The following is a 51,948-nucleotide window of genomic DNA, read 5'->3' on the forward strand; positions in this document are numbered from 1 at the left end:
AACGAACAGGGCGGGCCTCAATAAAAGTGTTATGGGAAGGATGGTTCAAATTACAAACCATCCTTGAGGGCTACGAGTTAGCAATGTCTCTTGATTAGCAAAACTTGTGATCAAGAGACAGGCACTTGCCTTCCCTTTGTTTTGTTCCGCTTACTGGATTAAATAACGGGTGATGGCTTTTTCGATCCCGTTGGCATCTAAACCCAGCTCTTCATGCAATTCTTGCTGGGTTCCCTGATGGATAAAGTGATCCGGTAAGCCGAGGTTAAGCACCGGTTTCAGGATCTTCTCTTTCATCAAAAATTCCAGTACGCCCGCGCCGGCACCACCGGCAATCGCATTTTCTTCCAGTGTAACCAGTACGTCATGTTCTTCGGCCAACTGGCGGATCAGCGCTTCATCCAGAGGTTTGACAAAGCGCATATCTGCGACGGTCGCATCCAGATGCTCAGCGGCGGTGAGTGCATTGGCAAGGAAGGTACCAAAACTCAGAATGGCGACTTTTTCACCTTTGCGTACCACACGCCCTTTACCGATTTCCAGCGCGGTAAAGTTTGTGTCGATTTCGGTACCCATACCGTTACCGCGCGGGTAACGTACCGCACTCGGCCCCTGGTGCTGGTGCCCGGTATAGAGCATCTGGCGGCATTCGTTTTCATCGCTCGGCGCCATGATTACCATGTTGGGAATGCAACGCATAAAGCTTAAGTCAAACGCACCCTGGTGGGTCTGGCCGTCGGCCCCGACCAGTCCGGCACGGTCGATGGCAAACATGACCGGTAAGTTCATGATGGCAATGTCATGGATCAGCTGATCGTAACCGCGTTGTAAAAAGGTCGAGTAAATCGCCACGATAGGGTGGTTGCCAGCAATCGCCATGCCGGTAGCCAGGGTGACGGCATGCTGTTCGGCTATTGCCACATCAAAGTACTGGTCCGGATACTCTTTAGAAAAGCGCACCATCCCGGAGCCTTCACGCATTGCCGGGGTGATCGCCATCAGTTTCGGATCCTGGGCGGCCATATCACACAAGAAGTCGCCGAAAATCTTGGAAAAGCTTGGTGTGCCGCCACTGCTTTTCGGCAGACTGGAGTGGTTTGGATCAAATTTCGGTACCCCATGGTAGCTGATAGGATCTTTTTCCGCCGGCTCATAACCTTTGCCTTTTTTGGTCATGATGTGCAGGAATTGTGGTCCTTTCAGCTCGCGCATGTTTTTCAGGGTTTTGACCAGTTCATTGACGTCGTGGCCATCGACCGGGCCGATATAGTTAAAGCCCAGCTCCTCAAACAGTGTGCCGGGAACCACCATACCTTTGAGATGCTCCTCTGTACGACGCACCAGCTCCTTGATTGGTGGTACGCCAGACAGCACGCGTTTCCCCCCTTCGCGGATCGAAGTGTACAGACTGCCGGACAGCAGGTTGGCCAGATGGTTGTTTAGTGCCCCGACGTTTTCAGAGATCGACATTTCGTTGTCATTGAGGATCACTAACATATCGGAGTGGACGTCACCGGCATGGTTCATTGCTTCAAACGCCATACCGGCGGTGATTGCACCATCACCGATCACGCTGACGACTTTACGCCCTTTGCCCTCTTTTTGTGCACTGATGGCCATGCCGAGAGCGGCACTGATTGAGGTTGAGGAGTGACCGACTGACAAGGTGTCGTACTCGCTCTCTTCACGCCATGGGAAAGGGTGTAAGCCGCCTTTCTGGCGGATGGTCGGCATTTTATCGCGACGACCGGTTAAAATCTTATGCGGGTAAGCCTGGTGGCCAACATCCCAGATAAGTTGGTCGAACGGGGTGTTGTAAATGTAATGGAGAGCAACTGTAAGCTCTACCGTGCCTAGACCTGACGCCAGATGTCCACTGGACTGGCTCACTGAATTTAGCAGATACGTGCGTAGTTCATCACACAGAGTCGGTAATGTTTCTTTCGGAAGAAGACGCAGCTCTTCCGGTGTATTTGCTAACGCCAGTGTAGGGTATTTTGAAATATCAAGAGTCATATAATTGCGCGCTTATAGTGTTAGTTCTTGCGCTCGATGACATATCGGGCGAACTCTTCGAGTAACTGAGTATTGTATGGGATTGCGTCCAATGCTTGAAGTGCTTCCTGTAACAGAGTGTGAGCTTTATCCATAGCACCTTGCAATCCCAGTAATGATGGATAAGTGCTTTTGTTTAATTCTTGGTCAGAACCTTGTGGCTTACCCAAAGTTTCGGTGTCACTGATGATGTCTAAAATGTCGTCCTGGACCTGAAATGCCAGTCCTACCGCTTGGGCATAACGCTCAAGTTGTGGCAGCACCTGCAGTCCTTTGTCACCGGCAGCCAGCGCACCAAGTTTTACCGCACAGTTGATTAACGCGCCGGTTTTGTTGCGATGGATGGCTTCCAGTTCAGTGAGCGAGACCTGGCGGTTTTCAGCGCCTAAATCCAGTGCCTGGCCAATACACATCCCGCTGGCACCGGAAGCCTGTGCCAGAGTTTGTACCATACTGATACGTTGGCGCTCGGCATTCGGGTTGAGCGGGCCTTCAGCCAGAATGCTGAAGGCCAGAGTCTGGAGTGAATCGCCGGTCAGAATCGCAGTGGCTTCATCGAACTTTATGTGACAGGTAGGCTGGCCGCGGCGTAGTTCGTCATCATCCATCGCAGGCAGATCATCGTGGATCAGTGAGTAGGCGTGAATGCATTCGATGGCCGAAGCGGGCGTGTCGAGATCTTCTGGCAGGCAACCGAGCATTTGGCCGGTGATGTACACCAAAAAAGGACGCACCCGTTTGCCGCCAAGCAAAAGGCCGTATTTCATCGCTTGGATCAGAGGCTGCTCTTGATGGGGGAGCTGCTCTAACCAGTGATTCAACTGTTGGTTGTTTCTTTGTTGATAAGACGTCAGTGTCGCTTGCATCACATCGCTCACTACGGTTGGTTATTCTGACTCGGGGGTGAAGTCACTTAATGGGGCTTGGTCGTCTTCGCTCAGAAGAATACTGATACGTTGTTCTGCGTCATTCAGTTTGGTTTGACCGGCGCGTGCCAGGGCAATGCCTCGCTCAAATTTACGCAGTGCGTCATCAAGAGCAAGATCGCCACTTTCTAGCTGATCAACCAGATTGTCGAGCTCTTCAATGGTTGCTTCGAAAGTCATGTTTTCCGGTTTCTTGACCGCCATTTTTTATCTGCCTTTATCCAGCTAAAAGAGAATGCACGCAAGTTACCTTAGCCTAGTAACTTGGTCAAATTTAACCGTATATAATTGTCACACTTTTGGCGATATACCCGGCGGGGACGTGGGTGACCCGGAGTGAATACGGGAGTATTTATGATCTTTTTGTGATGTATTAGCCAAGAAATGTCTAAAAGATCTGTTCTAGTTGTCGATACAAGTAATAATTCGCCTCTCTAGGCAATATTTGAATACAGTGTGAGGAGTGCTTTGTGGATTTAGCAACCCTGTTAGGTTTGATCGGCGGCTTTGCGTTCGTGATCATGGCCATGGTGCTGGGTGGCAGCATCGGGATGTTCATTGATGTTACGTCGATCCTAATTGTCGTTGGTGGTTCGATGTTCGTCGTTTTGATGAAGTTCACTTTGGGGCAATTTTTTGGGGCGACTAAAATTGCAGGCAAGGCATTCATGTTCAAAACTGACGAGCCTGAAGATCTGATCGCAAAAATTGTCGAAATGGCGGATGCAGCACGTAAAGGTGGATTTCTGGCTTTGGAAGAGATGGAAATCAGCAACAGTTTTATGCAAAAAGGCATCGACCTGTTGGTGGATGGCCATGATGCCGACGTAGTAAGGGCCGCGCTGCAAAAAGACATTGCCCTGACCGATGAGCGCCACACACAGGGAACCGGCGTATTTCGTGCGTTTGGCGACGTTGCGCCTGCGATGGGAATGATTGGTACCCTGGTTGGTTTGGTGGCGATGCTCTCCAACATGGATGACCCAAAGTCCATCGGTCCGGCGATGGCGGTGGCACTTTTGACCACTCTGTACGGGGCGGTGTTGTCCAATATGCTGTTCTTCCCGATTGCAGACAAGTTATCGCTGCGCCGCGATCAGGAAACGCTTAACCGCCGCCTGATCATGGACGGGGTGCTGGCGATTCAGGATGGCCAGAATCCACGCGTGATCGACAGCTATCTGAAGAACTATCTCAACGAGGGTAAACGCGTCCTCGATGTGGATGAGTAAGCCGGGAGCTGGCGATGGAAGATGATAATAAATGTGACTGTCCGCCACCTGGCCTTCCGCTATGGATGGGGACATTTGCTGACCTGATGTCACTGTTGATGTGTTTTTTCGTTCTGCTGTTGTCGTTCTCTGAAATGGACGTACTGAAATTCAGACAGATAGCCGGGTCGATGAAATTTGCCTTTGGTGTGCAGAACCAACTGGAAGTGAAAGACATCCCCAAAGGGACCAGTATTATCGCCCAGGAGTTCAGTCCGGGACGCCCCGAACCGACTCCGATTGACGTGATCATGCAGCAAACCATGGACATTACTCAGCAGACGTTGGAGTTCCATGAAGGTGAGTCTGACCGTGCCGGGGGGACGAAACGCGATCAGGGTAAGTTGACCGGCGGTCAGTCGCCGGAAACCTCGACCCAGCACAATCAGTCGGCGCAGACCGATATGCAGCAACAGCAGTCGGAAGCAACGTCACAAGAGATGGATACTTTAATGGAAAGTATCAAGAAAGCGCTGGAGCGGGAGATCGAGCAGGGCGCGATCGAAGTGGAAAACCTCGGCCAGCAGATCGTGATCCGCATGCGAGAGAAAGGTGCCTTTCCTGAGGGATCGGCGTTTTTGCAACCCAAGTTCCGGCCATTAGTGCGGCAGATTGCTGAACTGGTCAAGGATGTACCCGGGATCGTACGTATTTCCGGCCACACGGATAATCAGCGCCTGGACTCCGAGCTGTACCGCTCAAACTGGGATCTCTCATCACAGCGTGCGGTCTCGGTGGCGCAAGAGATGGAGAAAGTTCGAGGCTTTTCTCACCAGCGTTTGCAGGTACGTGGCATGGCGGATACCCAACCGTTGGTGGACAACGATACCGATCACAACCGGGCGCTAAACCGGCGGGTGGAAATCAGCATCATGCAGGGCGAACCACTCTACAGTGATGAAGTCCCGGTTATCCAATAACAATAAAAAAAGCGAGCGACTGGCTCGCTTTTTTTGTCTTTCCAACTCGCTTGGGTGTATAATCTTGCGCCTTTAATGTGTGCTCATCGTGAATGAACCTGGACTGTCATACGATTTGGTTCGTATCAGTAGTACTTGCTGGGAGAATTCATGTGAGTGACTCAGTGTTGATTGCGAAACTAACCTGCGAATTAGACTATGAAATTTATTGTTAAGCCCCATCCAGAGATTTTTGTAAAGAGTGAATCGGTACGCAAGCGCTTCACAAAGATTTTAGAGTGTAACATTCGTAACATCATCAAGAGCCGTACGGAATCTGTCGCGGTATTTAACCGTCGTGATCACATTGAAGTGACCTCTGAGAGCAACGAATACTATGCTGAAGTACTGGAAGTTCTGACCCACACCCCGGGTATTCACCATGTACTGGAGGTCAAACAGTCTGAATTTAAGGATTTACACGACATTTACGAGCAGGTCCTGGAACTGAGCCGCCCACTGATTGAGAACAAAACCTTCGTTGTCCGTGCCAAGCGCCGCGGTAAACATGATTTTACCTCTATTGAGCTGGAGCGTTACGTCGGCGGCGGCCTGAACCAGGCGGTTGAGAGTGCCAGTGTTAAGCTGCACAACCCTGACGTGACGGTAAAAGTGGAAGTTGCGGGCGACAAGCTAAACCAGGTGCTGGCACGCCACAAAGGCCTCGGCGGTTTCCCGCTTGGCACCCAGGAAGATGTGCTGAGCCTGATTTCTGGCGGCTTTGACTCGGGCGTGTCCAGTTACCTGCACATCAAACGTGGTTCAAAAGTACACTACTGTTTCTTTAACCTCGGTGGCCCGGCCCACGAAATCGGTGTTAAACAGGTTTCTCATTACCTGTGGAATAAATACGGTTCGTCAGCCAAAGTGCGTTTTATTGCGGTTGACTTTGAGCCGGTAGTCGCGGAAATTCTGGAGAAGATCGATGACGGCCAGATGGGCGTGATCCTCAAGCGCATGTTCATGCGTGCGGCCGGAATGATTGCTGAGAAATTCGGTATCCAGGCGTTGGTGACCGGTGAGGCTCTTGGTCAGGTGTCAAGTCAGACCTTGACTAACCTGCGTCATATTGATGGTGTTACCGAGTCTCTGATCCTGCGCCCGCTGATCAACTGGGATAAAGAAGACATTATTAACCTGGCGCGTGAAATCGGTACTGAGGATTTTGCTAAGACCATGCCAGAGTACTGTGGTGTGATCTCGAAGAAGCCAACGGTAAAAGCGGTTAAAGCCAAACTTGAAGCCGAGGAAGAGAAGTTTGATTTCTCTCTTCTGGAACAAGTGGTGCATGACGCGCGTGTGATGGACATTCGTGACATTGCCAAAGAAACCGAACAGGCGGCGCCAGAAGTTGAGCAGGTTCAAGCGGTAGAAGAGCATGCGATTGTGCTGGATATCCGTAGTCCGGAAGAGGAAGAAGACAGCCCGTTGGAGATTGACGGTGTCGATGTCAAACACCTGCCGTTTTACAAGCTGGGGACTCAGTTTGGTGACTTGGATCAGTCGAAAGAATACTTACTGTACTGTGACCGGGGCGTGATGAGCCGTCTGCAGGCGCTTTACCTGCAAGAGCAAGGGTTCAGTAACGTCAAAGTTTACCGTCCGTAACCCTAGCCGTTACTCATGATACACCAAGCGCAAGCTGAGCCATCAGCTTGCGCTTTTTTATTGCCGTTGGTTCCTGCAGCTTGCTGTGATACCCGTCTACCTAAGTCTTTGTTCATTCTTGTTGGTTAAATCGCTGGTAGATTTGCTAATCAGAATAACCAGTTAACCGAAACCGGCACCTTGTGCTAAGCGATATTTTTGACGCCATTAGCTGAACACCGGCTTATCCAGATGGGTATGAGTCAAGCTGGTGCTTAGTCTGGATTTTGACCTTCATTCACATCTGGCAGATGGAATAATGATATAAAGATGATTAATCCGAATAAGTTTAAAAAAGTGAACTGGCTGCCAAATCTGGCAATGGTATTTGTCAGATAAAAAAACACCGCCTACAAAGGCGGTGTTAAAAATTTGACAGACAGGTCAAAATAAATACAGGAAGTATCTGTTTTATCGCAACGTATTGCTAACAAAACAATATGGTAGAAATCTACCTAACTCGAAATACGAGTTTGCAAACACAACATCGCAACAGCGAAACCAATTGATCCCGAAGAATCAAGCCGTTCTGGTTCGCGTTGCGGAATGAAATATAGAATTTATCTGGCTGTTCGACAATGGACATTTTATAATGTTTCAGATAAAAAAAACTAATCCTAATTGAGGTTCCTATGTCCCGCAGATTGCCTCCGCTGAATTCTTTGCGCGTTTTTGAAGCGGCAGCTCGTCATTTGAGTTTTACCCGTGCCGCAGAAGAATTGTTTGTCACTCAAGCCGCAGTCAGCCACCAGATCAAAGCGCTGGAAGAGTTCCTGTCTTTGAAGTTGTTTCGTCGCCGTAACCGCTCATTGCTGTTAACCGAAGAGGGGCAAAGCTACTTTTTAGACATTAAAGATATCTTTACCTCGATTGCTGAAGCCACCGATAAGGTACTGGAACGTAGTGAAAAAGGCGCGCTGACCATCAGTTTGCCACCCAGCTTTGCGATTCAGTGGCTGGTACCACGTCTGGCGGACTTCAATGCGCAAGAGCCGGATATTGACGTGCGAATTAAAGCCGTGGATATGGATGAAGGTTCGTTGACCGATGATGTGGATGTCGCCATTTATTATGGACGAGGCAATTGGCCGGGTCTACGCGCGGACAAATTGTATCAGGAGTACCTGATCCCACTTTGTTCACCTTCGTTACTTTTAGGTAACAAACCATTAGAATCTCTAAGTGATCTTAAATTGCACACTCTGTTGCATGACACTTCACGCAAAGACTGGAAACTGTTTGCGCGCCAGCATGACATTGAAGGGGTGAATGTTAATCACGGTCCGATCTTCAGTCACTCGACCATGGTACTGCAGGCCGCAGTGCATGGGCAGGGAGTTGCTCTGGGGAACAATGTCCTGGCCAAACCAGAGATGGAAGCCGGGCGTTTGATTGCGCCGTTTGATGAGGTGCTGATCTCAAAGAATGCCTTTTATGTGGTGTGCCATGAGCAGCAGGCGGATATGGGACGTATTGCGACATTCCGCGATTGGATGTTGGCCAAGGCGCGCAAAGAACAAGAGGAAGTGCTGGATGAGCCAATGGATAGTTGAGGGGCCGGAACACGGCCCGTTATTCATTTTCGCCCATGGCGCGGGTGCGGGTATGGACCACAGCTTCATGGCGGCGGTCGCCCGCGGACTGGCTGAGCAGGGAATCCGCGTGGTGCGGTTTAACTTTCCCTATATGATCAAGCGCGCTGAAGATGGCAAGAAGCGCCCGCCCGACCGGGCACCAAAGCTGCTCGATGCATACCGTGAAGTGATTGCTCACTTTGCCCACCAACCGGTAGTGATTGGCGGCAAATCGATGGGGGGGCGTATGGCCAGCCTATTGGCCGGCAATGAGCTGGTGGCGGGCGTTGCTTGCTTAGGCTTCCCATTCCATCCACCGGGTAAACCAGAGAACTTCAAAGGACAACATCTGGCCAGCATTGATAAGCCTACCTTGATCTTACAAGGAGAGCGCGACACATTTGGTAAGCGTGAAGAGTTTGACCAGTTTGTGTTGTCAGATCAGGTTTCAGTGACCTTTTTGCCAGATGGGGATCATAGCTTTAAACCGCGTCAACGTTCAGGTTATACCGAAACGGGCAATATTGCTTTGGCGGTCAATCAGTTAGTGGCATTCATTGGTGAGGTATACGGTGAAAAGTAAGTGGTTACTCGCCTTTAGCGGATTATCCGGTTTAGTCTCCGTTGCTTTGGGGGCTTTTGCCGCGCATGGCTTGCAATCTCGCTTGTCTCCTTATCTGTCGGGAGTGTTTGAGACCGGCGTTTTGTACCAGTTCATCCATACTTTAGCCATTGCATTATGTGCCGCGCTATTGCTGGTCAATCTCGGACAAAAAGTACAAAAGTATTTTTTCATCGCGGCAATTTGCTTTATCATCGGCATCTTTTGTTTTAGCGGCAGTCTTTACGCGCTGGCGCTGACAGGCATTAAGTGGTTCGGTCCAATCACCCCGCTGGGAGGATTGTTCTTTATGATTGGCTGGTGTCTGTTCTTTTTGGCTGCGTTTACTATCAAAGAGGTCTCCAAGTGAAACAACTAATGCTCTATTGCCGCTCCGGCTTTGAGAAAGAGTGTGCTGGTGAAATTCAGGACAAAGCGACACAGCTGGAAGTGTATGGCTTTCCGCGGGTGAAGAAGAACTCAGGTTATGTTGTCTTTGAGTGTTACCAGGATGGAGACGCGGACAAGCTGGCCAAAGGCCTGGATTTTAGCTCTTTGATTTTTGCCCGGCAGATGTTTGCGGTTGCAGCAGAGTTTGAAGCGCTACCGAGTGACGACCGCATCAGCCCGATCCTGGCTGAACTGGCGCAAGTCGAGGGCTTCCCGCGTTGTGGTGATCTGCGTATCGAAACCCCGGATACCAACGAGGCGAAAGAGCTGCTGAAGTTCTGCCGTAAGTTTACCGTGCCGATGCGTCAGGCGCTGCGCGGCAAAGGCCTGATGTGGGATAAAGACAATGCCAAGAAGCCGGTCTTACACATTTGCTTTGTCGCACCGGGCCACTGTTACGTCGGTTACTCATACCCGGGCAATAATTCGCAGTTCTTTATGGGGATTCCTCGCCTGAAGTTCCCGGCGGATGCGCCAAGCCGCTCTACCCTGAAACTGGAAGAGGCTTTCCATGTGTTTATCCCCCGTGATGAGTGGGATGAGCGTCTTGCTCCGGGAATGTGGGGCGTGGATCTGGGGGCGTGTCCGGGCGGCTGGACTTACCAACTGGTCAAGCGTTCTATGTTCGTTCACTGCGTTGATAACGGCATGATGGCAGACAGCCTGATGGAAACCGGCCAGATCAAACACCACATGGTCGATGGCTTTAAGTTTGAGCCAGACCGTAAGAACGTAACCTGGATTGTGTGTGATATGGTTGAGAAGCCAGCTCGCGTTGCGCACCTGATGGGGGAATGGCTCATCAAAGGCTGGGCTAAAGAGGCGCTGTTCAATCTCAAGCTGCCGATGAAGGGCCGTTACGATGAAGTATTGCAGGATATTGAGAACCTGAAGTTGTTCCTGATCGACAACAAAGTCAAGTTCAAGCTGCAAGCCAAGCACCTGTATCATGATCGGGAAGAGATCACGGTGCATATCCAGTGTCTGTCAAACATCTCGCCACATTAATAAAAAAGCTCCTGTCAGGAGCTTTTTTACTATTCCAGCCTTGCCACCCGGCATCATGCCTTCTGATTTGGACCGTTAAAGCGAATATCTTGCAGATTAAAGCCCAGTTCAATATCGCATTTTAATGCGGCAATCCGTTTGCATACCCGTGCGGAATCAATGTGCTCTTCCAGCTTCTTGCGGTATTTGGGAGCCAGCTCTTCACTGGCGTAAGCCGCTTCTATATCGGCAAACTTAGTCAGGATCTCCTTCGCCGCTTTGGGGCCGATACCCGGCACCCCCGGCACCTGACTGGAGCTGATCCCGGTTAATCCCCAGTAATCGGCAAGCTGAGTTGGTTTTACACCAAACTCTTGTTCAATAAAGGGTTCATCCAGCCAGCGGTGCTGAAAGTAATCACGAATTTGCAGGGTAGGCGACAGCAACTGACAGTAGCCTTTATCGGTCGAGACAATGGTGACTTTTTCGCCATGGCTGGCAACTTTGCTGGCCAGGGTTGCGACCAAATCATCTGCCTCATCACCTTCGGAGAGCAGTGAATCGATGCCCAGTTCCCACCAGGCTTGCTGGATGGCATCCAGGCCCTGCATCAGCGGCTCTGGCATCGGCTTACGGTTTTGCTTGTACTCGGGCAAGATTTCTGCACGCCAGCCGCGATCCTGCAGGTGGTGATCAAACACGGCAATGATGTGGGTCGGCTGGGCCTCAGAAAGGATCCGTTGCAGGGTTCTTTGGGTAGTGGAGATGGTTCTTGCTATGTCGCTGGGATCGGGCTGGGCAGAATGCACACGGCGGATCAAGTTAAGGGCATCAATGATAACAAGATGAATAGACATAGTGACTTAGCAACAAAAGGGGCTCAATGGCCCCTAGTGTAACCAATCATGATGTGACTAGCGACTACCATTTGTCAGCAGGTGGGCGATTTGATAGCAGGGCACGTAGTCACTGCCTCCGGGGAGTTTCATCCGCTGCTGCCGGACGAAGTCTAGCAGTAGCCGATCCAGCTTTTTCATCAGTATCGGGTCACCATGAATAGTGAACGGTCCCTGACGCTCGATTTCGCGGATCCCCTCGGCTTTGACGTTGCCTGCCACAATACCGGAGAAGGCCCGGCGCAGGTTCGCCGCCAGTACTTGCGGTGCCTGATTGAGGTTTAAATCCAGGCCGGCCATCGATTCATGGTTGGGCTCGAACGGCAACTGAAATTCAGGTTCGATTTTCAGCGACCAGTTAAAGCTGTAGGCATCGCCTTTGAGTTTGCGGTGCTCGCGCACCTCGAATGTGCCTTGCTTCATTACGCGGGCGACCTGAGCCGGATCATCGATGATGATTTGATAGTGTTTGCGTCCTTCTTCACCTAGCGTGTCACCAATAAAGTCATCAATTGAGCGGAAATAGGCTTCACTCTCTTTGGGGCCGGTCAGGATGATCGGCATCGGGTTGTGCTGGTTATCCGGATGCATCATGATCCCCAGCACATACAGCAGCTCTTCAGCGGTTCCCGGTCCACCGGGGAAGATCACGATGCCGTGTGCCATGCGTAAAAACGCTTCCAGGCGCTTTTCAATGTCTGGCATGATCACCAGTTCGTTAACAATCGGGTTTGGCGGTTCAGCAGCGATAATCGAAGGCTCGGTCAGGCCGAGGTAACGCTGATCGTTGTAACGCTGTTTGGCGTGGCCGATCGCTGCGCCTTTCATTGGCCCTTCCATTGCGCCCGGACCACAGCCAGTACAGATGTTGAGCTCGCGCAACCCCAGTTGGCTGCCGACTTCGCGGGTATACTGGTATTCGGTTGCGTTGATCGAATGGCCGCCCCAGCACACGACCAGGTTCGGGTCGATACCGGGGGTCAACGCGCCGGCATTGCGTAAGATGCCAAACACCAGGTTAGTAATGTGGGTGGCGTTGGTCAGGTTAAGGCGTTGATTGTCTGCCAGATGCATATTGACATAGACGATGTCACGCAGCACAGCAAACAAGTGCTCCTGGATCCCTTTGATGATTTCACCATCGACGAATGCGTGCTCCGGTGGGTTGATCAGTTCCAGTTTGATGCCGCGTTCACGACGCACCACGTTGACATCAAACGACTGGTATTTATCGAGCAACTCCTTTGAGTTGTCGGTATGGCTGCCAGAGTTGAGCACGGCCAGCGTGCAATTGCGATAGAGCTGGTAAAGTTCACTGGATGCGGTTTTTTTCAGGCGCTCAACTTCCAGTTGTGATAGCAGATCCATGCTACCTGCGGGGCTTATATGGGTGATCATAAGGCCTCCTTAATCTTGCAATCGGTGGGAAACGCGCGCTCAACAGGAACTTGATACAGATTGATTATACGGATGAGGCGCTAACAATGTGTTAACACTTTAGCAGATTAAAAGTATAGAAATGTGATAAGTCGTTGATTTTTGACGGATATATGCTCACATTCAACCCTAGTAAGGTTTGTTTGCTGGTTTTTTGTTCGAAAGTGAAAGCTGATCAGCTCCAGCTTTGCTGATTGTTACCACGTTGTTTGGTTTCTTTCAGCATTTTGCCCAGCCGGTCCAGCACATACTCAGGATTATCCGAGTCTTGAAAGCCACAGGAAACCGCAGTCAGGGTGATCATGATGTTTTGTTCGCGGAACTTAAACGGTAGCTGGCTGACATCATGCTGGATGCCTTTCATCAGGTTGAGGGTATATTCTTCGCTTTGCTCGGGGATCAAAATAATAAACTCTTCTCCGCCAAAGCGGGCGACGGTATCCGTATCGGAAATTCGCTTTTTAATCGTCCGGGCGATGATCTTGAGGGCTTTGTCACCCGCCGTATAGCCGTAACTGTCATTGACGGCTTTGAAATTATCCACATCCAACATGATCACACGCAGGTTGTTCTGCGAGCGGATCCAGCGTCGGTATTCGAACTCCAGGCGATCATTAAAGGCCGTGCGGTTGTACACCTTGGTCAGAGGATCCTGCAGCATACGCTGGGCCTGATCTTCCAGGCGACGACGATAATCCTGAGTGGTCTCAAATACGGCTTCCAACTGGTTTTTGGCGTAATTGAGGCGTTCCTGCAGCGCCTGTTCTCGTTCTTCGGCCATTTTTAACCGTTCGGTTAGTGAGGCCATCTGAGCCAGATGGGGGGATATTTCATCTTTCAGACTGACGAGGTCCTGAGCCTGTGCGATGCTTTGCTGGCTCCGGCTCACCAGAGCGCTCAACTCGTTGTTGAGTTCTTCACGATGGGCAAAGTAGTTGTGGTGTTGATCGACGTTCTGCTGGCTTGTCTTTAAGTTGGCGGCCAGTGAGGTATTCAGCTGGGTTAAAAACTGCTCTGAGGTGTGGCGTTCATTTTTGGTCGCTTCCACCACCAGTTTTAGCGTTTGTAACATCAGCTCGAGTAGCGATTCAGAGCTGACACCTAACAGCAGTTTGGCTCGGATATCAAACAGTTGCTCTCCGGATTCGCCCTCAAAATCGAGCTCAGTGATGGTATGCTGTAGCTCGCTTGCCAGACAGTCTAGCTGGGATTTATCTGGGGAGTATTCCAGTTCGGTTAAATTGAGCCTGGAGTTGGTGGTGATGATTTTTACCGCTCGCTCATAGATACTGAGCAGCTTAGTGGCTTGATCAATCTTTTTACCGCTGTGGATTTCAGAGAAACTCATCAGGTTGCGCAGGTCACGCTTAAGCTGGGCCGGTAAGCCAGTGACGCGTTGTAGCGTTTCGCTGCTGTGCTTGAGCTGCTCATCCAGATAGCTGGTTTGTTTATCCATGGTCACTGATTGCTGCCGGAGCATCCTTTCTAATACCGCCAGGCGAGGGATCAGGGCGCAGACATCCTTCTGATGCTCCAGTTCCTGCTGGATCTCGCGCAGGTAGCTGGTCATTTTATCGTCCGAGCCTTGATAGGCAGAAGACAACGATGCCACAACACGTTTGAGAACTTGTTGCTCCCGCTTGAACTTGAGCGAGTTGTCACGATGCATTAGCCTGAGCTGATCAAGTTGGCAACTCAACTGGTGAAGCTGTGACTGAATATCGGTTTCCAAGATTCCCATGTGACGACTGAGGTTAAGTCCATGTACTGCTAACAATTATCAGATAATAACAAAAAACCTTATAACGTGATCAGTCAAGACGCTCAACTGGTCTGTAATTAGCCACTTTTTAATATTTTTTTGATGTCATCCTCATTCTTGTACGATGAGTGGATTTTTATTAAGCCTTGATTGATCGCATGTTTACATGCCGTTCGGATATCTTGGGTGGCAAAACTGGCGGCCGGAGCATTATCAATCGCTTTGAGGAAAATCCAATGACTCTGTTTGTCTTTGAGGCTGACTTCCCGGGCAATATGGGTGGCCAGGAGCAGCAAATCAAGCAACTCTTCATCATTGATTGCGGTATAGGCGCGCGGCAGGAACGGGTAATCGCTGATGCCCATGCGGATAGTGCGGTTGACATGATGCTCGCGGGCGAACTCATCGACCCAGTTTTGAAACTTCTTAAACATCACCTCGGCAGAGGCATTACGGTCGGCGTTAGGTTCGATGTAGAGTAAATTTGCATCAGAGAAGTGATACAAACGGCTCGGTTTTTCGATTTTGGCTGCCAGGAACTCTCCAAAAGCACGTTCCAGTTCCAGTCCGGCTTTATAACCATTCTGGACATACATGCTGCGCAAGAAGGGCAGATCAATCATCACGAAACGTAAACGGTCGTTGAGTGGCTCATGGATTAGCTCGCCCATCTGCCACTGCTCGAAGTTGTCACTCGACTTTTTCAGTGAACGCGAAAGTTTGGCGTTGAGCATCCTTAGATTGCGCAGGCGCGATCGGGAGTGGGTAAACAGGTCATTGCGCAACTTATTAATTTCGACACTCTGACGTTGCATGATGACGCCCCGGCGCATGATAAACAGGAACATGATCAGTGCAGTGATAAACAGTGCGAAGGAAATGTTCTGGAATTTGCGGTGTTCTTGCTCCACCTGCGTGAGCTTTTCAGCCTGTCCGGCATAATGGATGGTTTGTTCGGCAAATTCTTTTTGCTGACGGAACGCATCTTCACTGATCTGGTTTAGTTGCCGCTGTTCAAGCTTGACCAGGTTGGTGTACTTCTTATACGCCTGTAGTGAGTTGCGATACTGGTTGGCTTGCTCATATCCCAACGCCAGCAACCGATAAGACTGCTGTTTGATCTGACTATTGTTGTTAAAGTCTTCCTCACTCAGTTCAAGTGCTTTCTGCGCATTTTTGATTACTTTGTCACCATCACTTTGATGGTAAGCCAGTCCGGCGGTGAGCAATGCCGCCTGCGCTTCAAGGTGGGGTAGCTTAGCGTATTCCAGCAGAGTTAGTGAACGTTCCAGATATTGTTCGGCCAACACATAGTTATACAGTTGCAGGTAAGTGGCGGCTAAACTGAGCCTGATTTTGACGGTGCGCTCAATGTTTTTACTGGTGGTGTTATGATCCAGTACGTTGAAATAGTGCACTAAAGCAAGGTTGTACTTTCCCTGATGAAAATAAATATCGCCCATTTGTTCCAGTACATCGGCCAGGATCGGCGAATTTGGGTAGGCATCGTAAAAGTCGGCGGCCTGAGACAGGTGATCAAGCGCTTTATCCAGCACCCTGCGTTCCCGGAACAGACGGGCCAGGAGACGGTTGACTTTGGCCAGGCGAACGCTGTTGTCGCTTTCAATCGACTGCCAGTAAGCGAATAAGAGTTCCGAAAGGGCGAGATTATACTTCTTATAGGTGAGATAAAACTCACCAACGGCGGTGTGGTAGTCGATTCTAGTGATGTCAGAGCGGTTATTGGTCAGCATCGTCTGGGCTTGACTGTACCAGTTCTGGGCGTCAGTCATGTCGCCGCGATGGGAGGTAAGCAATGCACGTTGCATGATCAGCCGGTAGTGAATGCTGCCGGCTCTTTGCAGTGCTGGCGGGGTTTGCTCCAGTGAAGTCTGGATCGCGTCTAATCCCTGTTCACCGGCTAAGTAGTCGCGGTTGCTCATCCAGAGTAATTGATTCCGCATCAGTTTTACGTCCAGCTCTTGGTACGGCAACTGGTAATCAACGGCCAGCTGTAAGGCTTGATCCAGCTGGGTGACGGCGGCGGCGACGTTACCCAGCGTATACTCCGCCTGGGCAATAATTTTATGCGCTTCGATGCTGCTGGTCGGGGTGCGAACACTGCGGTCGGCCTCTTCACGTGACATTGACGATGGGCTGCCATTTTCTAGTCGTTCGGTCAGTTCTCGTTGAGACAGATAGTTACTGGCGGCCTTTTTGGCGCGAGTAGGCTCTATCTCAGCCAGTTGTTGTGCTTCATTGAGTAATACCGAAGATAAAATGGTCGCGTGCAGCGGCTGGGCCAGGAAAAAACAGCACAGGCCAATGAATGTGCACCAACGCGAACGATCCCAAAGCATTCTTTCGTTCCCTCGAACAGTGTCGTTTAACTACAGGTGATAGTAGCATGCCTAAAAAAGAAAAACGTCCAGTAATCCAATTGATTACTGGACGCCATCGTTAACTTGCCGGCTTTACTGACGGGCCATGCGGTGGTTGTTGGCTGGCTTATCTTGCTCGGTAGAGCGATACGGGTTGATGTCCAGCCCGCCACGGCGAGTATAACGCGCAAATACGGTTAGTTTGCTCGGCTGGCAGTAGGTCATCAAGTCGGTAAAGATGCGTTCAACACACTGTTCGTGAAACTCATTGTGTTCGCGGAACGACACCAGGTAACGCAGCAGTTTTTCCCGGTCGATTTTCGCTCCCTGATAACGGATTTCGACACTGCCCCAATCCGGCTGGTTGGTGATCAGGCAGTTGGATTTCAGTAGATGGCTGTGCAGGACTTCGTCCACCTGTTCGCTACCGGCCGCACCTTCCAGTAAAGAGGCATCAAAATCGTAGCCGGCGATTTCAATATCCTGATCATCAATGCAGTCACCTTGCATGGTGACGATTGGCTGGTTGGTGTAGTGACTGACCGGGTTTACTTCCACGATGACGGGTTCACCTGCACAGGCGGACAGGTCTTGAGTTAATCGTTCAGTGACCTCATCCCAGCTGGCAAAACGGGTTTGGTTGTAGCTGTTGAGGTAAAGCTTGAACGATTTAGATTCAATCAGATTGGCGCTGGTGGCCGGGATATAGACTTCGCCGATCGCGACTTGTGGCAGCCCTTTGCTGTTCAACCAGGAAAGCTCATACAGTGTCCAGATATCGTGACCGACAAACGGCAGCGTCTCGCCCAGGTTAAGGTCATCACGGTTCAGGCTGCGTGGAACCGGTTGCAGCAAGCTGGCGTCGTACTGGTTGGCGTATTCGGTCTTCTTACCCAGCGTTAGCCCGCTCAGCTCTTTGGCATCAGAATATTTGCTCATACTTTCGGATCATTTTCGATTAGAATGAGGTGAATTTTACTCAATCCGCTGCTTAAATGCCATCCGGCAGACAATGAATTAGGAGACCTTCATGACCCAAACTGTGACTCAGGCGCTACAAGATTTCAGCCTGCGCTACCAAAACGCCTGGCAAGAGACGCACCATGAGCTGCCTCGCAGTGCCGAGTTGGCGGATCTGGTCTCTCCTTGTGTGGAGGAAAAGCGTGAAGGTTCGGTATGGTGGAAAGTGTGCCCACGTGAAACCATGGCGGATTTTACTAATGTTGAAAATGCGATTGAGTTAACCCTGCATGATGACATTAAAGCGTTTTATGGCTCGCAGTACAGCGCCGACATGGAGGCTACGTGGCAGGGCAACGGCTTAACCCTGCTGCAGGTCTGGAGCGACGACGACTTTGTCCGCTTGCAGGAAAATATCCTCGGTCACTTGGTGACTCAGCGTCGGCTGAAACTGAAACCTACCGTATTTATTGCCGCCACGGATGCCGAACTGGACGTGATTTCTATCTGTAATCTGACCGGTAACGTGATTTTGGAGCGTCTCGGTACCAGTCAGCGCGATGTGCTGGCAGACAACGTCAGTGAGTTCCTGAACAAACTGGAAGCGGCGGTATAAGCATGTACGTAGTTGAGTTACAGTTTGAGTGTTTTGACAACACTACGGTAAGTGCGGTTGATAAAGCCGTCAATGGCTTGCTGGACGCACTGCGTTACAACGGTCAGGTACTGGGTCGCGAGTTCCCGGTTGTCATGGGTGAGGGCGAGTTTTTCGTCCGTGTTGTTTGCCCTGAGCAGGATAGCCTGCATCCGCGTTACCATTCGGACTTTGTTAAGGTCTGTTTGCAGCGCTTATCCGAGGCGTCATTGCTGGCTCCTAAAGTACGCCTGCTGGGGCGTGACTTAAACTCGGAACAGGCTGCCGAAGACACGCCGCCAAGCTGGCAGGTGCTTTACACCACTTATGTTCATACCTGCTCACCGCTACGCAGTGGTGATACGTTGCTGCCGATACCGCTTTACCGCAATGGCGCGACGCTCAATGGCGATCACAAAGCGGTGATCAAGTGGCAAACTGAATGGCAGGCTTGTGATGAGCTGCAAATGGCGGGTGCCTGCCGGGCCGAACACGCGGCATTGCATGAAATTTGCGATGTTGACAGTGTCTTGTTCCGTCGGGGCTGGGACCTGCGCGGACGCATTGAACACCTCACGAAGATCCCGACCTACTATTACCAGTACCGGGTCGGTGGGGAGTCGCTGCAAAGTGAAAAAGCGCGCAAGTGTCCGAAATGCGGCGGGGAATGGCTGTTGGATGAGCCGCTGCACGATATCTTTTACTTTAAGTGCGATGACTGCCGGATTGTCTCTAATATTTCCTGGGATCATATCAAGTAATCTCTCGTGGTAGCGTGGTGTTTACCGTGCGCCATGAGCGAGGAAAGACAAAAGGGCTGATGTGTTCACATCAGCCCTTTTTGATCAGTAGGAGGTTGTGGTTAGCAGTGCGGGATTACCAGCCTTTTACCACGCCGCCCTGGAAAATCTCAGAGGCCGCCTGGTACACTTGTTCGGTTTGGTAGGCTTTGACAAAGTTCTGGACGTTTTCTGCGTTCACGTTGTCTTCACGGGCCACGATCAGGTTAACGTATGGCGACTCTTTGTCCTCAACAAAAATACCATCGCGTTCCGGTGTCAGGTTAATGGAACTGGCGTAAGTGGTATTGATGATAGAGATGGCGACATCGTCCAGAGAGCGTGGCAGTTGCGCGGCATCCAGTTCTACAATGGTGATATTTTTCGGGTTGCCGATAATGTCACGTACGGTTGCCAGCAGGCCAGCCCCGTCACGTAGTTCGATCAGGCCTTGTTGCTCAAGCAGGAGCAGAGAACGGCCGAGGTTCGTCGGATCATTGGGCACTGCGATACGCGCACCTGCCTGCAGCTCAGCAACCGCTTTTACCTGTTTAGAGTAACCGGCAATCGGGTAAACGAACGAGTTGCCGGCAATCTGCAGTTTGTAGCCGCGATCAGCAATTTGTTGATCGAGATATGGCTTATGCTGGAACGCATTGATATCAATCGAGCCGTCGTCCAGTGCGGCGTTAGGCGTTACGTAGTCGGTGAAGGTGACCAACTCGACATCCAGGTCGTATTTCTCTTTAGCAATTTTGGCTGCAACTTCAGCGACCTGTGCTTCTGCACCGGCCATTACGCCAACTTTAACTTTACTGCTGTCCGCGGCATTATCGCCACAACCGGTAAGAGCCAGGGCAGACGCTGCCGTTGCGACGGTTAGCAGAGCTTTAAGGCTAAATTTCATCTCTATCTCCTTATAAAAGTTGTTGTGTTTCGATTCTTATCGATGGTCTACGCGACGAACGACAGCGTCACCAATAGACTGAATAATTTGTACCAGCACGATGAGCATCACCACGGTGACCGCCATGATCACTACGTCGTAGCGATGGAAGCCATAACGGATGGCAACGTCCCCCAGACCGCCACCGCCAACGGTACCGGCCATAGCTGAGTAGCTGACCAGAGTGACCAGGGTAATGGTGACAGAGTTAACAATAGTCGGCATTGCTTCAGGCAACAGCACTTTAGTGATGATTTGCATCGGGGTTGCCCCCATCGATTGGGCCGCCTCGACCAGACCGGTCGGGACTTCCAGCAGCGCGCCTTCGATAAGACGGGCAACAAATGGGATCGCCCCGATGGTCAGAGGTACGATCGCAGCTGTGGTGCCGATAAAGGTGCCAACCAGCAGTTTAGTCACGGGTATGATCGCGACCATTAGCACCAAAAAAGGGACCGAGCGGCCGATGTTGACAATTGCCCCGAGGGTTTTATTGACCTGCGGGTTTTCGATCAGGCCGCCTTTTTTGCTGGTATGCAGAATCACCCCGAGCGGGATGCCGATGGCAAAACCGACCACTCCGGCCACCGCAACCATGTAGAGAGTTTCCCAGGTAGCACCTAAAAGCAGGTTGCTGTTCAGGCTCAGCCATTGCGAAATTGTATTAAAGGACATAGCCAAGTACCTCGACTTTTACGTTGTGTTCACGCAGGAATTGTAGGGCTGCAGTATCATCTTTCTCAGTACCAAACAGCTCTGCGACCATCATGCCGAACTTTACGCCGCCGGCGTAATCAAGGTCAGAACTGAGAATATTGACATCGATATTGTGGATACGTGATATCTGTGACATCAGCGGGGCATCCACGGTAGCACCGGTGAACTCCAGTCGTACCAATGGATAGCTGTTGGCGACGCGGCTTGGCTGCAGGCGTGCCTGGTAGTCTTCCGGGATCGACAGATCCAGCGTCGAACGAATAAAATCGTGTGCCAGTTCCGTTTTCGGGTGGGCGAAAATATCGCCGACCGAACCGCGCTCAACCAGTTCGCCACCGCCGATAATAGCGACCTGATGGCAGATACTCTTCACCACCTCCATTTCGTGGGTGATGAGCAAAATGGTAATCTCCAGTTTGCGGTTAATTTCTTTCAGTAGTTCCAGAATCGACTGGGTAGTGGCAGGGTCTAAGGCGCTGGTGGCTTCATCACATAGCAACACCTGCGGGTCTGAGGCCAGAGCACGGGCAATGGCAACACGTTGTTTTTGACCGCCACTCAGGTTGGCCGGGTAACTCTCATGTTTATCTTCCAGGCCCACCAGCTTGAGCAGTTCGGTTACTTTACTCTGGATATGTGTCGTCTCTTTACCCGCCAGTTCCAGCGGCAGCGCCACATTATCAAATACGGTACGTGAAGAGAGCAGGTTAAAGTGCTGGAAGATCATGCCAATATTGCGGCGCGCTTCGCTCAGTTGTTTTTTGTTCAGTGTGGTGAGATCCACGCCAGCCACAACAATAGAACCGGAGGTTGGAGCCTCTAACATGTTCACGCAGCGGATAAGGGTACTTTTTCCAGCACCAGAAGAGCCGATTACACCGAAGATGGTGCCCTTGGCAATATCGAGGTTAATGTCTTTCAGCGCATGAATTTCCTTGCTGCCCTGATAAAACACTTTGTTGACGTTTTTTATTTCTATCATCTTTCAACCTACGCCGGGAAACTGGGGAGTTCAAGGAATGAAACTGTCCTTCATTAGCATTAAATGTTGAACTCAATCTCAACTTTCAGTCGATGCTATGGGTTAAGCAGTTTTAAGTCAATAGATATTTTTACGTCTAGACGTCTAAAATACAAAGCAATCGGAATTAGATAGTGTTGAACGCTATAAGGTGTGCAATAATCTGATTAAATATAGTTGATAGAGAAATAAATTTTGGCAAAACCCGCTGTTTTTATCGATCGTGATGGCGTGATCAACGTTGACCACGGTTATGTTCATGATGAGCATGATTTTGAATACATTGATGGTGTCTTTGAAGCAACTAAAGCATTAAAAGATAAAGGATATCTGTTAGTTTTGGTGACTAACCAGTCTGGTATTGCCCGAGGTAAATTCAGCGAAGACCGTTTTCTGTCACTGACTCAGTGGATGGACTGGAATTTTGTCGATAACGGCGTCGAGTTCGACGGTTTTTATTACTGCCCGCATCACCCGGAACATGGTATTGGTGAGTACAAGCAGGATTGTGAATGCCGTAAACCCAAACCAGGTATGTTCATCTCTGCGCGTGATTACCTCAAGATTGATATGGCGAACTCGGTGATGATCGGCGACAAAGCGGAAGACATGATGGCCGCAGCGGCGGCAGGGGTGGGCACCAAGATTTTAGTTCGCAGCGGTAAACCGGTTACGCCACAGGGCGAAGCACTGGCTGATGCAGTGTTAGACAGCATCGCGGATGTGCCGGCTTACCTTCAGCTATCTTAAGTATGCTGGTGAGGCTGAACTGGGAAGCGGGCGCTTCCCTTTTTGTTTGATCCTCCATTCTGTTTAGTGTGCCTGAGTATTCAATGATTTCATCACTTGTATTAACCACCTATTTGATTCACCTATGAGCAAGAAACTTACTATTCTGGATATCGCCAAATTAGCCGGTGTCGGCAAGTCAACGGTGTCGCGCGTATTAACCAATGATCCGAAAGTGAAACCGGCAACCCGTGAGAAGGTTGAACGGATCATTCAGGATTCCGGTTATGTGCCATCGAAGTCGGCTCAGTCGATGCGGGGCGGTAGTCAGAAGGTGGTTGGAGTGATCATTTCTCGTCTTGATTCACCGTCGGAAAACCGCGCGGTCGGCACCATGCTCAGCGCGTTGTATCAGGCGGGCTATGATGTGGTGATCATGGAGAGCCAGTTTGATCGCGAAAAAACCAATGAACATCTGCAAGTGTTAAAGAAACGCAATGTTGACGGTGTGATTGTGTTTGGTTTTACCGGCTGTGATGAAACAGCACTTGCAGAGTGGCAGCATCGTGCGGTGGTGATCGCCATGGATACGGAACATGTCTCTTCGATCAATTATGATAATCAAGGGGTGATCGAGCTGGCGCTGGCCCATTTGGAGCAACACGCCACGCGCCGTATTGCTTATATTGGGGTGAACCCTGAAGATAAGACCACCGGGTTAGCCCGCCTCAATGCTTACCAGAATTGGTGTCAGCAGCAGCAGATCACGCCGGTGTATCAGACCGGACAACTCAGCCATGAAAGTGCCTATCAACTGGTCGATGCCGTGCTCGACGCGCAAACTCAGGCCATCGTCTGTGCCAGTGATACCCTGGCGCTGGGGGTGATCAAACGCCTGCAAGAGCTGGGACGTGAAGATGTTGTGGTGACCGGGGTCGGTGGTAGTGAATTACTGGCGTTTCTGTTTCCTAAAGTGTTCAGTGTCGATCCCGGCTATGCCCATGCGGGGGAAAAAGCCGCTAATATGTTGATAAATCAATTAAATGGTAACGCTTCTGTTACCCACTTTACTCAAAAACCCATCGCTTAAGCAGGACCTGCTCTAAAATTATACTGTGATCTCTTTCAATTAATGGGACTGTTCCCATTTTATTTTTCGGTCACCGGTGGCACTATTTTAATTATTGAGTGGGAATGTTCCCATTTGAGCAATGAATATTACAATGAATGTATCCAATACAGGGTGGACAAAGTTATGAGTAAGATTGCGCGTCAAGACGTTCAGCGTCTGATTGAGCTGGTCGGGGGGCCGGACAATATCGCCAGTGTAAGCCACTGCCTGACTCGCTTGCGTTTTGTGTTGAACGACACCGAAAAAGCGGACAGTAAACAGTTGGAAGGTCTGGCGATGGTCAAAGGCTGCTTTACCAATGCCGGTCAGTTCCAGGTGGTGATCGGCACGGAAGTGGATTCGGTGTACAAAGTGTTAATTGAGCTGACCGGGAAATCGGAAGCATCCAAAGACGAGGCGAAGAATGCGGCTCGTCAGAACATGAATATTCTCGAGCGCGGCATTTCACACCTTGCAGAAATCTTTGTTCCTTTGCTGCCTGCGATTATTACCGGTGGTTTGATCCTCGGTTTCCGTAACGTGATTGGCGACATCAGGATGTTTGACGGCCAGTCGCTGACGCAGATCAGTCAGTTCTGGGCCACGGTACACTCGTTCTTATGGCTGATTGGTGAGGCGATCTTCTTCTTCCTCCCGGTTGGTGTGTGCTGGTCCACGGTGAGAAAACTCGGTGGTACGCCAATTCTGGGCATCACCTTGGGGGTGACGCTGGTCTCTCCGCAGCTGATGAATGCCTACTTAATTGGTAAGCAGGCACCGGAAGTGTGGGATTTTGGCCTGTTTGTGATTGAAAAAGTTGGTTATCAGGCACAGGTTATCCCGGCGATGCTGGCCGGTGTGGCCCTGGCGTTTATTGAAACCCACCTGAAGCGTATTGTGCCTTCTTACCTCTATCTGGTGGTGGTGCCGTTTGTGTCGATCATTGTCTCTGTGATGCTGGCGCACTCAATCATCGGACCGTTTGGACGCATGCTGGGTGATGGTGTGGCGTTCGCGGCGAAGGCGGCCATGACCGGCGACTTTGCGATGATCGGCTCGACAATTTTTGGTTTCCTTTACGCACCATTGGTGATCACCGGTATTCACCACACCACCAACGCGGTGGATCTGCAGCTGATGCAGGAGCTGGGTGGTACGCCTATCTGGCCGTTAATCGCCCTGTCTAATATTGCTCAGGCTTCAGCGGTAGTCGGTATCATCATCATCAGTAAGAAGCATGGTGAACGTGATATCTCTGTACCGGCGGCGATTTCTGCTTACCTGGGGGTAACGGAACCGGCGATGTACGGTATCAACCTGAAGTACAAATTCCCAATGCTAAGCGCGATGATCGGCAGTGCGATTGCCGCTGCTATCTGTGGCAGTGCAGGTGTGATGGCGAACGGTATCGGTGTGGGTGGCCTGCCGGGGATCTTATCTATCCAGCCACAGTTCTGGGGTATCTTTGCCCTGGCGATGTTGGTGGCCATCGTTGTGCCTGTGACCCTGACTTTGCTGCTCTACAAACGAGCACAGGCTAAAGGTGAACTGGAACCTGCCAGCGCGTAATACAACTCGAGGCAGCCCCGTTGCTGCCTCACTTTTCAACCCGGTCACTGTCGTTACCTCTGCGGCGTGACGTGGTGAGTTAACTTCACATTTTTTTTTCAAACTTTTTATTTTTAAACCGTTTATTTTTTCAATACTGGTAAGTGAGTGTTAGAAATGGCAATGACCAAGCATGATGAGAGCTGGTGGAAAACCGCAACCATCTATCAAATTTACCCCAAAAGCTTTTGTGACAGTGGCAGTCAAGGCACGGGCGATATCAAAGGGATCATTTCTAAACTGGATTATCTTAAGCGCCTGGGAGTGGATGCAATCTGGCTGACGCCGGTGTATCAGTCGCCGATGATCGATAACGGTTATGACATCTCGGATTATTACGCGATTAACCCGGATTTCGGTACCATGGAAGATTTTGATACTTTACTGGCTGAGGCTCACCAGCTAGGTATCCGCATCATTATGGACATTGTGGTCAACCACACGTCGACAGAGCATAAGTGGTTCCAGTCGGCCTTAGGTGACAAGAACAGCCCATACCGTGATTACTATATCTGGAAAGATCCGGTCGATGGTGCTGAACCAAACAACTGGCATTCCAAATTCGGTGGTAACGCCTGGGAACTCGATGAGGCGACCGGTCAATATTACCTGCATCTGTTTGCGAAAGAGCAAGCGGATTTAAACTGGGAAAACCCGGTTGTGCGTGAAGAAGTCAAAGAAGTCATCAGCTTTTGGGCAGAGAAGGGGGTCGACGGTTTCCGCTTAGACGTGATCAACCTGATTTCTAAACAGCAAGATTTCCCAAGGGATGATATGGGTGACGGGCGTCGTTTCTACACCGATGGCCCGCGTGTCCACGAATATCTGCAAGAAATCAGTCAAGCGGTATTCCAAAAATACGGCAGTGTGACCGTGGGTGAGATGTCCTCGACCACATTAGAGCACTGTCAGCAGTATTCATCGCAAGATGGTAAAGAGCTGTCGATGGTGTTCAACTTTCATCACCTGAAAGTGGACTATCCGAATGGTGAGAAGTGGACCAAAGCGCCGTTTGACTTCATCCAGCTAAAGCAAATTTTTAACCATTGGCAAACGGGTCTGAACGGCAAAGGATGGGGGGCACTGTTCTGGTGTAACCACGACCAACCCCGCGTGGTGAGCCGTTTGGGTGATGACAAGCAATACCGGGTTGAATCAGCGAAGATGCTCGCGGCATCGGTGCACATGATGCAAGGTACACCGTATATTTATCAGGGTGAAGAGATCGGTATGACCAACCCTGGTTACACTGAAATCAGCCAGTATCGTGATGTAGAAAGCACCAACATGTACGACATCATGGTGAATCGCGATGGTGTGGCGCATGATGACATGATGGCGATCCTGGCGCAGAAATCCCGGGATAATTCACGCACGCCAATGCAGTGGAATAATCAAGCGCATGCTGGCTTTACCCAAGGTACACCATGGCTTCAGGTGGCGGAGAACTATCCTGAGGTGAATGCTGAGGCAGCGGTCGCGGATTTGAATTCGGTGTTCTATTTCTACAAGCGTTTGACCGAACTGCGTAAACAGGTGCCGGTGATCACGCACGGCCGTTACGAAGATCTCCTGCCTGAGCACCAACAGATTTTTGCTTATGCGCGCCAGGGAGAGGGACAGACCTTATTGTGTATCAATAACTATTATGCACAAGAAGCGGCTTGTGTGCTGCCAGCGCGTTTTGCAATGCATCAGGCCAAACTGCTGTTGTCTAACTACCCGAACTCAGCCAGTACGGTCGCATTGGAGCATCAGGTATTGCGCCCATACGAGACACGTATTCTGCTGCTCGAAGATTAATTTCAGTTATTGTTATCCCCTAAGGACTTCGGTCCTGACCAAAAGGCTTTGGCGTTGCCCCCAAAGCCTTTTTTATCTCCGGCGTTTACTGGCCGTAAGAGACGGTATAGCGGTGTGGCTTATGGTTCATCGCCAGGACCATATTTAAGGCAAATGCCCCCAAAACAGACAGGGCAATAACCCAGGGCGAGACGAAGAAGAAAGAAGCGAACAGAATGCACGCATCGATGGTCATCTGGCTTTTGCCGACCGAGATGCCGAACCTATCCTGGATGAACAGGCACAATACGTTAAACCCACCTAAGCTGGAGCGGTGGCGGAACAGGATCAGCATTCCTAACCCCATCAGCACCCCCCCGGCGACAGCGCAATAGATGTCGTTGACCGATTCTAGTGAGATAAACAAGTAGAGGTGATCAGCAAAAACGGACACTAAAGCCCCGGAAATAGCACTGTTGATCGCGAAACGGCGGCCAAAGCGTTGCCAGGCAAGAACATAGAACGGGCAGTTGGTCAAAAAGTACAGCACACCAAAGCTAAAAGGTGTAAATTGACTGATTAACAATGCCAAGCCAGTCGTGCCTCCGGTGAGCAGCTGAGCCGATTGGAGAAAGAAAACCCCTTGAGCAACCAAAAAGGTGCCGGTGAGGATGGCTATCCAGTCTTCTTTTAGTGTATGTTTTTCCATCAATTTTCAGTCTTGAGCGAGAATCAGGCCATGCATAGTAGTAAAAAGATGATCTTTTCGGTAGCTAGAGGGTAAAATTTGCGGTAAACCTATGTAATTGTCGTTTTACAGGGTGTAAAGCGAAAAATTGACACCTTGGTCTGGCCGCCTCACTGAGGGGCGATCCACTAGCAATAATCAAGAGTGTCATCATGAAAAAACTGCAAGAGAAAAATTAAAAATTTCTCTTTATGACCCAGATCAAATTATGTAAAATGCGCGCCATTAGGGTGACGAAAACGTTTGCGTTTGGGTCATTAGTCGGTTTTTTTGCAACTTTCAGTACTAATCTGAGTCAGGAGATACAGATGCTTAAGCGTGATATGAACATCGCAGATTACGATGCGGAACTGTTCGCAGCTATCCAGGAAGAGACACTTCGCCAGGAAGAACACATTGAACTTATTGCTTCAGAAAACTACACCAGCCCACGGGTGATGGAAGCGCAAGGTTCTCAGCTAACGAACAAATACGCTGAAGGCTACCCAGGCAAGCGTTACTACGGTGGTTGTGAGTACGTGGATAAAGCTGAGGCACTGGCTATCGACCGTGCATGCAAACTGTTCGAATGTGAGTACGCAAACGTACAGCCTCACTCAGGTTCTCAGGCAAACAGTGCAGTATACATGGCTTTGCTTAAGCCGGGCGATACAGTTCTGGGTATGAGCCTGGCGCACGGTGGTCACCTGACGCACGGTTCTCCGGTTAACTTCTCTGGTAAGCACTACAACGTTATTCCTTACGGTATCGATGAAGCCGGGCAAATTAACTACGAAGAGATGGAAGCTCTGGCCCTTGAGCACAAGCCTAAGATGATCATCGGTGGTTTCTCTGCCTACTCACAAATCGTTGACTGGAAACGCATGCGTGAGATCGCAGATAAAGTGGATGCTTACCTGTTTGTCGATATGGCACACGTAGCTGGTTTGATTGCTGCGGGTGTTTACCCAACGCCACTGCCACACGCGCACGTTGTCACCACCACTACTCACAAAACGCTGGCCGGTCCTCGTGGCGGTCTGATCCTGTCGAACGCCGGCGAAGAAATGTACAAAAAACTCAACTCTGCAGTGTTCCCTGGTGGCCAGGGTGGCCCTCTGATGCATGTTATTGCTGGTAAAGCGGTGGCGTTCAAAGAAGCGATGGAGCCTGAGTTTAAAGAGTACCAGCAACGCGTAGTGCAGAATGCCAAAGCGATGGTGGGTCAGTTCCAGGAGCGCGGTTACAAGATCGTATCTAACGGTACCGAGAACCACCTGTTCCTGGTTGACCTGATCGACAAGGACATCACCGGTAAAGATGCCGACGCTGCACTGGGCGCGGCCAACATCACCGTGAACAAGAACTCAGTACCAAACGATCCACGCAGCCCGTTTGTAACCTCTGGTATCCGTGTCGGTACCCCTGCCATCACTCGCCGTGGCTTTACTGAAGAAGACGCGAAAGAGCTGGCAAACTGGATGTGTGATGTGCTGGATAACATCGGTAACCAGGAAGTGATCGAAGCGACTAAGCAGAAAGTGCTGGCTATCTGTAAGCGTCTGCCGGTTTACGCATAACTGTTTTTGTAAACGTTAGCTTCATAGACTGAGCCGATTTCGGTGTCGAACATACTTATTTGCTGGCGCAAACGGCGTGTGTTCTTCTAGAGTTCGACTCATCTATTGCGAAAATGCATTGAATTTTAAAGGTCCTCAATTGAGGGCCTTTTTGTTTGTCTGGTGTTTGGTATTCTTGTTGTTGGCTTGGTCATCTTCTAAAGCCAAGAATGACGGTCTGTCAATCATAGGAGCGTTTTTCAGGCACAAAAAAAGGTTGGCCAGCGCCAACCTTTTCAATCAATAAACAAGCGAGTGGTTATTTCACTTCAATACCTTGTGCCTGCATATCGGCGTGGTAAGAAGAACGTACGAACGGGCCACAGGCAGCATGGGTGAAACCCAGCTCCAGGGCGATCTCTTTCAGTTCATCAAACTCGGCGGGTGGCACGTAACGCTCTACCGGAAGATGGTGGCGGCTGGGTGCCAGGTACTGACCCAGGGTCAACATGGTGACCCCATGAGCTCGCAGGTCTTTAAGCACTTCGATGATCTCTTCTTTGGTTTCACCCAGGCCCATCATCAAGCCAGATTTAGTTGGTACATCCGGATGCTGCTCTTTGAATTTCTTCAATAGCTGCAGTGACCACTTGTAGTTGGCTCCCGGGCGCGCTTTACGGTACAGGCGTGGTGCAGTCTCCAGATTATGGTTAAATACATCCGGCGGGTTGTCTTTCAGCACTTCCAGTGCGACGTCCATACGGCCCCGGAAGTCAGGAACGAGAGTTTCGATCTTGATGTTAGGGTTTAATTCACGGATTTCACGGTTACAGTCGGCGAAGTGCTGGGCACCGCCATCACGCAGGTCATCCCGGTCTACCGAGGTGATCACCACATACTTGAGCTGCATGTCGGCGATGGTTTTCGCCAGCTTCTTCGGCTCTTCTGCCTCGGGAGGTAATGGGCGGCCATGAGCAACGTCACAGAAAGGGCAGCGCCGGGTGCATATCGCCCCGAGGATCATAAAGGTCGCGGTGCCATGGTTAAAACACTCGGCCAGGTTAGGGCACGAGGCTTCTTCACATACTGAGTGAAGTTTGTTTTTACGCATTGCGGACTTGATGTCCTGAATTCGCTGGCTGTCGGCTGGTAGCTTGATTCTCATCCAATCAGGCTTACGCAGCACTTCTTTCTGCTCTTCGGGCATGTTCTTAACGGGAATCAATGCCATTTTGTCGGCGTCACGATACTTAACGCCCTTTTCCATCTGGATTGGTTTGCTCATGCGATCTTACCTTGAGAAGGTGCTTCAGTGCTGAATTCTACTTGCTCGTAATCGAGTATAGTAATGAGTTCTTGGAGTAATTGTTGTTCTACGGTTTCTATCTGGCCCGGGCCACCCAGCTGGCTGACCTGAACCATTTCCATTCCCTGGTATCCACACGGATTAATACGTTGGAAAGGCGACAAATCCATATTCACGTTGAGCGCTAAACCATGGAATGAACAGCCTTTACGAATACGTAACCCGAGTGAACAAATTTTTTTGCCGTCCACATACACACCGGGTGCATCAGGGCGGGCGGCCGCTGGGATATTGTACGCCTTTAGTGTATTGATCACGAGGTTCTCAATGTGGGTAACGAGATCTCGCACGCCGAGTTTTTTGCGGCGCAAATTGATCAGGAAGTAGACCACCAGTTGGCCCGGGCCGTGGTAGGTGACCTGGCCACCACGATCGCTTTGTATCACAGGAATATCACCAGTATTGAGCAGGTGCTCGGCTTTGCCTGCCTGGCCCTGGGTGAAGACCGGGTTGTGCTCCACCAGCCAGACCTCATCAGGCGTTGTTTCGCTGCGCTGATCGGTAAACTCATGCATGGCCTTCCAGACAGGCTCGTAATCTTGGCGTCCAAGTCGTTTTACAACCAGTTGGTCTGGCATGGGAATTCCTGTGAGTAATAAATAAAGTATTTGGATTATAAACTGGATGAACCTTCGGCTCTATAGAAAAGTAACAGTTTTTTAACCGGGATCTCGGAGGTGCTTAACTATCTTTTTGATATATAAAAAGAAAGCAGCTTGCGCTGCTTTCAAAAAAATTTTATTTAATCAAATTTTTATAGAACCATTCGTACAATATCGATGTTACCCAGTTCTTTGTACAGGGTTTCGACCTGTTCAATTGACGTGGCGGTAATATTGATCGACACCGAATGGTAGTTGCCTTTCGCGCTTGGTTTCACTTTCGGGCTGTAGTCACCAGGAGCATGGCGCTGAATGACTTCAAGAACAAGTTCAGGAAGTTCAGGCTTAGCATGACCCATCACCTTGTAAGTAAACGAACAAGGGAACTCAAGCAGGTCTTTAAGTTTGGCATCAGAGTTGATGGTTAGCATATCGGTAACTCCGGTTGATATTCGATAACGGTGCAAAATAGTACAGGCTATTGAGGGGGAACTCAAGAATAACCAAGCCGCCAGAAAGGCGGCTTGGGTGTCACTAAGGACGGACTGGTAGCCGGGATATTAGAAGAAACTCTTAATCAACAGAACGATATAGTCCCACAAGCGGCTGAATAAGCTGCCTTCATCAACGGTTTCCAGTGCCATTAACGGGTATTCAGCGATATCTTCACCTTCGATTTGGTAGTACAGCTTACCTACCACATCACCTTGTTTGATCGGGGCTTGCAGCTCTTTTTCCAGGACGAAGCTGGCGGTCAGGTTTTTCGCCTGGCCGCGCGGCAGGGTCACATAGGTGTCTTGATCCAGGCCCAGGGCAACGGTGTCTTTGCTACCCATCCAGATTTTTTCTTCGACGAAAGTTTCACCGGCTTTATGCGGGGCTACCGTTTCGAAAAAGCGGAAACCATAACTCAGCAGCTTCTTGCTTTCTGATTTGCGCGCGTTGGCATCTTTGGTCCCCATGACTACCGCAACCAGGCGCATTTTACCTTCAGTAGCCGAGCTGACCAGGCTGTAGCCGGCGTTGCTGGTGTGGCCGGTTTTAATCCCATCGACATTCATGCTTTTATCCCAAAGCAGGCCGTTACGGTTGTATTGGGTGATGCCGTTGTAGGTGAACTTCTTCTCAGCGTAAATGCGGTACTCATCCGGTACGTCACGGATCAGCGCTTTACCGAGCAGGGCCATGTCATATGGTGTGGAGTACAGGTCGGGATTATCCAGTCCATGTACGTTGGCAAAGTGGGTGTCGTTCATGCCCAGCGAGTTTGCCCACGCGTTCATCAGATCAACAAACGCATCTTCCGAACCGGCAATGTGCTCAGCCATCGCAACACAGGCGTCGTTACCCGACTGAATGATGATCCCGCGGTTAAGCTCTTTCACTTTTACCGTGGTGCCAACTTCAATAAACATTTTTGACGAGTCTGGGAAGTTCTTCGCCCAGGCGTTTTTGCTGATGGTAACATCATCATTTTCGGAGATATTACCACGTACCAGTTCCTGACCGATGACGTAGCTGGTCATCATTTTGGTAAGGCTAGCTGGTGACAGCTTTTCGTTCATCTCTTTCTCTGCCAGTACCTTACCCGAATGGTAATCCATCAGTACGTAGCCTTTCGCTGCGATTTGCGGTGCATCTGGCGTCACAATCGGGGACGCTAACGCAGGCTGAGTAAGGGTGGCGGACAGGGCAACCGAAGCGGCGAGAATCGAGTTCACAAAGTTCTTTTTATTCATGGTAATTCAAATTTTTTGGTTAACTGCTGGTATCTTAACAGAATCCCTAGCGTGATAAGAAGGGCTCTGCCCAGAAATACATGAGCCAGGTTTACTTGGCCGTTTTGTGCTTTTTAATAAATGCAGAAGCATAGCCGAGTAATTTCACTTGTTCTAATGTAGCTTGGGTACTGGCGTAATCGTTAAACGGGCCCAATAACAAGCGGTGTGATGCCTGGGTGCTTTCTAAAAATGCCTCGGCATCTAACTTTTGACCAAGTTCAACACCTAAAGTTCGCGCCCGGTCGGCATGTTTTGACGATGCGACCTGGATGACATACTTCGGGTGGTCGGCGAGCGATTTTTCATCGGTCGGTTTGTCGACAGTGATGACCTCAATCTCAACGCTGGCGGTGCCGGTTTTGATCACATCCAGTTTATACGCGGCGGCATAGCTCAGGTCAATAATACGCCCTTCATGAAACGGACCGCGATCATTGACCCGTACGATGGTGCTTTTGCCATTGTCAGTATTGGTCACCTTAACATAACTCGGCAGCGGCAAGGTCTTGTGCGCCGCCGTCATCGAGTACATATCGTAGATTTCGCCGTTTGAGGTTAAGTGGCCCTGAAACTTCTCTCCGTACCACGAGGCACGCCCTTGTTGTTTAAAGCCCTTCGCCTGGCGAATAATCTGGTAGTCTTTGCCACGTAACGTGTAATCGCTGTTGCCGCCTAAACTGTATGGTTCATATTTAGGGTGGGCGTCCTCAATGTGTTCTACCGAAAGCGGCTGATCAGGGGCGATGTCAGACTCAAGTGCGTAACGGCCTTCTTGGGTTTTCTGGCTGGAGCAGCCGGCTAATACTAACGTGGCTGAAGCGAAAAAGAGGATAGAACGATTGCGCATGTCTAGGTTGCCTTGGAAAATGCTTTTCGGTGCGTATGGATTGACATCAGGATCCCGAAGCCGGCCATCAGGGTTACCATAGAGGTGCCGCCGTAACTGATCAAGGGTAACGGAACGCCCACCACAGGCAGGATGCCACTTACCATGCCGATGTTAACAAAGATATACACGAAAAAGCTGAGTACGATACTGCCTGCCATCATCCGGCCAAATGCGGTTTGGGCCTGGCTGGCCAGATAAAGGCCACGACCGATGATGAACAGGTAAATGGCCAACAGGCTTAAAAAACCAATCATACCCCATTCTTCAGCGATGACTGCAAAGATAAAGTCAGTATGGCGTTCAGGAAGAAATTCAAGTTGCGACTGCGTACCCTGTAACCAGCCTTTACCGGAAATGCCACCGGAGCCAATGGCGATTTTGCTTTGGATAATATGGTACCCGGCGCCTAACGGGTCAGATTCCGGGTTAAACAGCGTGCGAACGCGGACTTTCTGGTATTCACGCATCAGAAAGAACCACAGTATCGGAATGAACGCTCCTAAGGCGACAGCGGCGCTAAAAATAATTCGCCAGCTGATCCCGGCCAGAAAAATTACGAAGATCCCGGAGGCGGCGATCAGGATTGAAGTACCTAGATCAGGCTGTTTGGCGATTAAGATGGTGGGGATGAACACCATCACCAGAGCAACAGTCAGGGTTTTAAAGGTTGGGGGCAGTGGCTGGTTACCAATATAGCGTGCCACCATTAGCGGTACCGCCAGTTTGAGCAGTTCGGAAGGCTGAAACCGGACAAACCCCAGGTTTAACCAGCGCTGGGCTCCTTTTGATGCCTCGCCAAAAAACAACACTCCCAGCAAAAGTACCACGCCAGCAATAAACATTGCCGGAGCCAGACTCTCGTAAGTGCGTGGGGACAGTTGTGCCAGTACGATCATCACCACCAGTGATAACACCATACGCATTGCCTGACGATCCATCATCGCCAGGTTTTGACCGCTGGCACTGTACATGACCACTAAACCGAAGGCCATTAGCACTAAGATGCCCAGTAACATCGGCAGATCTAGATGGATACGCTCAAATAAAGCGCGGTTCTTTCCGGTTGCAGGATTCATTTTCATCAGTGTGCTGCCTTAGGGTTAGCCGTTGTGCTGTTGTTATCCCTTGCCTCTGCTGGAGTGCCCAGTATGGTACGATCAAATATTTTACGCACTACAGGAGCGCCGTTACTCGAGCCGCCCCCTGCGTTCTCTAATACGATAGTGACGACAACTTTCGGATCATCAAAGGGGGCAAAGCCGGTAAATAACGCGTGGTCGCGCAGGTGTTCGGCAACTTCATCGGCGTCATACTCTTCGTCTTCGGCGAGACTGTATACTTGAGCGGTACCGGACTTACCGGCGGTTTGATATTTCATGTTATTGAACGAGCGGCGGGCGGTGCCTTTTTTGCCATGGTTGACCCGGCGCATGCCTTCTTTCGCCAGCTGCCAGTATTTGTCCGGTACGTTTTGTATTGGCGGATAGGTCACGTACTCTGCGGTTTGCTGCTTATTAAAATCGCCGCCATTATCGATGGTGGCTTTGAGCAGGTGAGGCGCGGCAACCGACCCCTGGTTAACCAGTACTGAGGTGGCTTTGGCAATTTGCATTGGTGTCGCGGTCCAGTAGCCCTGGCCAATACCAACCGGGATGGTGTCGCCTTTGTACCATGGGGTTTTATGTCGGGCCATTTTCCAGTCACGGGTCGGCATATTGGCTTTACTTTCTTCAAAAATATCAATGCCGGTATAGTCACCAAAACCAAACATCATCATCCAGTGGGAAATCCGGTCAATACCCATGTCGTAAGCAATTTGGTAATAGAAGGTGTCGACTGATTCTTCAATCGATTTGACGATATCAACCTTGCCATGCCCCCAGCGCCGCCAGTCACGGAAAGGCCGGGTATCAGAGTTGGGGATACGCCAGTAACCGGGATCGTTGCGAACTGTCGTCGGGGTAACCACGCCTTCCTGCAGTGCTGAAACCGCCATAAACGGTTTGATGGTCGATGCTGGCGGATAAATACCCAGGGTAGTCCGGTTGACCAGCGGGCGGTTTTTGTCATTCAGCAGGCTGCGGTACGCTTTTCCTGAAATGCCATGAACAAAGGCGTTCGGATCGTAACTTGGGCTGGAGACCATCGCCAGAACCCCGCTATCTTTGGGATCCAGCACTACCGCGCTGCCACGTCGGCCGTCGAGCAACTGGTGGACATACAATTGCAAGTTGATGTCCAGGTTGAGAACAATATCTTTCCCGGGGGTTGGAGGAACGTATTTCAGGGTGCGGATAACCCGGCCGCGGCTGTTGACTTCGACTTCTTGATAACCTGCAGTGCCGTGCAGCAGATCTTCGTAATATTTTTCGATCCCCAGTTTACCGATATCTCGTGTGGCCTGGTAATTGGCATCTTTTTCTTCACGGATCAAACGCTGCATATCGCGGTCATTGATGCGCGATACATAGCCAATTACGTGAGTCAGTACTTCAGAATACGGGTAATAACGTTTCAGAGTTGCGCTGATTTCAACCCCGGGGAAGCGGTACTGATTGACTGAAAAGATCGCAACTTGCTTTTCGTCCAGTTGGGTCATCAAAGGGACTGACTTAAAGCGTCGGGTGCGCTTACGCTCTCGATGGAAACGTTCGATTTGTTCAGGAGTGATCTCGAGAATAGTCTGCAGTTTAGCAATCGTGCTGTCGATGTCTTTGATTTTTTCCGGGGTTAACTCCAGGTTGAACACCGGGCGGTTTTCCGCCAGCAGGACACCATTGCGATCATAGATAAGCCCACGGTTAGGCGCAATCGGAACGATTTTGATCCGGTTGTCATTTGAGCGGGTTTGATAATCTTTGAACTGGTTGACCTGAATATTGTACATATTGGCAACCAGTAGCCCGAGCAGCGCCACAATGCCGATGAAGGCAACAATCGCGCGGTTGGCAAACAAGCGCGCTTCAGCTTGATAATCTCGGATTTGACTACGGCGTTTACGAATCATGAACGCTTATCTCTGGGTTCAAACAACAATTACTCGCGATGGTACGGATGGTTAGCGGTAATGCTCCAAGCTCGGTACAAGCTTTCCGCCATGACAATCCGTACCAACGGGTGGGGCAGGGTCAGGGCAGACAGCGACCAGCTTTGGTCCGCCGCTGCTTTACACGCCGGGGCCAGGCCTTCCGGTCCGCCGATCAGAATGGAGACATCCCGGCCGTCGAGTTTCCAAGCTTCCAGTTGCTGAGCCAACTGGGGAGTGTCCCATTTTTTGCCCGGGATATCTAAAGTGACAATCCGGTTTCCTTTTGGTACTGCAGCCAACATGGCTTCGCCTTCTTTTTGCAGAATGCGTGTGATGTCGGCGTTCTTACCCCGTTTACCCGCAGGGATTTCAACCAGCTCAAGCGGCATATCATGCGGGAAACGGCGACGGTATTCCTGAAAACCTTCTTCGACCCATTTTGGCATTTTAGTGCCAACGGCAATTAGTTGAATTTTCAAACGATTAACCCCAGAGCTTTTCTAGTTGGTACAGAGAGCGTTGCTCTTCTTGCATCACGTGTAGCATCGCGTCGCCCATGTCCAGGACAACCCATTCGCCTTCGTTTTCGCCTTCCATACCTAATGGTTCTAAACCGGCTTGTTTGGCTTGATTGGCAACATGGTCAGCAATTGACGATACGTGGCGTTTGGAGTTGCCGGTACAGATGATCATGTAATCGGTGACACTTGATTTGTCTTCCACATTTAAAATTACGATGTCTTCCGCTTTCATATCGTCGGCTTTATCGGCCAAAAAGTCTTTCAGTTCTTCACGAAGCACTCGGTTTTCCTCGGTTTCTTGCTGTATCTTTATCATCCCTGTCAGGCAATGGATGCGGGGATGGGGGCGCACTATAGCATGCTTTCCGTTTTAAATTGCCAGAGTAATATCAGCAGAGCAGGTTTCTAAGCTCAACTGATGAATCGTTGGCCAAACGGGATCTTGATATTGGGTTTTGGCTTTGATCTCGGCCTGTGCAAGCAGGGATAACAAGCGGCAAATCCGGGCTGGAGTTAACCGCGCCAAAGCGGCGCTGTAAAATGGCCGCTTGTTCTGCCAGATGCGGTGTTTCTCAAATACCTGACCAATACCCAAATGAGCCAGTTCTTGATGCATGCTGAGTAACAGACTGAACTCTTTTTGCACGCTGCGGATCAAGATCACCACTTCCACCCCCTCAGCTTCCAGTTGACGCAGGATGCGCTGGGCACGGTTGGCTTTACCGGCCAACAGGGCGTCGATCCAATGAAAGGTGGTGAAATGATTGTGGCGGCTGAGCGCGGTTTCCAGGCGCACGATTGTAAGCTCACCGTCAGGGTAAAGCAGGGCGAGCTTTTCCAGACTCTGGGTCAAGGCAAATAAGTTGCCTTCATGCCATTGAGCCAGCATTGCCAGGGATGGTTGATCCGGTTTCAGGCCTAATGTCCGGCAGCGTGACTGGACAAACACCGGCAGACGCTGCAAATCAGGTGTGATGCAGCTTACCCAGTCGCCTTTGGCGCTGAGCGCTTTAAACCACTTGCTGTTTTCCTGCGCTTTGGTCAGTTTGCTGCCCAGTAAAACCAGCGCAACATCATCGTGCAGTATTTCGCACAGGGCTTGCAGTTCTTTGCTTACCGTTGCCGTTACCCCACTCTCAGGGAGCTCTAGTTCGATAAGCTGGCGATTGGAGAATAGGCTGAGGGCCTGAAAGCAGTCATAAACCTGATTCCAGTCTAGGTTGCTATCAATGCTAAAACGATGTCTCTCTTCAAAGCCATGTTGACGCGCGGCTTGTTGGATCGCCTGGCGGCTCTCTTGAACAAGCAAAGGCTCATTGCCAAAAATCAAGTATACCGGTTTAAAGTGCCTGGTCAGTTGGTCTTTCAGCTTGTCGGCATAAATTCGCATAGTGATGGATTATGATTCGGAGTCGGCGGCTGGACGACGAGATTGCTCAACATCGTATGCAGTGCGAATCTGGCCAAGCTGACGCATCATTTGGTTGGCAGCCTGCTGACGCATTTCATCTTCAATAACATCGCGTTCCACCGATTTAGCCAGTGCAGTCAGTGGGTTATCCAGATAGTTGCGGTTTACGGTAGTGGTAAAGTCTCGTGCTCCGTACCCCGGGACCGTCACCCGGTATTTGACCATATAGGTCAGTTCTTTTTCTGCTGCCCGGCTGTTTTGGTAGAGTGACAAGGTGCGCTCTTCCAGCTTTTCTTCGATCAGGTTTATGTTTGGCACCGACGGTGAAGGCTGGGTCAGATTGACCTTGTTCATTGTCAGTTGAGAACGCACGTAGCGAGCCAATGGGCTGTATTCATCGTAACTGGTGAATGACAGGGTATGCAGCTCGGCTGGTACAGTGTATTCGCCTCGCAAATGGAAACCGCAAGCCGAAAGCAGCCCTGTGAGCATCAAAATCACGGGTAATTTCATCAAAGAGTACAAGCGCATTGATCGTATTCATCCTAATTTCAGGGGGATATTTACCTTAACTGACTCAAATCAACTTAAATCATCTAAGGTAAATAAACAGGGTGAAACACCCTGTTTATGATAACCATCGCGCCGCCATTATTGGAGCGACGCGAGATTTTCAGGCCAGACAGGATTAGTTGGCAACGATATTCAGAAGTTTGCCTGGTACGTAAATTACTTTACGGATGGTCTTATCTTCTGTGAACTTAGTTACGTTCTCATCGTTTAGACCAAGCTCTTCAACTTGCTCTTTGGTCGCATCTGCGGCAACGGTCAGTTTTGCACGTAACTTGCCGTTTACCTGAACGACGATGAGCTTCTCGTCTTCAACCAGCGCTTTTTCATCAAAAGTTGGCCATACTGCGTTGTCGATGTCTGCTTCGCCTAGCGCTGCCCATAGTTCGTATGAGATGTGCGGAGTGATTGGGTAAAGCATCGCAACCACCGCTTTTAGTGCTTCATCAAGGATGGCACGATCTTGTGCTGATTCTTGAGGTGCTTTTGCCAGCTTGTTCATCAGCTCCATGATCGCAGCGATTGCTGTGTTGAACGTTTGACGACGAGCGATATCGTCAGTCACTTTGGCGATAGTCTTATGCACGTCACGACGAAGTGCTTTTTGCTCACCGGAAAGTGCGGCTGCATCTAATGCTTCTGCTGCCCCTTTCGCTGTGTGCTCTTTCACTAGTTTCCAAACACGTTTCAGGAAGCGGTTCGCCCCTTCTACGCCAGACTCTTGCCATTCAAGGGTCATGTCTGCTGGAGACGCGAACATCATGAACAGACGTACTGTGTCAGCGCCGTACTTGTCTACCATCTCTTGCGGGTCGATACCGTTGTTTTTTGACTTAGACATTTTGATCATGCCTGAGTGTGTTACATCGCGACCTTCAGTGTCTTTAGCAGAAGTAATGCGGCCTTTGCCATCACGTTCAACGGCAACATCTGTTGGTGCAACCCACTCTTTACCGCCTTTGTCGTTCTCGAAGTAGAACGCATCCGCCAGTACCATGCCTTGACACAGTAGTTGCTTGAACGGCTCGTCAGAAGTTACGTAACCCGCATCACGTAGCAGTTTGTGGAAGAAGCGCGAGTACAACAGGTGCATACAAGCGTGCTCGATACCACCGATGTACTGATCGACTGGTAGCCAGTAGTTGGCTTTTTCCGGATCCAGGATGTCGTCAGCTTGTGGTGAACAGTAACGCGCATAGTACCAAGAAGATTCCATGAAGGTATCGAAGGTATCAGTTTCACGCAGAGCCGGTTCGCCGTTAAATGTGGTCTTCGCCCACTCTTTGTCAGCTTTGATTGGGCTGGTTACGCCGTCCATTACCACGTCTTCTGGAAGGATTACTGGTAGTTGGTCAGCTGGTACCGGGTGAACTTCACCGTCTTCAGTGGTTACCATTGGGATTGGAGCACCCCAGTAACGTTGACGGGATACACCCCAGTCACGTAGACGGAAGTTAACGGTCTTCGTGCCTTTGCCTTCTGCTTCCAGCTTCGCTGCGATTGCATCGAATGCTGCCTGGAATTCCAGGCCGTCGAATTCACCTGAATCGAACAGGACACCTTTCTCTGTGTATGCCGCTTCAGAGATGTCCAGCTCGCTGCCATCAACTGGCTTGATTACAGGCACGATGTCCAGGCCGTACTTCGTTGCGAATTCGAAGTCACGTTGGTCGTGTGCAGGTACTGCCATTACCGCGCCGGTACCATAGTCCATCAGTACGAAGTTCGCGACAAAAACAGGAACTTCACGGCCGTTCAATGGGTGAATCGCAGTAAGGCCAGTCGCCATACCTTTCTTCTCCATTGTCGCCAATTCAGCTTCTGCTACTTTGGTGTTCTTACACTCTTCGATGAACGCCGCAAGCTCAGGGTTGCCCTCTGCTGCGATAGTCGCCAGAGGGTGACCGGCTGCGATACCCACGTAAGTCACACCCATTAGCGTGTCTGGACGCGTGGTGTAAACTTCCAGGTCTTGCTGGCCTTTCACTGCAAACTTCAGTTCAACGCCTTCAGAGCGGCCGATCCAGTTGCGCTGCATGGTTTTCACCATTTCTGGCCAGCCTTCCAGCTTGTCCAGATCGTCAAGTAGCTCTTGAGCGTATTCGGTGATTTTGATGAACCACTGAGGAATTTCTTTTTGCTCTACAGGCGTGTCACAACGCCAGCAGCAGCCATCTTCAACCTGCTCGTTAGCAAGAACAGTTTGGTCGTTAGGACACCAGTTAACAGAAGAGGTCTTCTTGTAAACCAGGCCTTTTTCGTACAGCTTAGTGAAGAACTCTTGTTCCCAACGGTAGTACTCAGGGGTACAGGTTGCGAATTCACGGTTCCAGTCGTAACCAAAGCCAAGCAGCTTCAGCTGGTTTTTCATGTATTCGATGTTTTCGTAAGTCCAGGGTGCAGGCGCGGTGTTGTTCTTCACCGCTGCGTTTTCTGCAGGTAGGCCAAACGCATCCCAACCGATTGGTTGCATTACGTTTTTGCCTTGTAGGCGTTGGAAACGAGATACTACGTCACCGATGGTGTAGTTACGCACGTGACCCATGTGCAGTCGACCACTTGGGTATGGGAACATAGATAGACAGTAGAATTTTTCTTTATTTGGGTCTTCACTTACAACAAAGGTCTTGTTGTCATCCCAGTGCTTTTGAACTTTTTGTTCAAGGTCTTGTGGATTGTATTGTTCTTGCATCGATGGTATCCGGTTATCTTGGAATTTGTGAGTTCGGTTAGAACAGACTTAAATAGATCGTCATAGAATACCTAAAGCGAGGGATCACAACAATAGCCAATCTGTACCCATGCGGTCGGAAGTGACGCTGGTAGTAGCAAGATGGAGGTCAGTTATGCTTAAACGTAAAGAAGGTTATGAGGAAATGCTTGAGGATGTGATTGAAACCCTCAAGCACAGCCCGGATGAAGTGAATAAAGTTCTCGAAACGTCAGGTAAAGTTGTTTCTGCCGCCAACGACATGACTAAAGATGAACTGGCGTTGATCCGAGCGTATGTCGAGTCAGACTTGAAAGAGTTCTCAGAGAATTATGAAGAGAGCAAAAGCGGCCCGTTTTATCTGACGATTGCCGATTCCATTTGGCAAGGTTTACTCGAAATCACTGACCGTACCAAAGTGGAGTGGGTTGAACTGTTTGATGATCTCGAGCATCAGGGGTTGTACGAAGCGGGAGAGGTCATTGGCTTGGGAACCTTGGTGTGTGATGAGTGTGGTCATAAGACGACCTATAATCACCCCACGCTGATCATTCCGTGCATTAAATGCGGCCATACCGGTTTTAGCCGTCAGTCGCTCAAGCCATAAATTGACACAAGAAGAGGCCCATATGGCCTCTTTTTTGTTTGATTAATTGCTCTTTCTTGGTAACCACCAGGCAAGGATTAAGCTCAGCGCTACCCAGAGGTAGAGTGGCCAGGATCCCCAGCGATGGTATGGCGTCTGGCCGTCGGTCGGAGTCAGTTCACTACGTAATATGGCCGTCTCAAACTGCGGTATCGCTTCGATGACCTGGCCTTTATGATCCGTAACCGCGGTCAGGCCATTGTTGGTTGAGCGGATCAGTGGTTTGCCAAGTTCTAGCGCGCGCATACGCGCAATTTCCATATGCTGTAGTGGGCCAATAGAGCGGCCAAACCAGGCGTCATTCGACAAGGTCAGAATGAAGTCCGTCGCTGAGTTAACGTTCTGCCGCACTTGCTCATTAAAAATGATTTCGTAACACAGTGCCGGTGCCATTTGCATGCCGTTGGCTTCAATATTGGGCTGAATATAGTCGCCTCGGCTGAACGATGACATCGGCAAATTAAAGAACGGCGCAAGCGGGCGTAAAAACGTCTCAAACGGCACAAATTCACCAAACGGCAGTAAATGGTGCTTATGGTAACGCGCGCTCAGATCAAAGCTGTAGTCACCGTAGGAGGTGGCACCCAGCGACAGAATACTGTTGTAGTACTGGCGATCCTCTGTCTGGTTAACCACACCGGTGATGATCGCACTGTGATTCATTTTTGCCGCGCTGTCGAGATTGCTGAGGAAAGAGGGGACTTCAATCTCAAAGGCCGGAATGGCCGCTTCTGGCCAGACAATGATGTCCGCATCCCAGTTTTCACGGGTTAAGTCGGTGTACTTCATAATCGTCGGCCAGCGCTGGCTGGGGAGCCATTTGAGGTTCTGGTCGACGTTACCCTGGATCAGTGCCACGCTGGTGGTGTCTTGCTGGCGTGGCGTGACCCAGTCATACTGGCGGATGCCAAAGCCGGCACTAAGTATGATTGCCGGGATAACCAGCATCATCCATTGTTTGTGAGTCCAGGCGTAGGCCAGAGCGCCGGCACAGATTAGAATGAACAGCGTCAGAAGCTCCACGCCACCAATAGGCGCAAAGCTTGCCAGAGGTGCATCGATCTGGCTGTAACCCAGCCACAGCCAGGGGAAACCTGTCATCACCCAACCACGCAGCCAATCCGTTGCCAGCCATAAAGCGGGGGCAGCAAGCAGTGCGCTGGTGAGGGTAAAGTGAGGGAAAAACTTATTGGTTAACCAGGCAAATAAGCCGGAGTAAACCGCAAGGTAGGCGATTAATAGCCCCATGAGAAACAGGTTGGCAGCCAGTGGCATTCCGCCGAAATTGGCGATGCTGACGTAGACCCAGCTTACTCCGGTGGCAAACTGACCGAGTCCCCAGGCATAACCAATCCAAAGCGCACGCTTAGGAGATTGATTGGTCAAAAGAATCAACAGAACAGCAGGGCTGAGTATCGCGATAGGCCATAGCTGATAAGGGGCAAAAGCCAGGGTAGTCGAGGCGCCAACAAAAGCGGCCACTAAGGGCCGCTTAAGGCGATGAAAAAAAGGATTCATCATGTTTTTATTCTGATATGCCCAATGGTCGGGCGTGTTACTCTTGAGCAGCCTCAAGCAGAGATTCTTCGTCCGGAATCGTTACTTGCAGCTGAATGACACGACGGTTGTCTGCAGCAGTGACTTTGAAATTGTAGTTTTCAATTTCAACCATTTCTCCGCGTGAAGGTAAGTGACCAAATGCAGTCATCACCATACCACCCACGGTATCGACTTCTTCATCACTGAAGTTGGTGCCGAATGTCTCATTAAACTCTTCGATGGTTGTCAGAGCACGGACAGCAAACGTATGTTTGCTTAGTTTACGAATATCGGTTTCGTCATCGTCATCAAACTCATCTTCGATTTCCCCGACAATTTCTTCGAGAATATCTTCAATGGTTACCAGACCAGACACACCACCAAATTCATCCACTACAATCGCCATATGATAACGTTCTTCGCGGAATTCTTTCAGCAGGCGGTCGACCCGTTTACTTTCCGGTACCACCACCGCTGGCCGAATCACGGCTTCAATATCAAATGGATTGCTGTCTGAACCTAAGTATTTAAGTAAGTCCTTCGCCAGCAGAATACCTTCCACATGGTCTTTATCCTCGCTGATCACCGGATAGCGGGAGTGCTGAGCATCAGTAATTAATGCAACCAGTGCATCCAGATCATGAGTGCGTTCAGCGGTAACCATTTGCGAGCGTGGGATCATGATGTCACGCACACGCATTTCGGAGATTTCCATGACCCCTTCGAGCATGTCGCGGGTGTCGTGGTCAATCAGGTCGTTTACTTCCGAGTCGCGGATCACATCCACAAGCTCCTGACGATCTTTCGGTTCGCCCTGGAAGAGTTGACCTAAGCGTTCAAAGAAGGACTTTCTACTCGGACCTTCCGCCTTTTCTTTTTTACTTTCGTGCGATGAGGGAGGATTATCTTCGTTCATTGTTTCTCTAACAAGCAACGCTATCAGAAGTGTGATAGCTCACATTGAAAAATCCAATACGCCCGATAGGGCGTGTTTCGTTTTTCACGGAGGCGTAACCGTTGGTTACTCCTTTTCTGCCTGGTATGGGTCAGCAAAACCCATTCCCTGCATGATTTCTGTCTCGAGGGATTCCATCTCTTCGGCTTCATCGTCCTCGATATGGTCATAACCTAGCAGATGCAGGCTGCCATGTACAACCATATGCGCCCAGTGTGCTGTCAGCGGCTTGTTTTGTTCTACCGCCTCTTTTTCAACAACTTGACGGCATATGATCAAGTCACCCAGCAGATCCATTTCAATGCCTGGCGGTGCTTCGAACGGGAAAGACAGCACATTGGTTGGTTTGTCTTTGCCGCGGTATTCGTGATTAAGCTGGTGGCTCTCCTGCTCATCCACGATACGAATGGTCACTTCCGCCTGAGGCTGAAAGGGGATAATTGCGCTGTTCAACCACTGTTGAAAATCCTGCTCGGACGGCAATCCCTGTTCACTTTCGACTGCCAGTTGCAGATCTAGTTCAATGGTCATGGTTATTCCTTTTTCTCGGCGGCTTGGGCGCTGAGTTCAGCTTTGGCGGCTTCCAGCAATTTTGCATCACGTTCTTCGCGGCGGCGTTTTTCGAACTCTTTGCGTTCTTTCTGATCCTGTGCTTCCCATTTCTCGTAGGCGTTGACGATGCGAGCTACGACCGGGTGGCGCACCACGTCGTCGGCCTGAAAGAAGTTAAAACTGATGTCGTCGACTTCATTCAGTACTTCAATCGCATGGCGCAGGCCTGATTTGGCTCCGCGGGGTAAGTCAATCTGGGTCACGTCACCGGTAATGACTGCGCGTGAGTTAAAGCCGATACGGGTTAAAAACATTTTCATCTGTTCGACGGTGGTGTTTTGACTCTCATCGAGAATGATGAACGCGTCATTGAGGGTCCGGCCGCGCATGTAGGCCAGTGGCGCGACTTCAATTACATTGCGCTCAATCAGCTTCTCTACGCGTTCGAAGCCAAGCATTTCAAACAGCGCATCGTAAAGTGGGCGCAGGTAAGGGTCGACTTTCTGGCTTAAATCGCCCGGCAAAAAGCCCAGCTTTTCACCTGCTTCGACGGCAGGCCGGGTGAGCAAAATACGACGGATTTCCTGGCGTTCGAGTGCATCAACCGCCGCTGCTACTGCCAGGTAAGTCTTACCGGTACCCGCCGGGCCGATGCCGAAACTGATGTCGTGAGTCGCCATATTCATCAGGTATTGAGCCTGATTGGGGGTGCGCGGTTTAATCACACCTTTCTTGGTTTTGACAAATACTTCTTTGCCGTGCTCGATACTGGATTCGGTATTCTGCTCCAGCACGCCGGACTCTTTGATCGTCAGGTGGATCTGTTCCGGTTCAATGTCGGGCGTCTGCCCGCGCACCGGAGCGGTGTCGACATACAGGGTTTTGATGATATCAAGCGCAGCCGCGGCAGTATGAGGTTTACCGACGACGGTAAAGAAGTTACTCCGGTGGTTGATTTCGACGCCGAGGCGGCGTTCTAAGTGCTTGATGTTATCGTCGAAAGGGCCGCACAGGCTAGCTAGTCGGCGGTTGTCGGAAGGTTCTAGATTGATTTCTAGGGTTACAATTTTATTGCTCAATGTTGCCTCTCATTATCTGCCATTTTGCAGAAGCCCGATTTAGACCGGGCTTCTAATGGCTTTATACGAGCTTAAGGCGTAAAGGTAGCTACACCCAGCTCGTCTTCGCGGCGTGTTTTGGCCATCATTTGGGTTGGCGAAATCACACTACGAAGGTCCATGTCTTTTTCTGTACGTACCAGTTCACCGCGCAGTGAGTTGGCAAATACGTCCACAATCTTCACGTCAACAAACTGACCGATCAGATCAGCTGATCCTTCAAAGTTTACTACACGGTTATTCTCGGTACGAGCGCGTAGTTCCATCAAGTTCTTCTTCGATGGTCCTTCAACCAGAACGCGCTGTTCAGTGTCCAGCATCTGACGTGAGTAGCGCATTGCCTGCGAGTTTACCACTTGTTGCAACTCGTACAGGCGCTCTTTCTTGGTTTGTTCTGGCAGATCACACGGGTAATCTGCAGCCGGCGTTCCCGGACGTGGCGAGAAGATAAAGCTGAAGCTCATGTCAAAGTCTACGTCTTTGATCAGCTTCATGGTGTCCTGGAAATCTTTGTCTGTTTCACCTGGGAAAGCAACAATAAAGTCAGAACTGATCTGGATATCAGGACGGGCTTTACGCAGCTTACGGATGATCGACTTGTACTCGATTGCCGTGTGCGGTCGTTTCATCATGGTCAGGATGCGGTCACTACCACTTTGTACCGGCAGGTGCAGGAAGCTCACCAGCTCAGGCGTATCTTCGTAAACGGCGATGATGTCGTCAGTAAACTCCAGCGGGTGGCTGGTGGTAAAGCGGATACGGTCGATACCGTCGATAGAGGCAACCAGGCGCAGTAGTTCAGCAAATGAACAGATCTCACCATCGTGCATCGGGCCGCGGTATGCATTTACATTCTGACCCAGTAGGTTAACTTCACGAACCCCTTGTTCTGCCAGCTGGGCGATTTCGAACAGTACGTCATCCATTGGGCGGCTGACTTCTTCACCACGTGTGTATGGTACCACGCAGTAAGTACAGTACTTAGAACAGCCTTCCATGATAGAAACGAACGCGGTTGCACCTTCTGCACGCGGTTCTGGCAGGCGGTCGAATTTCTCGATCTCAGGGAATGAAATATCCATCACCGGCGCTTCATCCGATTGAGATTGTTTGATCATCTCTGGCAGACGGTGAAGTGTCTGAGGACCAAAAATTACGTCAACGAATGGTGCACGTTCACGGATGTGATCGCCTTCTTGTGTTGCTACACAACCACCCACACCGATAACCACGCCAGGCTTTTTGTCTTTTAAGGTTTTCCAACGGCCAAGCTGGTGGAAAACTTTTTCTTGCGCTTTTTCACGGATCGAACAGGTGTTAAGTAGAAGTACGTCTGCTTCCTCTGGTTCTTCAGTCAGCTCGTAGCCGTTAGCAGCATTAAGCAGGTCGGCCATTTTTGATGAATCGTATTCGTTCATCTGGCAGCCCCAGGTTTTAATTAGCAGTTTCTTACTCATCTCACTTTCGCTCGTTCAGTTGTACTTAAATCGGAGAGCTGTTGCTCAAATTATAGCCGCCATTACGGCGGCAAGCGGCGTATTGTACTGCTTTAAAAAGCACCTGACCAGTGATCTGGCAAATTCTCTGCAAACCCCGATGGAATCTGGATTTTTGCCCTATAGAGAGCAAGGTTTTGGCTATCTCTAAAATCCCTTACATCAATATGTTCAGAGTTTAGTGCTGCCACTGGGATCTTTATGTCAGGAAAAACAAAGAGGTGGCTGGTTTGTATACTTTGGTTAAGTCAATGGCCAGACTATGAAAGTAGAAGTTTCCTGCGGGTGAGTGGCTTTGATTCGTCGCCATTAGTAGCGGTGCCGGATTTCGAGTGCCTAAACCAGCAAATCACCAACGCGTTTACCAATCGAGTAAGTTCCATCGCGGTACATAGCACTTAGGATAAACAATGTTGTAAAAGTGGGCGTGGAACGTACAATTAAAAATCGCAATTAATCAACACGATGAAGAGCAAGAAATGAACAAGTATGACATTGCCGTGATCGGTGGCGGTATGGTGGGTGCAGCGGTTGCTGTCGGATTTGCCAGGCAAGGCAGAAGCGTTGCGGTGGTTGAAGGTGCCGAGCCAAAGGCATTTGCCCCCTCGCAAGCCATGGATATTCGTGTATCTGCAATATCACACCAGTCGGTGAAGCTACTTGATTCATTGGGCGCATGGTCCGCAATTGAAGCCATGCGTGTCTGTCCCTACCGCCGTTTGGAAACCTGGGAGCATCCGGAGTGCCGGACGCGTTTTCACGCTGATGATGTATCGCTGGAGCAATTAGGCTATATCGTAGAGAATCGTTTAATTCAGCTGGGCCTGTGGCAGCTCTTTGAGCAGTACGACAACGTAAGCGTGAAGTGTCCGCAACGGCTAAAAAGCATCGACTTTGGTGAGGTAAATCAAGTCACACTGGAAAGTGGTGAACAGTTTGAGGCCCAGTGGGTCATTGGTGCGGATGGGGCAAATTCCCGAGTGCGTCAGTTAGCCGGGATCGGCGTGACGGCCTGGGATTATCGTCAACACTGTATGCTGATAAATGTCGAAACGGAAAAACCGCAGCAGGACATCACCTGGCAACAGTTTACCCCAACAGGCCCCCGTTCCTTTTTGCCTCTTTGCGGCCATCAGGCCTCACTGGTGTGGTATGACGCGCCAAAACGCATCCGGCAGCTGTGTGCGATGACCAGGCAGCAGTTAAAACAAGAAATTTTGCGTGCCTTTCCGGCTGAACTGGGCGATATCGAGGTGCTTCAGTTTGGTTCGTTTCCTCTTACTCGTCGTCACGCACAAGCATACTCTGCGCGGCACTGTGTCTTGGTTGGCGATTCGGCACACACCATTAACCCTTTAGCCGGGCAGGGGGTTAATCTTGGTTTTAAAGATGTCGATGTACTGCTTGCGGTAACACAAGGCCAAGATCAGCTCAGCGAAAAACTCTTGACTAAGTATGAGCGTTTGCGTCGCCCGGATAACTTACTGATGCAAACCGGGATGGATTTGTTCTACAAAGGTTTCAGTAATGATTTGGCACCGGTGAAATTTGCCCGTAATGCAGCATTAAAATTGGCCGAGCATTCGGGGCCAATCAAAGCCCGGGTATTGAAATATGCTTTAGGTATGTAGATGATACCAATCTACATAAGTATCTGCTCATTCTTGCTGGTTAAAAGCGCTGATAACTATGTTGTCGATTGGGTAATTAGATTAACTAGTTAACCGAAATCTACGCCTTGTTCTAAGCGATTTTTCCTGCGCAATGATCTGAACACTTACTTATCCGGGTTGCTATGTGCAAATAGAGCAGGCAGAAAAAAAGCGAGCACCAGGCTCGCTTTTTTAATTTCAGCCGATCATTGACCCGCTGAGTCCAGAACAAAGAAAAAACCCAGCCAAAAAGCTGGGTTTCCTTAAGATGGTGCGGAAGGAGAGACTTGAACTCTCACACCTTGCGGCGCCAGAACCTAAATCTGGTGCGTCTACCAATTCCGCCACTTCCGCATTGCTTGTTTAATCTCTAGCAAAGAGTGTAGTTACATTGAACATTGGTGGTTCAATATAACGTTGTATATGGCAGGGCTACCTGGATTCGAACCAGGGAATGGCGGCATCAAAAGCCGCTGCCTTACCGCTTGGCGATAGCCCTACAGGCGACAACGTAATGTTATCTAAATATGGTGCGGAAGGAGAGACTTGAACTCTCACACCTTGCGGCGCCAGAACCTAAATCTGGTGCGTCTACCAATTCCGCCACTTCCGCATCTATTCCTAACTACTCTCTTAAGAGTGTTTAGGAATGGTGGCTACGACGGGATTCGAACCTGTGACCCCATCATTATGAGTGATGTGCTCTAACCAGCTGAGCTACGTAGCCATACAAATTGTTTTGATCAAGTATGGTGCGGAAGGAGAGACTTGAACTCTCACACCTTGCGGCGCCAGAACCTAAATCTGGTGCGTCTACCAATTCCGCCACTTCCGCAACTTGATCTGTCATTACCAAGGTAATTGGTAAAACCTCAATAACTAACCCTATATTTCAAGGGAAATAATGGCAGGGCTACCTGGATTCGAACCAGGGAATGGCGGCATCAAAAGCCGCTGCCTTACCGCTTGGCGATAGCCCTACAGGCGACAACGTAATGTTATCTAAATATGGTGCGGAAGGAGAGACTTGAACTCTCACACCTTGCGGCGCCAGAACCTAAATCTGGTGCGTCTACCAATTCCGCCACTTCCGCATAATTTCTGTCTAATTTGGTGCGGAGGGAGGGACTTGAACCCTCACGTCCTAACGGACACTAGCACCTGAAGCTAGCGCGTCTACCAATTCCGCCACCACCGCGCAATCAGACAGTAAATATGGTGGCTACGACGGGATTCGAACCTGTGACCCCATCATTATGAGTGATGTGCTCTAACCAGCTGAGCTACGTAGCCATACAAATTGTTTTGATCAAGTATGGTGCGGAAGGAGAGACTTGAACTCTCACACCTTGCGGCGCCAGAACCTAAATCTGGTGCGTCTACCAATTCCGCCACTTCCGCAACTTGATCTGTCATTATCAAGGTAATTGGTAAAACCTCAATAACTAACCCTATATTTCAAGGGAAATAATGGCAGGGCTACCTGGATTCGAACCAGGGAATGGCGGCATCAAAAGCCGCTGCCTTACCGCTTGGCGATAGCCCTACAGGCGACAACGTAATGTTATCTAAATATGGTGCGGAAGGAGAGAC

45 protein-coding genes and 11 tRNA genes are annotated in these 51,948 nt (G+C 50.2%); 16 read left to right on the top strand and 40 right to left on the bottom strand.

Features of this window, described 5'->3' with window-relative positions; translation table 11 throughout:
- Positions 1–150 precede the first annotated feature (150 nt).
- Genes dxs through xseB form a run of 3 tightly spaced genes read right to left on the bottom strand, consistent with a single transcriptional unit; the run spans position 151 to position 3,185 of the window.
- On the bottom strand, positions 151–2,016 hold the full coding sequence (dxs, locus tag P2G85_RS14365; RefSeq protein WP_275864768.1) for a 1-deoxy-D-xylulose-5-phosphate synthase: 1,866 nt from the start codon (positions 2,014–2,016) through the stop codon (positions 151–153).
- 20 nt (positions 2,017–2,036) lie between these two features.
- Entirely contained in the window at positions 2,037–2,921 is an 885-nt protein-coding gene (ispA, locus tag P2G85_RS14370; RefSeq protein ID WP_275864769.1) for a (2E,6E)-farnesyl diphosphate synthase, read from the bottom strand.
- Positions 2,922–2,942: 21 nt separating this feature from the next.
- On the bottom strand, positions 2,943–3,185 hold the full coding sequence (xseB, locus tag P2G85_RS14375; protein WP_275864770.1) for an exodeoxyribonuclease VII small subunit: 243 nt from the start codon (positions 3,183–3,185) through the stop codon (positions 2,943–2,945).
- Positions 3,186–3,451: 266 nt separating this feature from the next.
- On the opposite strand from xseB, the gene pomA reads away from it, so the two are divergent.
- The 7 genes from pomA to rlmM all read left to right on the top strand — a co-directional run bounded on the left by pomA (position 3,452) and on the right by rlmM (position 10,491).
- Complete coding sequence (gene pomA, locus P2G85_RS14380; protein WP_275864771.1) at positions 3,452–4,213, top strand: flagellar motor protein PomA; 762 nt, start codon at positions 3,452–3,454, stop codon at positions 4,211–4,213.
- A 14-nt stretch (positions 4,214–4,227) separates the two neighbouring features.
- Entirely contained in the window at positions 4,228–5,172 is a 945-nt protein-coding gene (locus P2G85_RS14385) for a flagellar motor protein MotB (RefSeq protein ID WP_275864772.1), read from the top strand.
- Positions 5,173–5,370: 198 nt separating this feature from the next.
- Positions 5,371–6,819, top strand: a complete 1,449-nt coding sequence (thiI, locus tag P2G85_RS14390; RefSeq protein ID WP_275864773.1) for a tRNA uracil 4-sulfurtransferase ThiI — start codon at positions 5,371–5,373, stop codon at positions 6,817–6,819.
- Between the two features lie 671 nt (positions 6,820–7,490).
- A complete protein-coding gene (locus tag P2G85_RS14395) occupies positions 7,491–8,411 on the top strand; it encodes a transcriptional regulator GcvA (RefSeq protein ID WP_275864774.1) in 921 nt (306 codons plus the stop codon).
- On the top strand, positions 8,392–9,015 hold the full coding sequence (locus P2G85_RS14400; protein ID WP_275864775.1) for an alpha/beta fold hydrolase: 624 nt from the start codon (positions 8,392–8,394) through the stop codon (positions 9,013–9,015). The genes P2G85_RS14395 and P2G85_RS14400 overlap by 20 nt, the downstream gene beginning before the upstream one ends.
- Positions 9,005–9,403, top strand: coding sequence for a DUF423 domain-containing protein (locus tag P2G85_RS14405; protein WP_275864776.1), 399 nt, complete (start codon positions 9,005–9,007; stop codon positions 9,401–9,403). Before P2G85_RS14400 ends, P2G85_RS14405 begins: the two co-directional genes overlap by 11 nt.
- Positions 9,400–10,491 (top strand): 23S rRNA (cytidine(2498)-2'-O)-methyltransferase RlmM, encoded by a 1,092-nt coding sequence (rlmM, locus tag P2G85_RS14410; RefSeq protein WP_275864777.1) that lies wholly within the window; start codon positions 9,400–9,402, stop codon positions 10,489–10,491. Before P2G85_RS14405 ends, rlmM begins: the two co-directional genes overlap by 4 nt.
- 53 nt (positions 10,492–10,544) lie before the next feature.
- On the opposite strand, the gene xni is transcribed toward rlmM, so the two are convergent.
- The 5 genes from xni to queF all read right to left on the bottom strand — a co-directional run bounded on the left by xni (position 10,545) and on the right by queF (position 17,885).
- Entirely contained in the window at positions 10,545–11,327 is a 783-nt protein-coding gene (xni, locus tag P2G85_RS14415) for a flap endonuclease Xni (protein ID WP_275864778.1), read from the bottom strand.
- 57 nt (positions 11,328–11,384) lie between these two features.
- Positions 11,385–12,764 carry a nucleotide 5'-monophosphate nucleosidase PpnN gene (gene ppnN, locus P2G85_RS14420; protein ID WP_275864779.1) on the bottom strand — a complete coding sequence of 460 codons (1,380 nt, stop codon included), beginning with the start codon at positions 12,762–12,764 and terminating at the stop codon, positions 11,385–11,387.
- A 214-nt stretch (positions 12,765–12,978) separates the two neighbouring features.
- Positions 12,979–14,544, bottom strand: a complete 1,566-nt coding sequence (locus P2G85_RS14425) for a GGDEF domain-containing protein (RefSeq protein ID WP_275864780.1) — start codon at positions 14,542–14,544, stop codon at positions 12,979–12,981.
- Between the two features lie 98 nt (positions 14,545–14,642).
- Positions 14,643–16,925, bottom strand: a complete 2,283-nt coding sequence (locus tag P2G85_RS14430) for a tetratricopeptide repeat protein (RefSeq protein ID WP_275864781.1) — start codon at positions 16,923–16,925, stop codon at positions 14,643–14,645.
- 114 nt (positions 16,926–17,039) lie between these two features.
- Positions 17,040–17,885, bottom strand: a complete 846-nt coding sequence (gene queF, locus P2G85_RS14435) for an NADPH-dependent 7-cyano-7-deazaguanine reductase QueF (RefSeq protein ID WP_275864782.1) — start codon at positions 17,883–17,885, stop codon at positions 17,040–17,042.
- A gap of 91 nt (positions 17,886–17,976) precedes the next feature.
- Here queF and syd point away from each other — a divergent pair, with 91 nt between their 5' ends.
- Both syd and P2G85_RS14445 read left to right on the top strand, forming a co-directional pair.
- Positions 17,977–18,522 (top strand): SecY-interacting protein, encoded by a 546-nt coding sequence (gene syd, locus P2G85_RS14440; protein ID WP_275864783.1) that lies wholly within the window; start codon positions 17,977–17,979, stop codon positions 18,520–18,522.
- Positions 18,523–18,524: 2 nt separating this feature from the next.
- Positions 18,525–19,301: a Zn-ribbon-containing protein gene (locus tag P2G85_RS14445; RefSeq protein WP_275864784.1), complete on the top strand. Its 777-nt coding sequence runs from the start codon at positions 18,525–18,527 to the stop codon at positions 19,299–19,301.
- Between the two features lie 115 nt (positions 19,302–19,416).
- On the opposite strand, the gene P2G85_RS14450 is transcribed toward P2G85_RS14445, so the two are convergent.
- Genes P2G85_RS14450 through metN form a run of 3 tightly spaced genes read right to left on the bottom strand, consistent with a single transcriptional unit; the run spans position 19,417 to position 21,964 of the window.
- A complete protein-coding gene (locus P2G85_RS14450; RefSeq protein ID WP_275864785.1) occupies positions 19,417–20,226 on the bottom strand; it encodes a MetQ/NlpA family lipoprotein in 810 nt (269 codons plus the stop codon).
- Between the two features lie 36 nt (positions 20,227–20,262).
- Positions 20,263–20,940 carry a methionine ABC transporter permease gene (locus tag P2G85_RS14455; protein ID WP_275864786.1) on the bottom strand — a complete coding sequence of 226 codons (678 nt, stop codon included), beginning with the start codon at positions 20,938–20,940 and terminating at the stop codon, positions 20,263–20,265.
- Positions 20,930–21,964 (bottom strand): methionine ABC transporter ATP-binding protein MetN, encoded by a 1,035-nt coding sequence (metN, locus tag P2G85_RS14460; RefSeq protein ID WP_275864787.1) that lies wholly within the window; start codon positions 21,962–21,964, stop codon positions 20,930–20,932. Before metN ends, P2G85_RS14455 begins: the two co-directional genes overlap by 11 nt.
- Before the next feature lie 234 nt (positions 21,965–22,198).
- On the opposite strand from metN, the gene gmhB reads away from it, so the two are divergent.
- The 4 genes from gmhB to treC all read left to right on the top strand — a co-directional run bounded on the left by gmhB (position 22,199) and on the right by treC (position 27,254).
- Complete coding sequence (gene gmhB, locus P2G85_RS14465; RefSeq protein WP_275864788.1) at positions 22,199–22,753, top strand: D-glycero-beta-D-manno-heptose 1,7-bisphosphate 7-phosphatase; 555 nt, start codon at positions 22,199–22,201, stop codon at positions 22,751–22,753.
- Between the two features lie 124 nt (positions 22,754–22,877).
- Positions 22,878–23,822 carry a trehalose operon repressor TreR gene (gene treR / locus P2G85_RS14470; RefSeq protein ID WP_275864789.1) on the top strand — a complete coding sequence of 315 codons (945 nt, stop codon included), beginning with the start codon at positions 22,878–22,880 and terminating at the stop codon, positions 23,820–23,822.
- A gap of 165 nt (positions 23,823–23,987) precedes the next feature.
- Positions 23,988–25,412, top strand: coding sequence for a PTS trehalose transporter subunit IIBC (gene treB / locus P2G85_RS14475; RefSeq protein ID WP_275864790.1), 1,425 nt, complete (start codon positions 23,988–23,990; stop codon positions 25,410–25,412).
- Between the two features lie 156 nt (positions 25,413–25,568).
- On the top strand, positions 25,569–27,254 hold the full coding sequence (gene treC / locus P2G85_RS14480; protein WP_275864791.1) for an alpha,alpha-phosphotrehalase: 1,686 nt from the start codon (positions 25,569–25,571) through the stop codon (positions 27,252–27,254).
- An 85-nt stretch (positions 27,255–27,339) separates the two neighbouring features.
- Here the strand turns inward: treC and P2G85_RS14485 are convergent, their stop codons facing one another.
- Positions 27,340–27,942, bottom strand: a complete 603-nt coding sequence (locus P2G85_RS14485) for a YitT family protein (RefSeq protein WP_275864792.1) — start codon at positions 27,940–27,942, stop codon at positions 27,340–27,342.
- A gap of 347 nt (positions 27,943–28,289) precedes the next feature.
- Here P2G85_RS14485 and glyA point away from each other — a divergent pair, with 347 nt between their 5' ends.
- Positions 28,290–29,540 carry a serine hydroxymethyltransferase gene (glyA, locus tag P2G85_RS14490; RefSeq protein ID WP_275864793.1) on the top strand — a complete coding sequence of 417 codons (1,251 nt, stop codon included), beginning with the start codon at positions 28,290–28,292 and terminating at the stop codon, positions 29,538–29,540.
- A gap of 298 nt (positions 29,541–29,838) precedes the next feature.
- On the opposite strand, the gene lipA is transcribed toward glyA, so the two are convergent.
- The 12 genes from lipA to leuS form a co-directional block, all read right to left on the bottom strand.
- Positions 29,839–30,804, bottom strand: coding sequence for a lipoyl synthase (gene lipA / locus P2G85_RS14495; RefSeq protein WP_275864794.1), 966 nt, complete (start codon positions 30,802–30,804; stop codon positions 29,839–29,841).
- Positions 30,801–31,463 (bottom strand): lipoyl(octanoyl) transferase LipB, encoded by a 663-nt coding sequence (gene lipB, locus P2G85_RS14500; RefSeq protein WP_275864795.1) that lies wholly within the window; start codon positions 31,461–31,463, stop codon positions 30,801–30,803. The genes lipA and lipB overlap by 4 nt, the downstream gene beginning before the upstream one ends.
- 176 nt (positions 31,464–31,639) lie before the next feature.
- Positions 31,640–31,918 carry a DUF493 family protein YbeD gene (gene ybeD / locus P2G85_RS14505; protein ID WP_275864796.1) on the bottom strand — a complete coding sequence of 93 codons (279 nt, stop codon included), beginning with the start codon at positions 31,916–31,918 and terminating at the stop codon, positions 31,640–31,642.
- A 129-nt stretch (positions 31,919–32,047) separates the two neighbouring features.
- On the bottom strand, positions 32,048–33,226 hold the full coding sequence (locus P2G85_RS14510) for a serine hydrolase (RefSeq protein ID WP_275864797.1): 1,179 nt from the start codon (positions 33,224–33,226) through the stop codon (positions 32,048–32,050).
- A gap of 91 nt (positions 33,227–33,317) precedes the next feature.
- The gene (locus tag P2G85_RS14515) at positions 33,318–34,115 is read right to left on the bottom strand and encodes a septal ring lytic transglycosylase RlpA family protein (protein WP_275864798.1); all 798 of its coding nucleotides are present in this window, start codon (positions 34,113–34,115) and stop codon (positions 33,318–33,320) included.
- Positions 34,116–34,117: 2 nt separating this feature from the next.
- A complete protein-coding gene (gene rodA, locus P2G85_RS14520) occupies positions 34,118–35,239 on the bottom strand; it encodes a rod shape-determining protein RodA (RefSeq protein ID WP_275864799.1) in 1,122 nt (373 codons plus the stop codon).
- Positions 35,239–37,164, bottom strand: coding sequence for a penicillin-binding protein 2 (mrdA, locus tag P2G85_RS14525; protein ID WP_275864800.1), 1,926 nt, complete (start codon positions 37,162–37,164; stop codon positions 35,239–35,241). The genes rodA and mrdA overlap by 1 nt, the downstream gene beginning before the upstream one ends.
- A gap of 29 nt (positions 37,165–37,193) precedes the next feature.
- A complete protein-coding gene (gene rlmH / locus P2G85_RS14530) occupies positions 37,194–37,664 on the bottom strand; it encodes a 23S rRNA (pseudouridine(1915)-N(3))-methyltransferase RlmH (RefSeq protein ID WP_275864801.1) in 471 nt (156 codons plus the stop codon).
- 4 nt (positions 37,665–37,668) lie between these two features.
- On the bottom strand, positions 37,669–37,986 hold the full coding sequence (gene rsfS, locus P2G85_RS14535) for a ribosome silencing factor (RefSeq protein WP_275864802.1): 318 nt from the start codon (positions 37,984–37,986) through the stop codon (positions 37,669–37,671).
- Between the two features lie 90 nt (positions 37,987–38,076).
- Positions 38,077–39,096, bottom strand: a complete 1,020-nt coding sequence (gene holA / locus P2G85_RS14540; protein ID WP_275864803.1) for a DNA polymerase III subunit delta — start codon at positions 39,094–39,096, stop codon at positions 38,077–38,079.
- A gap of 9 nt (positions 39,097–39,105) precedes the next feature.
- Positions 39,106–39,648 carry an LPS assembly lipoprotein LptE gene (gene lptE / locus P2G85_RS14545; RefSeq protein ID WP_275864804.1) on the bottom strand — a complete coding sequence of 181 codons (543 nt, stop codon included), beginning with the start codon at positions 39,646–39,648 and terminating at the stop codon, positions 39,106–39,108.
- A 157-nt stretch (positions 39,649–39,805) separates the two neighbouring features.
- The gene (gene leuS, locus P2G85_RS14550) at positions 39,806–42,379 is read right to left on the bottom strand and encodes a leucine--tRNA ligase (protein ID WP_275864805.1); all 2,574 of its coding nucleotides are present in this window, start codon (positions 42,377–42,379) and stop codon (positions 39,806–39,808) included.
- A gap of 154 nt (positions 42,380–42,533) precedes the next feature.
- Between leuS and P2G85_RS14555 the strand changes: the two genes are divergently transcribed.
- The gene (locus tag P2G85_RS14555; protein WP_275864806.1) at positions 42,534–43,004 is read left to right on the top strand and encodes a zinc ribbon-containing protein; all 471 of its coding nucleotides are present in this window, start codon (positions 42,534–42,536) and stop codon (positions 43,002–43,004) included.
- Between the two features lie 42 nt (positions 43,005–43,046).
- Here P2G85_RS14555 and lnt read toward each other — a convergent pair whose 3' ends face one another.
- From lnt to miaB, 5 genes are all read right to left on the bottom strand, one after another.
- Positions 43,047–44,564, bottom strand: coding sequence for an apolipoprotein N-acyltransferase (gene lnt, locus P2G85_RS14560; protein ID WP_275864807.1), 1,518 nt, complete (start codon positions 44,562–44,564; stop codon positions 43,047–43,049).
- A gap of 34 nt (positions 44,565–44,598) precedes the next feature.
- The gene (gene corC / locus P2G85_RS14565; protein ID WP_275864808.1) at positions 44,599–45,498 is read right to left on the bottom strand and encodes a CNNM family magnesium/cobalt transport protein CorC; all 900 of its coding nucleotides are present in this window, start codon (positions 45,496–45,498) and stop codon (positions 44,599–44,601) included.
- 105 nt (positions 45,499–45,603) lie between these two features.
- On the bottom strand, positions 45,604–46,068 hold the full coding sequence (ybeY, locus tag P2G85_RS14570) for an rRNA maturation RNase YbeY (RefSeq protein ID WP_275864809.1): 465 nt from the start codon (positions 46,066–46,068) through the stop codon (positions 45,604–45,606).
- A gap of 2 nt (positions 46,069–46,070) precedes the next feature.
- Positions 46,071–47,168 carry a PhoH family protein gene (locus P2G85_RS14575; protein WP_275864810.1) on the bottom strand — a complete coding sequence of 366 codons (1,098 nt, stop codon included), beginning with the start codon at positions 47,166–47,168 and terminating at the stop codon, positions 46,071–46,073.
- Between the two features lie 71 nt (positions 47,169–47,239).
- Positions 47,240–48,664: a tRNA (N6-isopentenyl adenosine(37)-C2)-methylthiotransferase MiaB gene (gene miaB / locus P2G85_RS14580; RefSeq protein ID WP_275864811.1), complete on the bottom strand. Its 1,425-nt coding sequence runs from the start codon at positions 48,662–48,664 to the stop codon at positions 47,240–47,242.
- 518 nt (positions 48,665–49,182) lie between these two features.
- Here miaB and P2G85_RS14585 point away from each other — a divergent pair.
- On the top strand, positions 49,183–50,334 hold the full coding sequence (locus P2G85_RS14585) for a 2-octaprenyl-3-methyl-6-methoxy-1,4-benzoquinol hydroxylase (RefSeq protein WP_275864812.1): 1,152 nt from the start codon (positions 49,183–49,185) through the stop codon (positions 50,332–50,334).
- Between the two features lie 290 nt (positions 50,335–50,624).
- Here P2G85_RS14585 and P2G85_RS14590 read toward each other — a convergent pair.
- The 11 genes from P2G85_RS14590 to P2G85_RS14640 form a co-directional block, all read right to left on the bottom strand.
- Positions 50,625–50,709: transfer RNA gene (locus tag P2G85_RS14590), tRNA-Leu, on the bottom strand.
- 70 nt (positions 50,710–50,779) lie between these two features.
- Positions 50,780–50,854 (bottom strand) — tRNA-Gln (locus P2G85_RS14595).
- 29 nt (positions 50,855–50,883) lie between these two features.
- Positions 50,884–50,968 (bottom strand) — tRNA-Leu (locus P2G85_RS14600).
- 37 nt (positions 50,969–51,005) lie between these two features.
- Positions 51,006–51,082 (bottom strand) — tRNA-Met (locus P2G85_RS14605).
- A 23-nt stretch (positions 51,083–51,105) separates the two neighbouring features.
- Positions 51,106–51,190 (bottom strand) — tRNA-Leu (locus tag P2G85_RS14610).
- 70 nt (positions 51,191–51,260) lie between these two features.
- A tRNA-Gln gene (locus P2G85_RS14615) sits at positions 51,261–51,335 on the bottom strand.
- A gap of 29 nt (positions 51,336–51,364) precedes the next feature.
- A tRNA-Leu gene (locus P2G85_RS14620) sits at positions 51,365–51,449 on the bottom strand.
- Between the two features lie 17 nt (positions 51,450–51,466).
- Positions 51,467–51,553 (bottom strand) — tRNA-Leu (locus P2G85_RS14625).
- 18 nt (positions 51,554–51,571) lie between these two features.
- A tRNA-Met gene (locus P2G85_RS14630) sits at positions 51,572–51,648 on the bottom strand.
- Between the two features lie 23 nt (positions 51,649–51,671).
- Positions 51,672–51,756: transfer RNA gene (locus P2G85_RS14635), tRNA-Leu, on the bottom strand.
- Between the two features lie 70 nt (positions 51,757–51,826).
- Positions 51,827–51,901: transfer RNA gene (locus P2G85_RS14640), tRNA-Gln, on the bottom strand.
- Positions 51,902–51,948 lie beyond the last annotated feature (47 nt).

Source organism: Vibrio sp. CAU 1672, from assembly GCF_029223195.1.
In the GTDB taxonomy this organism is placed as follows: domain Bacteria; phylum Pseudomonadota; class Gammaproteobacteria; order Enterobacterales; family Vibrionaceae; genus Vibrio.

Coding starts and splice junctions, on each gene's coding strand:
- P2G85_RS14425 (WP_275864780.1), bottom strand. CDS start 14,544: ATGGGAATCTTGGAAACCGATATTCAGTCACAGCTTCACCAGTTGAGT.
- lptE (WP_275864804.1), bottom strand. CDS start 39,648: ATGCGCTTGTACTCTTTGATGAAATTACCCGTGATTTTGATGCTCACA.
- glyA (WP_275864793.1), top strand. CDS start 28,290: ATGCTTAAGCGTGATATGAACATCGCAGATTACGATGCGGAACTGTTC.
- lnt (WP_275864807.1), bottom strand. CDS start 44,564: ATGATGAATCCTTTTTTTCATCGCCTTAAGCGGCCCTTAGTGGCCGCT.
- thiI (WP_275864773.1), top strand. CDS start 5,371: ATGAAATTTATTGTTAAGCCCCATCCAGAGATTTTTGTAAAGAGTGAA.
- P2G85_RS14400 (WP_275864775.1), top strand. CDS start 8,392: ATGAGCCAATGGATAGTTGAGGGGCCGGAACACGGCCCGTTATTCATT.
- lipA (WP_275864794.1), bottom strand. CDS start 30,804: ATGAGCAAACCAATCCAGATGGAAAAGGGCGTTAAGTATCGTGACGCC.
- ispA (WP_275864769.1), bottom strand. CDS start 2,921: ATGCAAGCGACACTGACGTCTTATCAACAAAGAAACAACCAACAGTTG.
- miaB (WP_275864811.1), bottom strand. CDS start 48,664: ATGAGTAAGAAACTGCTAATTAAAACCTGGGGCTGCCAGATGAACGAA.
- P2G85_RS14485 (WP_275864792.1), bottom strand. CDS start 27,942: ATGGAAAAACATACACTAAAAGAAGACTGGATAGCCATCCTCACCGGC.
- P2G85_RS14510 (WP_275864797.1), bottom strand. CDS start 33,226: ATGAATAAAAAGAACTTTGTGAACTCGATTCTCGCCGCTTCGGTTGCC.
- P2G85_RS14555 (WP_275864806.1), top strand. CDS start 42,534: ATGCTTAAACGTAAAGAAGGTTATGAGGAAATGCTTGAGGATGTGATT.
- metN (WP_275864787.1), bottom strand. CDS start 21,964: ATGATAGAAATAAAAAACGTCAACAAAGTGTTTTATCAGGGCAGCAAG.
- P2G85_RS14585 (WP_275864812.1), top strand. CDS start 49,183: ATGAACAAGTATGACATTGCCGTGATCGGTGGCGGTATGGTGGGTGCA.
- ppnN (WP_275864779.1), bottom strand. CDS start 12,764: ATGATCACCCATATAAGCCCCGCAGGTAGCATGGATCTGCTATCACAA.
- queF (WP_275864782.1), bottom strand. CDS start 17,885: ATGAGCAAATATTCTGATGCCAAAGAGCTGAGCGGGCTAACGCTGGGT.
- P2G85_RS14515 (WP_275864798.1), bottom strand. CDS start 34,115: ATGCGCAATCGTTCTATCCTCTTTTTCGCTTCAGCCACGTTAGTATTA.
- P2G85_RS14445 (WP_275864784.1), top strand. CDS start 18,525: ATGTACGTAGTTGAGTTACAGTTTGAGTGTTTTGACAACACTACGGTA.
- holA (WP_275864803.1), bottom strand. CDS start 39,096: ATGCGAATTTATGCCGACAAGCTGAAAGACCAACTGACCAGGCACTTT.
- P2G85_RS14455 (WP_275864786.1), bottom strand. CDS start 20,940: ATGTCCTTTAATACAATTTCGCAATGGCTGAGCCTGAACAGCAACCTG.
- P2G85_RS14450 (WP_275864785.1), bottom strand. CDS start 20,226: ATGAAATTTAGCCTTAAAGCTCTGCTAACCGTCGCAACGGCAGCGTCT.
- treR (WP_275864789.1), top strand. CDS start 22,878: ATGAGCAAGAAACTTACTATTCTGGATATCGCCAAATTAGCCGGTGTC.
- lipB (WP_275864795.1), bottom strand. CDS start 31,463: ATGCCAGACCAACTGGTTGTAAAACGACTTGGACGCCAAGATTACGAG.
- rodA (WP_275864799.1), bottom strand. CDS start 35,239: ATGAAAATGAATCCTGCAACCGGAAAGAACCGCGCTTTATTTGAGCGT.
- syd (WP_275864783.1), top strand. CDS start 17,977: ATGACCCAAACTGTGACTCAGGCGCTACAAGATTTCAGCCTGCGCTAC.
- dxs (WP_275864768.1), bottom strand. CDS start 2,016: ATGACTCTTGATATTTCAAAATACCCTACACTGGCGTTAGCAAATACA.
- treB (WP_275864790.1), top strand. CDS start 23,988: ATGAGTAAGATTGCGCGTCAAGACGTTCAGCGTCTGATTGAGCTGGTC.
- ybeY (WP_275864809.1), bottom strand. CDS start 46,068: ATGACCATTGAACTAGATCTGCAACTGGCAGTCGAAAGTGAACAGGGA.
- mrdA (WP_275864800.1), bottom strand. CDS start 37,164: ATGATTCGTAAACGCCGTAGTCAAATCCGAGATTATCAAGCTGAAGCG.
- P2G85_RS14395 (WP_275864774.1), top strand. CDS start 7,491: ATGTCCCGCAGATTGCCTCCGCTGAATTCTTTGCGCGTTTTTGAAGCG.
- P2G85_RS14385 (WP_275864772.1), top strand. CDS start 4,228: ATGGAAGATGATAATAAATGTGACTGTCCGCCACCTGGCCTTCCGCTA.
- xni (WP_275864778.1), bottom strand. CDS start 11,327: ATGTCTATTCATCTTGTTATCATTGATGCCCTTAACTTGATCCGCCGT.
- leuS (WP_275864805.1), bottom strand. CDS start 42,379: ATGCAAGAACAATACAATCCACAAGACCTTGAACAAAAAGTTCAAAAG.
- P2G85_RS14430 (WP_275864781.1), bottom strand. CDS start 16,925: ATGCTTTGGGATCGTTCGCGTTGGTGCACATTCATTGGCCTGTGCTGT.
- corC (WP_275864808.1), bottom strand. CDS start 45,498: ATGAACGAAGATAATCCTCCCTCATCGCACGAAAGTAAAAAAGAAAAG.
- xseB (WP_275864770.1), bottom strand. CDS start 3,185: ATGGCGGTCAAGAAACCGGAAAACATGACTTTCGAAGCAACCATTGAA.
- ybeD (WP_275864796.1), bottom strand. CDS start 31,918: ATGCTAACCATCAACTCTGATGCCAAACTTAAAGACCTGCTTGAGTTC.
- treC (WP_275864791.1), top strand. CDS start 25,569: ATGGCAATGACCAAGCATGATGAGAGCTGGTGGAAAACCGCAACCATC.